This is a genomic window from Kitasatospora sp. NPDC091335 (assembly GCF_044757205.1).
Classification (GTDB): Bacteria; Actinomycetota; Actinomycetes; order Streptomycetales; family Streptomycetaceae; genus Kitasatospora.
The window spans coordinates 1-44,439 of record NZ_JBIVUM010000005.1 but is presented as its reverse complement, the minus strand read 5'-3'; the positions used below and the strand labels follow the sequence as shown (position 1 = coordinate 44,439).

General features: G+C 75.2%; 41 protein-coding genes, 1 rRNA gene and 1 pseudogene. 15 read left to right on the top strand and 28 right to left on the bottom strand.

The features are described from left to right. Window positions 1-157: 157 nt before the first annotated feature. The 4 genes from ACIQOW_RS13990 to ACIQOW_RS13975 form a co-directional block, all read right to left on the bottom strand. Window positions 158-2,023, bottom strand: a complete 1,866-nt coding sequence (locus ACIQOW_RS13990; protein ID WP_401083848.1) for a CocE/NonD family hydrolase — start codon at window positions 2,021-2,023, stop codon at window positions 158-160. Beyond that, window positions 2,020-2,448 carry a cupin domain-containing protein gene (locus ACIQOW_RS13985; RefSeq protein ID WP_401083846.1) on the bottom strand — a complete coding sequence of 143 codons (429 nt, stop codon included), beginning with the start codon at window positions 2,446-2,448 and terminating at the stop codon, window positions 2,020-2,022. The genes ACIQOW_RS13990 and ACIQOW_RS13985 overlap by 4 nt, the downstream gene beginning before the upstream one ends. Window positions 2,449-2,544: 96 nt before the next feature. Beyond that, the gene (locus ACIQOW_RS13980; RefSeq protein ID WP_401083844.1) at window positions 2,545-3,360 is read right to left on the bottom strand and encodes a Mut7-C RNAse domain-containing protein; all 816 of its coding nucleotides are present in this window, start codon (window positions 3,358-3,360) and stop codon (window positions 2,545-2,547) included. A gap of 99 nt (window positions 3,361-3,459) precedes the next feature. Beyond that, a complete protein-coding gene (locus ACIQOW_RS13975) occupies window positions 3,460-4,722 on the bottom strand; it encodes an MFS transporter (protein WP_401083842.1) in 1,263 nt (420 codons plus the stop codon). Window positions 4,723-5,624: 902 nt separating this feature from the next. Here ACIQOW_RS13975 and ACIQOW_RS13970 point away from each other — a divergent pair. The 3 genes from ACIQOW_RS13970 (at window position 5,625) to ACIQOW_RS13960 (ending at window position 9,522) form a co-directional block, all read left to right on the top strand. Next, complete coding sequence (locus ACIQOW_RS13970) at window positions 5,625-7,739, top strand: molybdopterin cofactor-binding domain-containing protein (protein ID WP_401083840.1); 2,115 nt, start codon at window positions 5,625-5,627, stop codon at window positions 7,737-7,739. A gap of 81 nt (window positions 7,740-7,820) precedes the next feature. Beyond that, window positions 7,821-8,282 carry a (2Fe-2S)-binding protein gene (locus ACIQOW_RS13965; RefSeq protein ID WP_401083838.1) on the top strand — a complete coding sequence of 154 codons (462 nt, stop codon included), beginning with the start codon at window positions 7,821-7,823 and terminating at the stop codon, window positions 8,280-8,282. A 100-nt stretch (window positions 8,283-8,382) separates the two neighbouring features. Then, complete coding sequence (locus ACIQOW_RS13960) at window positions 8,383-9,522, top strand: alpha/beta hydrolase family protein (RefSeq protein ID WP_401083836.1); 1,140 nt, start codon at window positions 8,383-8,385, stop codon at window positions 9,520-9,522. A gap of 4 nt (window positions 9,523-9,526) precedes the next feature. Here ACIQOW_RS13960 and ACIQOW_RS13955 read toward each other — a convergent pair whose 3' ends face one another. The 6 genes from ACIQOW_RS13955 to ACIQOW_RS13930 form a co-directional block, all read right to left on the bottom strand. Further along, window positions 9,527-10,132 (bottom strand): TIGR03086 family metal-binding protein, encoded by a 606-nt coding sequence (locus tag ACIQOW_RS13955; protein ID WP_401083834.1) that lies wholly within the window; start codon window positions 10,130-10,132, stop codon window positions 9,527-9,529. 149 nt (window positions 10,133-10,281) lie between these two features. Then, window positions 10,282-11,064: an SDR family NAD(P)-dependent oxidoreductase gene (locus ACIQOW_RS13950; RefSeq protein WP_401083832.1), complete on the bottom strand. Its 783-nt coding sequence runs from the start codon at window positions 11,062-11,064 to the stop codon at window positions 10,282-10,284. Window positions 11,065-11,235: 171 nt separating this feature from the next. Next, the gene (locus ACIQOW_RS13945; RefSeq protein WP_401083830.1) at window positions 11,236-11,937 is read right to left on the bottom strand and encodes a class I SAM-dependent methyltransferase; all 702 of its coding nucleotides are present in this window, start codon (window positions 11,935-11,937) and stop codon (window positions 11,236-11,238) included. A 253-nt stretch (window positions 11,938-12,190) separates the two neighbouring features. Further along, the gene (locus tag ACIQOW_RS13940; RefSeq protein WP_401083828.1) at window positions 12,191-12,934 is read right to left on the bottom strand and encodes a transglycosylase family protein; all 744 of its coding nucleotides are present in this window, start codon (window positions 12,932-12,934) and stop codon (window positions 12,191-12,193) included. 554 nt (window positions 12,935-13,488) lie between these two features. Next, window positions 13,489-14,157 (bottom strand): response regulator, encoded by a 669-nt coding sequence (locus ACIQOW_RS13935; RefSeq protein ID WP_401084502.1) that lies wholly within the window; start codon window positions 14,155-14,157, stop codon window positions 13,489-13,491. Between the two features lie 149 nt (window positions 14,158-14,306). Further along, on the bottom strand, window positions 14,307-15,968 hold the full coding sequence (locus ACIQOW_RS13930; protein WP_401083826.1) for a sensor histidine kinase: 1,662 nt from the start codon (window positions 15,966-15,968) through the stop codon (window positions 14,307-14,309). A 176-nt stretch (window positions 15,969-16,144) separates the two neighbouring features. Here ACIQOW_RS13930 and ACIQOW_RS13925 point away from each other — a divergent pair, with 176 nt between their 5' ends. From ACIQOW_RS13925 to ACIQOW_RS13915, 3 genes are all read left to right on the top strand, one after another. Then, complete coding sequence (locus tag ACIQOW_RS13925) at window positions 16,145-16,474, top strand: DUF4326 domain-containing protein (RefSeq protein WP_401083824.1); 330 nt, start codon at window positions 16,145-16,147, stop codon at window positions 16,472-16,474. Window positions 16,475-16,600: 126 nt separating this feature from the next. Then, entirely contained in the window at window positions 16,601-17,920 is a 1,320-nt protein-coding gene (locus ACIQOW_RS13920) for a PQQ-binding-like beta-propeller repeat protein (RefSeq protein ID WP_401083822.1), read from the top strand. 110 nt (window positions 17,921-18,030) lie between these two features. Further along, entirely contained in the window at window positions 18,031-18,666 is a 636-nt protein-coding gene (locus tag ACIQOW_RS13915) for a uridine kinase (protein WP_401083821.1), read from the top strand. On the opposite strand, the gene ACIQOW_RS13910 is transcribed toward ACIQOW_RS13915, so the two are convergent. Together ACIQOW_RS13910 and ACIQOW_RS13905 are read right to left on the bottom strand one after the other, a co-directional pair. Next, complete coding sequence (locus ACIQOW_RS13910) at window positions 18,614-19,462, bottom strand: DNA-formamidopyrimidine glycosylase family protein (RefSeq protein WP_401083819.1); 849 nt, start codon at window positions 19,460-19,462, stop codon at window positions 18,614-18,616. The genes ACIQOW_RS13915 and ACIQOW_RS13910 overlap by 53 nt on opposite strands. 52 nt (window positions 19,463-19,514) lie before the next feature. Next, the gene (locus tag ACIQOW_RS13905; RefSeq protein ID WP_401083817.1) at window positions 19,515-19,976 is read right to left on the bottom strand and encodes a universal stress protein; all 462 of its coding nucleotides are present in this window, start codon (window positions 19,974-19,976) and stop codon (window positions 19,515-19,517) included. Window positions 19,977-20,122: 146 nt separating this feature from the next. Between ACIQOW_RS13905 and ACIQOW_RS13900 the strand changes: the two genes are divergently transcribed. Then, on the top strand, window positions 20,123-20,512 hold the full coding sequence (locus ACIQOW_RS13900; protein ID WP_401083815.1) for a hypothetical protein: 390 nt from the start codon (window positions 20,123-20,125) through the stop codon (window positions 20,510-20,512). Window positions 20,513-20,550: 38 nt separating this feature from the next. Here the strand turns inward: ACIQOW_RS13900 and ACIQOW_RS13895 are convergent, their stop codons facing one another. The 3 genes from ACIQOW_RS13895 to ACIQOW_RS13885 all read right to left on the bottom strand — a co-directional run bounded on the left by ACIQOW_RS13895 (window position 20,551) and on the right by ACIQOW_RS13885 (window position 23,398). Beyond that, the gene (locus tag ACIQOW_RS13895; RefSeq protein WP_401083813.1) at window positions 20,551-21,585 is read right to left on the bottom strand and encodes a zinc metalloprotease; all 1,035 of its coding nucleotides are present in this window, start codon (window positions 21,583-21,585) and stop codon (window positions 20,551-20,553) included. Between the two features lie 93 nt (window positions 21,586-21,678). Beyond that, window positions 21,679-22,347, bottom strand: coding sequence for an AAA family ATPase (locus ACIQOW_RS13890; RefSeq protein ID WP_401083811.1), 669 nt, complete (start codon window positions 22,345-22,347; stop codon window positions 21,679-21,681). Between the two features lie 124 nt (window positions 22,348-22,471). Further along, on the bottom strand, window positions 22,472-23,398 hold the full coding sequence (locus ACIQOW_RS13885) for an LLM class F420-dependent oxidoreductase (RefSeq protein WP_401083809.1): 927 nt from the start codon (window positions 23,396-23,398) through the stop codon (window positions 22,472-22,474). A gap of 222 nt (window positions 23,399-23,620) precedes the next feature. Here ACIQOW_RS13885 and ACIQOW_RS13880 point away from each other — a divergent pair, with 222 nt between their 5' ends. Beyond that, complete coding sequence (locus tag ACIQOW_RS13880; RefSeq protein WP_401083807.1) at window positions 23,621-23,974, top strand: DUF6401 family natural product biosynthesis protein; 354 nt, start codon at window positions 23,621-23,623, stop codon at window positions 23,972-23,974. 34 nt (window positions 23,975-24,008) lie between these two features. On the opposite strand, the gene ACIQOW_RS13875 is transcribed toward ACIQOW_RS13880, so the two are convergent. Then, window positions 24,009-24,815 carry a hypothetical protein gene (locus ACIQOW_RS13875; RefSeq protein WP_401083805.1) on the bottom strand — a complete coding sequence of 269 codons (807 nt, stop codon included), beginning with the start codon at window positions 24,813-24,815 and terminating at the stop codon, window positions 24,009-24,011. Between the two features lie 198 nt (window positions 24,816-25,013). Here ACIQOW_RS13875 and ACIQOW_RS13870 point away from each other — a divergent pair, with 198 nt between their 5' ends. Beyond that, entirely contained in the window at window positions 25,014-25,805 is a 792-nt protein-coding gene (locus ACIQOW_RS13870; RefSeq protein WP_401083803.1) for an alpha/beta hydrolase, read from the top strand. Here ACIQOW_RS13870 and ACIQOW_RS13865 read toward each other — a convergent pair. Next, window positions 25,747-26,328 (bottom strand): FtsX-like permease family protein, encoded by a 582-nt coding sequence (locus tag ACIQOW_RS13865; RefSeq protein ID WP_401083801.1) that lies wholly within the window; start codon window positions 26,326-26,328, stop codon window positions 25,747-25,749. The two genes, ACIQOW_RS13870 and ACIQOW_RS13865, sit on opposite strands and share 59 nt — an antisense overlap. Continuing rightward, the gene (locus tag ACIQOW_RS13860; protein WP_401083799.1) at window positions 26,256-26,540 is read right to left on the bottom strand and encodes a hypothetical protein; all 285 of its coding nucleotides are present in this window, start codon (window positions 26,538-26,540) and stop codon (window positions 26,256-26,258) included. Before ACIQOW_RS13860 ends, ACIQOW_RS13865 begins: the two co-directional genes overlap by 73 nt. A 341-nt stretch (window positions 26,541-26,881) precedes the next feature. Between ACIQOW_RS13860 and ACIQOW_RS13855 the strand changes: the two genes are divergently transcribed. Further along, window positions 26,882-27,562, top strand: a complete 681-nt coding sequence (locus ACIQOW_RS13855) for a hypothetical protein (protein WP_401083798.1) — start codon at window positions 26,882-26,884, stop codon at window positions 27,560-27,562. On the opposite strand, the gene uppS is transcribed toward ACIQOW_RS13855, so the two are convergent. The 3 genes and pseudogenes from uppS to ACIQOW_RS13840 all read right to left on the bottom strand — a co-directional run bounded on the left by uppS (window position 27,516) and on the right by ACIQOW_RS13840 (window position 30,807). Next, window positions 27,516-29,414, bottom strand: coding sequence for a polyprenyl diphosphate synthase (gene uppS / locus ACIQOW_RS13850; protein WP_401083797.1), 1,899 nt, complete (start codon window positions 29,412-29,414; stop codon window positions 27,516-27,518). The two genes, ACIQOW_RS13855 and uppS, sit on opposite strands and share 47 nt — an antisense overlap. Window positions 29,415-29,514: 100 nt before the next feature. After that, window positions 29,515-29,685 (bottom strand): annotated as a pseudogene (locus ACIQOW_RS13845) (cysteine hydrolase); the annotation flags it as partial. Between the two features lie 96 nt (window positions 29,686-29,781). Beyond that, a complete protein-coding gene (locus ACIQOW_RS13840) occupies window positions 29,782-30,807 on the bottom strand; it encodes a hypothetical protein (protein WP_401083796.1) in 1,026 nt (341 codons plus the stop codon). 148 nt (window positions 30,808-30,955) lie between these two features. Here ACIQOW_RS13840 and ACIQOW_RS13835 point away from each other — a divergent pair, with 148 nt between their 5' ends. Both ACIQOW_RS13835 and ACIQOW_RS13830 read left to right on the top strand, forming a co-directional pair. Continuing rightward, a complete protein-coding gene (locus ACIQOW_RS13835) occupies window positions 30,956-32,320 on the top strand; it encodes a sensor domain-containing protein (RefSeq protein ID WP_401083794.1) in 1,365 nt (454 codons plus the stop codon). Beyond that, entirely contained in the window at window positions 32,308-32,964 is a 657-nt protein-coding gene (locus ACIQOW_RS13830) for a response regulator (protein WP_401083792.1), read from the top strand. The genes ACIQOW_RS13835 and ACIQOW_RS13830 overlap by 13 nt, the downstream gene beginning before the upstream one ends. Here ACIQOW_RS13830 and ACIQOW_RS13825 read toward each other — a convergent pair. From ACIQOW_RS13825 to ACIQOW_RS13800, 6 genes are all read right to left on the bottom strand, one after another. Continuing rightward, window positions 32,937-35,237, bottom strand: coding sequence for a DEAD/DEAH box helicase (locus ACIQOW_RS13825; RefSeq protein ID WP_401083790.1), 2,301 nt, complete (start codon window positions 35,235-35,237; stop codon window positions 32,937-32,939). The two genes, ACIQOW_RS13830 and ACIQOW_RS13825, sit on opposite strands and share 28 nt — an antisense overlap. Before the next feature lie 433 nt (window positions 35,238-35,670). Then, a complete protein-coding gene (locus ACIQOW_RS13820; protein WP_401083788.1) occupies window positions 35,671-36,513 on the bottom strand; it encodes a siderophore-interacting protein in 843 nt (280 codons plus the stop codon). A gap of 166 nt (window positions 36,514-36,679) precedes the next feature. After that, a complete protein-coding gene (locus tag ACIQOW_RS13815) occupies window positions 36,680-37,678 on the bottom strand; it encodes a hypothetical protein (protein ID WP_401083786.1) in 999 nt (332 codons plus the stop codon). Beyond that, window positions 37,675-38,583: an ATP-binding cassette domain-containing protein gene (locus tag ACIQOW_RS13810; protein ID WP_401084499.1), complete on the bottom strand. Its 909-nt coding sequence runs from the start codon at window positions 38,581-38,583 to the stop codon at window positions 37,675-37,677. The genes ACIQOW_RS13815 and ACIQOW_RS13810 overlap by 4 nt, the downstream gene beginning before the upstream one ends. A 123-nt stretch (window positions 38,584-38,706) precedes the next feature. After that, window positions 38,707-39,132 carry a GntR family transcriptional regulator gene (locus ACIQOW_RS13805; protein WP_401083785.1) on the bottom strand — a complete coding sequence of 142 codons (426 nt, stop codon included), beginning with the start codon at window positions 39,130-39,132 and terminating at the stop codon, window positions 38,707-38,709. 91 nt (window positions 39,133-39,223) lie between these two features. Beyond that, window positions 39,224-40,669, bottom strand: a complete 1,446-nt coding sequence (locus ACIQOW_RS13800) for a DUF2079 domain-containing protein (protein ID WP_401083783.1) — start codon at window positions 40,667-40,669, stop codon at window positions 39,224-39,226. A 199-nt stretch (window positions 40,670-40,868) separates the two neighbouring features. Here ACIQOW_RS13800 and ACIQOW_RS13795 point away from each other — a divergent pair, with 199 nt between their 5' ends. From ACIQOW_RS13795 to pcp, 3 genes are all read left to right on the top strand, one after another. Continuing rightward, entirely contained in the window at window positions 40,869-42,116 is a 1,248-nt protein-coding gene (locus ACIQOW_RS13795; RefSeq protein WP_401083781.1) for an MFS transporter, read from the top strand. A 179-nt stretch (window positions 42,117-42,295) separates the two neighbouring features. Further along, the gene (locus ACIQOW_RS13790; protein WP_401083779.1) at window positions 42,296-43,474 is read left to right on the top strand and encodes an alpha-hydroxy-acid oxidizing protein; all 1,179 of its coding nucleotides are present in this window, start codon (window positions 42,296-42,298) and stop codon (window positions 43,472-43,474) included. Between the two features lie 122 nt (window positions 43,475-43,596). After that, entirely contained in the window at window positions 43,597-44,280 is a 684-nt protein-coding gene (gene pcp / locus ACIQOW_RS13785; protein ID WP_401084497.1) for a pyroglutamyl-peptidase I, read from the top strand. 68 nt (window positions 44,281-44,348) lie between these two features. On the opposite strand, the gene rrf is transcribed toward pcp, so the two are convergent. Further along, window positions 44,349-44,439, bottom strand: a 5S ribosomal RNA gene (rrf, locus tag ACIQOW_RS13780); the annotation flags it as partial.

Here is a 44,439-nt window from a genome sequence, read left to right as displayed (position 1 = left end):
GGGGGGGGGGGGTGGGGGGCGCGGCGGGGGGCGGGGGGGGGGCCCCCGCGGGGGGGGGCGGGGGGGCGCGGGGGGGGGGGGGGGGGGGGGGGGGGGGGGGGCGGGGGGGGGGGGGGGGCGGCCGGGCGGCCCCCCCCCCCCCCCCCGGGTGCGGACCTCAGCGCACGACCGGCAGCTCCAGCACCGATGCCCGGTCGCCGCCCCAGCCGATCCGGTAGTCCGCCCGTCCGTCGGCCGGGAGCAGTTCGAAGGAGTCGGGGTTGGCGGCGGCGACGGTGAGCCGGATCCGGTCGCCGGCGCGGAACAGCACCGAGACCGGCTGGAGGTCGATGGCGACCTTCTGGGGGCGGCCCTGCGGGAGGTCCGCCGCGTCCTCGGCGGCGTAGCTGCGCGGCGTGCGCAGCCGGCGCCAGTCCGGGTTGTCCGCCCGGTCGGCCACCGCCCGGTCGGCCAGGGCGAGTTGCCCCTCTGTCAGATAGGTGACCCGGCCGTCCGGTGCGACGTCCTCCAGGTAGACGTGCAGGGCGCCGCGCGCCGAGCCCGCGAGGCCGGTGACGTCGAGGGTGACCTTGCCGTTGCCGGTGACCCGGGTGTCGGCGGTCAGCGGCGCGGTGGTGTAGCCGAGCAGCTTGGCGTCGACGGCGGCGCGGTCGGGGTAGACGACCTCGTCGCCGCTGAGGTTGGTGTTCCAGCGGTCCAGCGGTCCGGTGCCCGCGGTCGGGTCAAGACGCAGCAGGTCGGAGCCGGTGCGGTGGCCGTCGGGACGGCCGGCCAGCGTGCCGCCGGCGCCGAGGTGGAACCACTGGGTGCGGGTGCCGGGCACCGGCCAGCGGTCGGTGGTGCGCCAGACGCCCTCGTTGAACGTGTAGTAGTGCACCTGCCGCCGGCCGTCGGGCCTGGCGTCGCCCCGGACGTAGCGGTCGAAGAAGTCGAGCACCCGCTGGTCGTTCTCGGTGCGCTCCTGCGCGGTGAGCGGGCGGGCCGGCAGGAACGGGTCGGCGAGCCAGGCGGCGCCGTGGTTCCAGGGGCCGATCCAGTCGTCCTGGGTGTTGGACAGGCCGGTGAACTGGGAGAGCACCCCGTTGGCGGTGCCCGCGTCGAGCCAGCCGGCGCTGGTCAGGACGGGCACCCGGCCGGCCTCGACGGCGTCGGTCCGCTCGCCGACGCTGCCGACCGTCCAGCTCTCGGGGCCGTTCCGGTAGTCGCGGTGGACGCCGGTGTGCGCCATCTCGACCAGGTTGGCGTTGGCCGCGTGCTCGGCGCGGGCCGCGGCGAGCAGGGCCTGGCCGTCGGGGCCGTCGACCGGCCGGGGCTGGAGTCCGGTGAGGCCGACCTCCGCGCAGAGCCGCCGGGTCGAGTCGTCGGTCTCGCAGGTGGTGCCGCCGGCCTGGTCGAGGACGCGCAGCACCAAGCCGTACCGGGCGACCCTGGGTTCGATGAGCACGCCCCCGGGGCGCACCAGGTCCTCGTACGGGTCGAAGTCGTAGGAGACCGGGGCGGCGGCGGTGATGTGGTGGTTGCCGAGGGAGGTGGCGAGCATCGCGGTGTCGCCGCCGTAGGAGATGCCGGTGGTGCCGACCCGGCCGTTGGACCAGGGCCGGCCGGCGATCCAGTCGCTGAGCGGGCCGCTGTCGGCGGTCACGTCGGCGCCGAGTTCCGAGGTCAGGGTGCCGAAGGAGGCGCCGGTGCCGCGCAGGTCGGCGACCACGTAGGCGTAGCCGCGGGCGGTCCACTGCCTGGCCGCGCTGCTGACGCCGCCGGTCTCGCCGGCCCTGACGGCGGCCCGCCAGTAGCGCTGGGTGACCAGGACGGTGGGCAGTCGGGCGCCCGCCCGGGTGCCCTCGGGCAGGTAGACGTCGACGGCGATGCGGACCCCGTCCGGCATGGTCACGTAGCGCGACTGGAGCTGTGGTTCGGCGGGCCCGACCGGCCCGGCGGCGGCCGCCGGTGCGACCGCGAGCCCGAGCACCACCGCGGCCGCGACCAGCGCCGCCGGCAGGCGGCGCGACAGCCCCCGCCTCATCGGACGGTCGCCTTCCAGGGGCCTTCCTCGGGGCGCGCCTCGTCGTCCGTCCCCGGCCAGGGCGGCATGGTGACGGCGGTGATCCGCAGCGGCTCCCCGGCGTCCCCGTCCGCGCGGAACTGGAACGCGGTGCCCAGCGGTATCGACACCGCCGTACCGGGCGCGAGCCGTACGGTCTCCTCGCGCCCGCCCTGGCGGCGCCAGAGCTCGCCGCTGCCCGCGGTGACCTGCCACAGCTCCTGCACGGTGGCGTGCGAGACCGCGCGGGTCACCTGCCCGGGGGCGAGCGCGAAGACCGCGAGGCTCCCCTGCCCCTCCAGCACCAGCAGCGGGTACACCTCGGCCCCGTCCGGGGCCGTCACCACGGGGGCGTCCCCCACGTCCGCGGTGTCGAAGGGCTGCTGCTGCCCTGACTGACTGCTCATGTGTGACGACCTGGCCTCTCTCGTCCGACCGAGTAGCGTGGTCTCGTCCCCCACCGCCGATGGGACCACGGGCGCGCGGCCGTCCGCCAGAGCTGACTACCCTGAGACGACCCCGAGTTGGCCCTGACCCTCTCCGGACGGGGCCCGGCCGTCTCCGGCCGGCGCCTGGGCGTCGCCGGCCGGCGGCCCGCCGTCGCCGAAGTCGCGTACGGCCTCGGTGACGATCGCCTCCAGCCGGGCGTGGTGGGCACCGCGCCAGTAGGCCTGGCCGCAGTCGGCGCACTGGGCGAAGGCGTCGTAGGAGCGCTCGGTGCCGTCCCGCAGCTGCTCGCTCACCGAGGTCTTGGTGGCCGGGCGCAGCATGCCGTTGCAGGTGGTGCAGCGGCTCCAGGGCGCGAGCGGCGGGGCGAAGCGGGAGAGCACGTCGCGCAGCTGTTCGGCGGGGCGGTGGCTGTAGACGTAGGCGCCGGCCCACAGTTCGCGGCGGCGCAGCAGGCCCCGGTCGCGGGAGAGCATGATCCGCTGCTCGGCGGCGGAGCGGGCGGCGAGGGCGGCGTCGCCGATGTCGGGGTTCTCGTACGCGGCGTCCACGCCGAGCAGGCGCAGCCGGCGGGTGAGGGTGCCGAGGTGGACGTCCAGCAGGAAGCGCGGCGGGGCGGCCGAGGGCTGCGGCCTGCTGACGGCCCGGACGGCGATGGACTCGCCGTCGGCCGGCACGTGCGCGTCGGTCACCGCCAGACCGTCCACCAGCAGGCCGCCGACCTCGGTGAGCGGGACGCCCAGGGACTCGACGACGTGGCCGAGGGTGGAGGCGCCGTCGGTGCGCAGCACGGTACGGCCGGCCCGCCGGGGTGCGGAGACGAAGAGGTGCAGTTCGGGGGCGAAGTCGAGCCAGATCTGGGGTCGGTCCACGCGGCCAGCATGCCAGCGGGCGGCGGGCCGGGGCCACCGGGTTTCCGGCCCGCCCACGGGGGGCCGCCACCATGGGCCCGGGCGCCGCGGGGCCCGGGGTCAGGACGCCGCTGCCACCGCGACCGCCGGTGACACCGCGTGACCGCGGTCCCGCGCCGCCCAGCGGGCGACCGGCCCCATCGCGTGCCCCGCCACGAGGAACACCCCGCCCAGGACCAGCCAGCCGGCCAGGCCCCCGTCCAGCAGCAGCGTGGTGAGCAGCAGCGGCCCGAGGGTGCGGGCGACGGCGACTCCGGTGCCGAAGAAGCCCTGGTACTGGCCGGTCCGTCCGGGCGGGGCGAGGTCGAAGGCGATCTGCCAGCCGCCCGCCGACTGCCGCATCTCGCCGGCCACCTGGAGCACGGAGGCCGCGACCAGCAGCGCGCCGACCGCCCAGACCGGCACGTCCAGCGCGGACAGTCCGAAGACGGCGCAGGAGCCGAGCAGCAGCAGTCCCGCCGTGCGGACCGCCCGGGCGGCCGGGCCGAGCCCGGTGACGCCGCGCGCCGCACGGACCTGGAAGGCCAGCACCGCGAGGGTGTTGAGCACGAACAGCGCCGAGCCGAGCCAGCCGATGCCGGGGGCGCGCTGGGCGATCCAGAGCGGGATGATCAGGCTGAGCAGCGGCATCCGCAGCAGCAGCACGGCGTTGACCGCGGTGACGGCGGCGTACCTGCGGTCGCGCAGCACCGCCAGGCGCGGCCCGCCGTCCGGCTCCCCCGGCACGGGCGGCGCTTCCGGCAGCCGCCGCAGCAACTGGGCGCCGATCAGGAAGCCGAGCGCGGTGACGGCGAAGGCCGCCAGGTACGCGGTGCGGGTGCCGACGCTCAGCGCGACGCCCCCGATCGCCGCGCCGACGGCCAGTCCCCCGTTGAGGGTCGACTGGATGTGGGCGAGCAGCGCGGTCCGCTCCGCGGGCGGCACCAGGGCGGCGACCAGCGCCTGGCGGCTCGCGGTCAGGCCGGACTGCGCGGTGGCGTAGAGGCAGACCGCGAGCAGGAACAGCGGGTAGCCGCGGATCACCAGGAAGGCGGCGACGACGGCCGCCGTGCCGAGCGCGAGCGCCACCGCGGTACGGCGCGGGCCGCGCCGGTCGGCGAGGTGGCCGAGCGGGACGCCCGCGACGGAGCCCAGTGCCCAGGCGAGGGTGAGGCCGAGCCCGAGGGCGGTCGGCGACATCCCGACCACTCGGGTGAAGTAGAGCGCGGAGCAGGTGTAGTAGGCACCGTCGCCCACGGCGGCGGCCAACTGGGCGGCGGCCAGGGTCCGCTGGGGCCCGGCGGGCGGCAGGCCGCCCCAGCGGGCGGCTCGTTCGTTCGACATGCCCCTCCTCCTCCTTCTCTCGTTCTCGGGCGGCCACGCGGCGGGCCCTCCGGACGGTCACCCGGTCCGTCCGGGTACTCGCCCGGCCCCGCCGCGTGACGGCCCGGTCCGGCCGGGTGCTCACCCGCACGCGTCCACCTGCGTAAACGTCTTCACGGTCCGTCACTCCTGCCCGCGACCGCCGGACGGGCGGCGCGCGGCGCCGGTCTCCGCGACCGCCCGCGCCGGTACGCCCCACCCTAGTGAGGAACCGGCCCAGTGGACCGGTCCAGTGATCAAGGAATTTCCTGGGCCAATCCGATCCGCCGCCGCACCGCCGACCGACCGATGAACCCGCGTGCGAGGGGCGCCAGTTGGCGCCTCCGAGCCCCTCGGGACGGTCCGGAACCGGCCCCGCCCGCGCCTCCGAAGCGCCGTCCGTACCCGCTCCGACTCCGCCCGCGCGGAACGCCGGGGAAGCGCGATCGGGCAGACCAGGGGCCAACTTTGACCGTGTTGACCCGTCAGTAGCGCCCTTTTATGCTCGACGGCGTTCGCGATCCGGCACCGGGCCGGGGCCGCCGCGCCCGCCCGATCCGTCGCCGCCTCCGGCTCGAAGGGTTTCTCCCATCAGCACCTTCATCGCCCCCTCCGACTCCACCGGCCGGCCGGGCGACGCCGGACGCCCTCGCGCCCACTCCCCGACGGACGCCCCGAACACCCCTGGCACTCCTGGCACTCCGAACCCCCCGAGCAGCGCCGACGATCCGGACGTCCGGGCCACGGACGGCCCCACCCGCCGCCGACGCTTCCTCACCTACCTGCTGGCCGCGCCCACCCTCACCGTCGCCGCCCGCCTGGGCCTCGACGCCGCCGCGCCCGCCACCGCGCGGGCCGCCGCCCCGACCCCGGCCGGGGCGACCGTGCCGTCCCCGGCCCGGGCCGCCGCACCGGCCCGCGAGACCGCCCTTCCCCAGCAGCTGATCGGCCTGCCCGGCATCCCGGACATCGTCGACCTCGGCGACGCGATGATCATCGCCGGGCTGCCCACCTCTCACCTGCTGGTCCTCGAAGTCACCACCGCCGGACGCGCCGTGCTGCACCTGCCCCGGCTTGAGGTCGGCCAGGGACTCACCACCGCGATCGCCATGATCGTCGCCGAGGAGCTGGACGCCCGGCTCTCCGACGTCGACGTCCCGCTCTCCGACTCCCGCCCCGAACTCTGCTTCAACCAGCTGACCGGCGGCTCCACCTCGATCCGCGCGCTGTACGACCCGGTGCGCGCCGCGGCCGCCGCCGCCCGGGCCCGGCTGGTGACCGCCGCCGCCGAGCGCTGGAACGTTCCCGCGACCACCCTGCGCACCGCCGACTCCGCCGTCCTCGCCCCCGACGGCCGCCGGCTCGGCTACGGCGGCCTCGCCACCCGGGCGGCCGGCGTCACCACACCCGCCGTACCCTCCTTCCCCAAGTCCCCCGAGCAGCTGCGCCTGGTGGGCAGGCCGACCGGCCGGATCGACGCCCGCGACATCGTCACCGGCCGCGCCACGTACGCCGGGGACCTCCGGATCCCGGGCGCCGTGCCCACCGTGGTCGCCCGCCCGCCCACCGTCAACGGCACCCTCAAGTCACTGGACGCCTCCGTCGCCCGCGCCATGCCCGGAGTGCTCGGCGTGGTGCGGATCCCCACCGGCGTCGCCGTCCTCGCCGAGACCTTCGACCAGGCGCTCAAGGGCCGCGACGCGCTGCGCACCACCTGGAACCCGGGCCCGGTCGCGGGCCTGTCCGACGCCGACGTTCGGTCCCGGCTGCGCGCCGCCCACCTGCCGTCCCCGCCGCCACCGCTGCTCTCCCACCGCGTGGAAGGGGAGTTCGACTTCGCCTTCGTCAACCACGCCCCGATGGAGGTGCTCACCGCCGTCGCCGACGTCCGGCCCAACCGCGCCGAGCTGTGGTTCGCCTCGCAGAGCCCGATCCTCGCCCAGGGGACCATCGCCGCCGAACTCGGACTGCCCGAGGAGGCCGTCACCGTCCACGTGGTGCGCGGCGGCGGCTCGTTCGGCCGCCGGCTGTTCTTCGACGCCGCCCTGGAGGCCGCCCAGGTCTCCAAGGCCGCGGGCCGCCCGGTCAAGCTGATGTGGACCCGCAACGACGACATGCGCCACGGCCGGATGCGCCCGGCCAGCCACCACCTGGTCCGGGCCACCTACGGCCTCGGCCGGGTCTTCAGCTGGGAGCACCACGTGGCCGGTGTCCGGACCGACCTCGGACACGGCCTCGGCGACATGCTCACCGCGGCCGGCTACAACCTCCCACTGGCCGGGCTCACCGCCTCCGAACTGTTCTTCCTGCTCACCGAGAGGATCCCGTACGACGTCGGCGTGCCCACCCAGCTGCTCGCCGAGCTGCCGCTGGATCTGCACACCGGCAGCTGGCGCTCGGTCTACTCGGGCACCGTCCGGGTCTCCGACGAGATCATGGTGGACGAGGTCGCCCGCCGGATGGGCCAGGACGAACTGGCCTTCCGCCGCGCCCGGCTGCGCGGCGCCGCCGGGCGGGCCGTGCTCGACGAACTCGCCAGGAGGGGCGACTGGGGCCGCCCGATGCCCCCCGGCCTGGCCCAGGGCATCGGCTACCACGACGAGAACAACTCCACCGCCGCCTACCTGGTCGAACTCGACGCCACCGACCGGGCCAACCCCCGGGTCACCAAGGCCGTCATCGTCGCCGACGTCGGCCGGGTGATCAACCCCAAGGGCCTGGAGGCCCAGCTGACCGGCGCCCTGGTCGACGGCATCTCGGTGATCCTCCAGGCCGGCAACCACCTCGACAACGGCGCCTTCCGGGAAGGGAGTTACGGCGACTTCCACTACGCCCGGCAGCGGCACACCCCGCCGGTGGTGGAGATCCACCTGATGCCGCCGAGCGGACCGCCGGGCGGCGCCGGCGAACTCGGCGTCCCGGCCGCCTCCGCCGCCGTCGCCAACGCCTACGCCCGCGCGACCGGCACCAGCCCGCGCTCCTTCCCGATCAACTTCTGACCGTCCGCCGCCCTCTGACCACCAGCCGCCTTCCGACCCTCCATCGCCTTCCGACCACCAGCCGAGGAATCCCGACTCCCCATGCCGAGCCACACCTTCGTCCTCAACGGGCAGCCCGTCACCGTCGAGGCCCCGGACGACATGCCGCTGCTCTGGGTGCTGCGCGACAAGCTCGGTGTCACCGGCCCCAAGTACGGCTGCGGGGTGGGCGTCTGCCGGGCCTGCACCAGCCACCTGGACGGCCGGGAGTTCCAGCCCTGCACCCGGTCCGTCAAGGACTGCGCGGGCCGCACCGTCACCACCATCGAGGGCCTGGCCGACGGCGAGGTCCTGCACCCGGTCCAGGAGGCCTGGCTCTCCTGCGACGTCGCCCAGTGCGGCTTCTGCCAGCCGGGCCAGATCATGACCGCCGTCGCCCTGCTGCGCCGCACCCCGAACCCGACCGACGCGGACATCGACCAGATCCAGAACATCTGCCGCTGCGGCAGCTACCCGCGCATCCGCGAGGCGATCAAGCAGGCCGCCGCCCGGCGGGCGCACTGACCGGGCCCTGCCCCACTCCGTCGCTCGGAACCCTGGCCACACCGGTCCGGACCACCTAGGCTGACCGGACCCCAGTCGCCGAGCCGCGCGAGGATGACGCATGATCAGGCGCCGTTCACTGCTCGCCCTCGCGGGCCTGGGCGGGGCCGCCGCCCTGCTGCCCGCCGGTCCCGTCCACGCCGCCCCGCCGCGCACCATCGACCTGCCCGCACCCACCGTCGGGCGCCCGGTCGGCACCACGACCCTGCACCTGGTCGACCGCGACCGCCCCGACCCGTTCGCGCCCGTCCCGGCACCGCGCGAACTGATGGTGCAGTTCTGGTATCCGGCGCGCGGCACCGCCGGCCGGCCCCGCGCGCCGTACATCACCCCCCGGGTCGCGGCCGCGATCGAGCAGAACCTGCCGCTGGATCCCGGCACCCTCACCCGGGTCCGCCCCACCGCCCGCGCCGGCGCACCCGTCCACCCGGGCCCGCTCCCCCTGCTGCTGCTCGGGCACGGCCGCACGGGCGGGCGCAGCAACTGCACCGCGCTGGCCGAGGAGCTGGCCGCGCACGGCTACCTCGTCGCGTCCGTCGACCACACCTACGACGCCGCCGCCGTCGAGTTCCCGGACGGCCGGCTGGTGCGCAGCGTCCTGCCGGAGAACCCGCCGGACTGGGACGCCGCCGAACGCGAGGAGATCGCCGTGCGGGTCGCCGACCTGCGCTTCGTCACCGGCGAACTGACCGGCTGCCGGCTGCCGTTCCGGGTCGACCCGGACCGGATCGGCGTGCTCGGCCACTCCATGGGGGGCGCCACGGCCGCCGAGGCGCTGCGCCAGGACCCGCGCCTGCGGATCGGCCTCGACCTCGACGGCGGCCTGTTCGGCTCGCCCGTCCCCGAACTCGGGCTGGACCGGCCGTTCCTGCTGCTCACCGCGCTCGACGACCACGACACCTGGCAGCGCTGGCGCGAGCACCACCACGCCTGGGGCCGCCAGCTGCGCACCCTCGGCGCGGGCCACCTCAGCTTCACCGACCTGCCGCACACCGCCGCCCCCGGCCACCTCGCCGACCACCTCCCCGCCGGCGCCTACGCCTCTCTCCTCGGCACCATCGCCCCGGCCCGCGCCACCGCGCTCACCCGCGCCTACGTCCTGGCCTTCGCCGACCGCTTCCTGCGCGACCGCCCCGCCCCGCTCCTCGACGGCCCGTCACCGCGCCACCCCGAGATCGAGTTCCACTGGAGCCACGCGTAGCCGGCTAGCCGGTCGGGCCGGCCTGCGGGTCGCGGCCGAAGAAGGCGGCGAGCCGGTCGTACGCCGGGGCGTCCTCGGGGACGGTGACGGCGGGGCCGAAGGCGTGCTGCTCCTCCTCCGCGCCGCGGTACTCGGGTTTGAGCGCGCCGGCCGCCCAGGCGAGGGCGGCGAGCGCGACCTCGTGGTCCAGGCCCTCGGTGGACTGGCCGGTGGCGTGGGCCAGGTCCCAGCCGTGGACGGCGAATTCGGCGATCTGCTGGTCCACGGGGAAACGGGCCGGCAGGCTGCCGCCGCCGGGGAGCGCCAGGGTTCCCGAGAGGTCGCCGGCCGCGCGCCAGGCGCCGACCAGTCCCTCCGCTCCGGCCTCGAAGGCGTGCAGCCAGTCCTCCTCGACCCGTTCGAAGGGCTGCGACCAGTCCGGCTGCCCGCCCTCCGCCCGTACGGTGAACTGCCGCAGGTCGTGCAGGAGGTGGCTGACCAGGTCGCCGACGTCCCAGGAGCGGCAGGGCGTCGGGTGGGCCGCGAGTTCGACGCCGGTGCCGTCGATCAGCCCGGCGGTCTGGGCGAGGGCCCTGGCGAGCAGCTCGATCGGGTCGTCCGCTGTGGTCATGGCACACCTCTCGGTCCTGGGTCCCGGTGCGGGGGCACGGGTCGTGCCGGGCGATCGTAAGCGCGGACGCCCACCACCGCCCGGCGCGACACCGGGCCCACCGCCACCGGTGGCACCGGGGCCTCTGGTGCCACCAGTGCCACCGGCTGTCAGGCGGCGAAGCCGCCGTCCACCGCCAGCTCGGCGCCGGTCACGTACCGGCCGTCCGCACCCGCCAGGTAGGCGACGGCGGCCGCGACCTCCGCGCCGGTGCCGTAGCGGCCGAGCGCGGTGAGCCCGCTCTGGAACTCCGCCGAGGTGCCGTCGGCCGGGTTCATGTCGGTGTCGATCGGCCCCGGGTGGACCAGGTTGGCGGTGATCCCGCGCGGCCCGAGTTCCCTGGCCAGCGCCTTGGTCAGGCCGATCAGCGCGGCCTTGCTGGTCGCGTACAGGGTGGCGCCGGGGAAGGCGACGCGCTGGGCGATGCAGCTGCCGACGTTGACGATCCGCCCGCCCTCCGCCAGGTGGACGGAGGCCGCCTGGGCGTACAGGAAGGGAGCCCGGACGTTCACCTCCAGCACCCGGTCGACCTCCTCCAGGGGGTAGTCGCCGATCGGGCCGACAGCGCCGACGCCCGCGTTGTTCACCAGGACGTCCAGCCTCCCGAACCGCTCGACGACGGCCTCGACCGCGGCCCGCACCGCCTGCGGGTCGGCGCTGTCCGCCCGTACGGCCCAGCCCTTCCGCCCCATCGCGGTGATCTTCGCGGCGACCTCCTCGGCCCGCTCCGCACCGCCCTGGTAGGTCACCACCACGTCGGCGCCGTCCTCGGCCAGCCGCAGGGCGACCGCCGCCCCGATCCCCCGGCTGCCGCCGGTCACCAGGGCCACCTTGCCGTCCAGGCCGCCGACGCCCTCGAGGCCGTCACGCACCGCCGCACCGTTCATCGTCATATCTCCAGAACTCCTCGTTCCGATCTCGGACATGACTCGATCCTGGTCCGAGGCGTTTCAAACCTCCGGCGGTATTCGGACGTTGAGTTCAACGTTCAACCAACTCCCTGAAGGCCCCGGCGAGCCCCACCGAGCCCCCGGAAAGCCACCGCACCCCGGCGCGCGCGCCGTCTACCGGTAGTACGACCCGACCGCGGGCTGCCCCGTGTAGTTCGGCCCGGACGCCGGATCGGCTCCGACGTACTCGAAGGGCAGTACGACCGGTCGTCCGCCGTCCAGGAGCAGCAGGTGCCGACGCGCCCGGTACTCGAACCCGGCCGCCCGCAGCGCCGCCACCACCGCGCGGGCCGCACCGGAGCCGTCCGGCCGGCGCACCGACTCCGGGTCGAAGTGCGCGGCGAACCGGCCCTCAGGGGTCAGCCAGGAGGCGGCACGGGCGATCGCGCCGAGCTGGTCCCCGAGGTAGTGCAGCCCGTGCACACAGGTGATCAGGTCGTAGGACCGCTCCGGCACCCAGTCCGCGACCGCCGCCGTGACCAGCCTCAGGTGCGGCAGGGCGGCCGCGTCCGGCGGTGGGGCCGGCGGACCGACCAGGTCCACCCCGGTCAGCTCCACGCCCGGCCACCGGGCCGCGGCCGACGGCGGTCCCACGGCCGACCGCCGCGCCGCCTCCACCAGGGCCCTGCCCTCGCCGCTGCACAGGTCCAGCCACCCGGGAGCCGTGCCGCCGTGCTCCGCCAGCCGGTCGAGCGGGTCGAAGCCCAGCTCGCGGGCGTAGCTGTTCACCCCGGTGAGCCCGCGCTCGCGGTTCATCGTGCTGTTGGCCACCACCGAGGAGGCGGTGAGCTCGCTGTCGCCGATCAGTCTGACCATCAGCCGACCCTACCGGCAGCGGAAACGGCCGCTCCCGTACCGGAAACGGCACGGGAACGGCACGGGAGCGGGTCCGGCTCCGGGGGAACACGCCGGGACCGGCCGGAGCGGCCGCCCCCGGGGGCAGGGACGGCCGCTCGGCCGGTCGACCGGGCTCCGTCAGGCGGCGTCCCGCCAGACGGTCAGGTGCTCAGGTACTCAGGTACTCAGGTGCTCAGGTACTCAGGCGCTCAGGCGCTCAGGCGACAGACGCTCAGACCGTCAGCGCCTGGCCCGGGAAGATCAGGTCCGGGTCGCCGCCGATGGTGCGCACGTTCTTCCGGTAGAGGCTGTCGGTGTCGGTACCGAACTTGGCCGCGATGTCGCTCAGGGTGTCGCCGCTCCTGACCGTGTAGTCGCCGCCCGCGGTGTTCTTCGGGGCGACCGGCGCGGACTGCGCGGGCTTGGCCGAGGGCTGCCCCTTGGGCGCCTGCTGCTTGGCCGCCGGTGCGGCGGCAGGCTTGACCACGGGCTTCGCGGCGGGCTTGGCGGCAGGCTGCGCCGCCTTCGGGGCGGGCTTGGCCGCCTTGGTGTTCGAGGGGGCGGCCGCCGGAGCACCGCCCTTGCCCAGACCCGCCTTCTGCGAGCAGACCGGCCAGGCGCCCGGACCCTGCGAGGCGAGGACCTTCTCCGCGACGGCGATCTGCTGCTCCTTCGTCGCCTTGTGGGCCTGGGAGGCGTACGCGGTCCCGCCGTACGCGGCCCAGGTGGACGGGCTGAACTGGAGCCCGCCCTGGAAGCCGTTGCCGGTGCTGGTGCTCCAGTTCCCGCCGCTCTCGCACTGGGCGACGGTGTCCCAGGTCGAGCCGGTGGCGGCGGAGGCCGAGGTGGCCGTGACGAGGCCGGCCACCGGCAGGGCCGCGACGGCGGCGCCCGCGACGACCGCCATCCGTACGCGGTTGCGCTTGGTGGTGGCGGTGGTCTCGGTGGCAGCGGCGGTCTCGTGACGGGGTTTCATACAGGTCCTCTCGACGAGCCCCGGGCGGGCAGGCGGAACCAGGCCCGGGACATGGGCCGGCAGTCTTTCGCTCACCTCACTCGACGGCGGCCGGGCACGTGTCGGACGTGCCGTGCCGCCCCGGTCACCCCCGCACGCCGACGGCCTGTTCGAGCCGGCCTGGTCGGCGGACACCGCCCTCGCGCCGTGGGTCAGTCGGCGGGCAGTGCCTCGGGGTGAACCCGGGTGGCGCTCGGTGCGCCGCCAATGAAGCTAGGGGCATCACCCGGACGCAGCAAGCAATTCTTGGACGTCGCAGGTCAGTTGACTGTTACCGGCGGTATCGATCTAGAAGCTGCATGCGATTTGACCAGCTTTGACTGAATTTTCAAGATCAAATGGTCATATTCCGTGCCCTCGCTCACACCCGTCCATCCGAGAAAGCCGGCGCACCCTCCACGCGGAGGAACCGTCAGCTGACGCACCGTCACCATCGCACCCGGAGTTCCCCGTTCCGCGGCGCCGTCGAGTGGCATCCGCCACACTCACCACGTACCGCTACCGGAAGAGCACCCTCAGTGGCGGCCGTCGAGCTCCGCGTCCCGCGCCAGCAGCGCCGCCTGGACCCGGTTCTCGCAGCCCAGCTTGGCCAGGATCCGGCTGACGTAGGTCTTCACCGTCGCCTCGCTCATGTGGATCCGCGCCCCCGCGTCGGCGTTGGACAGACCTTCCCCGAGCAGCGCCAACACCTCCGACTCGCGCCCGGTGAGCACCTCCAGCCGACGCCGCGCCGCCACGCTGCGGGCCGCCAGCGAGGCGCTGCGCCCGGAGGCCAGCGAGTCGACGATGTGCCGGGTGGCGGCCGGGGACAGGAAGGCGTTCCCGCCCGCCGCCGCCCGGACGGCCTGGATCAGCTCGTTCGGCGCGGTGTCCTTGAGCAGGAAGCCGGCCCCGCCCTCGGTCACGGCGCGCAGGACGTTCTCGCGCTCCCCGAAGGTGGTGAGGATCAACGCCCGCGCGCCGGGAACGGCCCTCGCCAGCTCCCCGAGCGCCGTCAGCCCGTCCATCACCGGCATCTGGATGTCCAGCAGCACCACGTCCACCCGGTGCGCCCGCGCGAGTTCCAGCGCCTCCCGGCCGTCGGCGGCCTCCGCGACCACCTCGATGTCGGCGGCGGAGCCCAGGATCATCCTGATCCCGGCCCGGATCAGCGGCTCGTCGTCGGCGACGAGGACTCGGATCACGCTGGTCATTCCCCTCGAACGGTGCTTCGGCTGCGGCACCATCCTCACATCCCGGCCGGACCGTTCGGAACCGCCCCGATCCGGACCGCCACGGTCCGAAACCGGCCCGGCCCGCCCGGGCCGGAGCACCCGCCCGCGCACGGGGGCACTCAGCCCCTCATCACGTACTCCTGTTTGTCCACCAGCACCCCGTCCCGGAAGCAGAATCGCGCCACGTGCTCCTCGTTCCAGCCGGAACCGGGCACACCGTCCAGGCCGTACCAGCGGCAGTGCGCGCCCGCCGGCACCTCGGGACCGCTCCCCTTGTAGGTGTCGGTGAAGAAGTCGTTGCCGCGCGGCAGCGTGCGCAGCACCTCCGCCTCGGCGGTGCCGACCTTGATCTGATCGAACATCGGCTTCGCCACGCTGGCGTCGTTGGTGCCCTGGACGAAGGCGACCACGCCCCAGACCAGCAGGCCGAGCACCGTCAGCGCGACGGTGCCCACCCCGATGGCACAGCCCAGCGCGGGGCTGCGCCGCCGGTGCCCCTCCTCGGCGGGCGTCAGGCCTTCCGGCATCCAGTCCTCGGCCCCGGCCGGCCCGGCCGCCCCGTCCTGCTCGGCCCCTTCGTACGGCAGGACGGCCGCCAGCCGGAAGCCCTGCGCCGGAGTGGGCCCGGCGTGCACCATCCCGCCGACCAGCCGGGCGCGCTCCCGCAGGCCGGTCAGCCCCTGCCCGCCGCTGACCGCCGCGCCCGCGCCGGTGCGCGCGCCCACCAGCTCCGGCGCGCGACCGTTGGTCACCTCCACCACCAGCGCGTCCGGCTCGTACCGGAGCGCGACCCCGATCGACGCGCCGGGGGCGTGCTTGTGCGCGTTGGTGAGCGCCTCCTGCACGATCCGGTACGCCGCGTGGTCGACGGCGGCCGGCAGCGGGCGCCGCTCGCCCTCCCGCCTGAGCCCGATCTCCGCCCCGGCCGCCCGGGAGGACTCCACCAGCCCCTCGACCCCGTCCACCCCGCCCCGGCCCGACACCCCTGCGGCCACCCCGGTGGCGGGCGGCACCGCCGTCGACTCGTCGTGCAGCACGCCGACCACCTCGCGCAGCTCGCGCATCGCCGCCACCGCCGCCTGCCGGAGCACCCCGACCGCCTCGCGCTGCCGGTCGGTGAGCGTGCGGTCCACCTCCAGCGCGCCCGAGTGCACCGAGATCAGCGCCAGCTGGTGGCCCAGGCTGTCGTGCATGTCCTGGGCGATCCGGTGCCGCTCGCGCAGCCGCGCCTGGTGCACCACCATGACCCGCTCGCGCACCAGCTGCTCGTTGCGCTCGCGCAGCGCGTCCAGCAGGGCGCGCCGCTGCGCCCGGTAGCGGCCGTAGAGCCCGGGCAGCACGGCGACCAGCAGGAAGAAGCCGAGCGACAGACCGAGGACCAGCTTCGGCGAGAGGGAGGCGGCCTCCTTGAGCACGCCCGTCATGGTGAACAGCACCCAGCCCACGACGAAGGCACCGACCAGCGACCAGACCCGGCGGATCCGCGCCCCGGCCGTCCAGCCCGCGCAGACCAGCAGCGGCATCGGGCCGGCCGCCCAGCCGGCGAGGGCCGCGGTGACCAGCAGCACGGGAGCCGGCAGCCCCTTGCGCAGGACGAACAGCACCATGACGGCGAGACCGAAGGGCACCGCCAGGCCGGAGCGGGTGATCAGTTCCAGCAGGGCGGCGAAGCCGCCCATCACCAGGGCGAGCACCGCCTCGCCGACCACCCGCCGGGGCCGCCAGGGCCCCGGCAGTGCCGTCCGTACCGCCGTGTCCCAGGCCCGCGCGATCGCTTCCACCCGTCGAGGCTATCCGCCGGACCCAGGTGCCCGCCGTCCTCCTTCGTCGCCCTCCCGCGCCGACGAAAGTCGCCGCCCGGCCCCACCCACCGGGGGCGTACGGCGCCCCGGCCGGAGCCCGGGCCAGGCCGGGCCCCGAGCTGCCCCGGGGCCCGGCCTGCACCAGCATGGACGGCATGCCGAGCGAATCCCGCCGCACCACCGTGGTCAACCTCAAGGGCCACCGCGACGACACCGGCTACGAGGACGTCGTCTACGTCGGCCGCGCGATGCACCGCGGCGGCTGGCACCTCGCCGAGTCGCCGCTGCACTGCCCGTACCGACCGGGGCCCGACCTCACCCGCGAGGAGATGGTGGTCGAGTACCGCGCGTACCTGCTCGCCCGCCCCGACCTGCTCGACCTCGTCCCCCCGCTGCGCGGCCACCGCCTCGGCTGCTGGTGCGCCCCGCTCCCCTGTCACGCCGACGTCCTCGCCGAGCTGGCGGACCACCCGCCGAAGAGGTGAGGAGAGAGGGGAGAGGCGCGGTCCCCGTCGTTCCTCCCCTACCACCGTTTCGTACGCATCGCTGCCTGTTCGGTATCCTCCGGGCGGGTGGCGGCGCGGGGCCGCCGGTGGGGAAGCGAGAGCCGCATGCAGTCATCGTCGTCCACGGGTCCGGCGCGCGAGACGTCGTGGCAGTGGGACGAGGCGACGGACGGCGGCGAGGCTTCCGAGGACGTGATCACGGGCGGCGGCGAGCGCCGGCGTCCCAGCCGACGCGGGCTGCTGTTCGGAGCCGGGGCGCTCGCGGCGGGCGGGGCCGTCTGGGCGTTCGGCCGTTCGGGCGGGGGCGGGGCCCTCCCCACGCCGGGGCCGACCAGGCCGCAGCCGACCGCCCTGTCCGGGCCGACGCCGCTGTGGACCTACCGCGGGCCCGAGGCGATGATGCCCGAACGCCTGGTCGACCCGCCGGACCGCCCGGTGTACCTGTCCAAGGCCGGCCTCCAGGTGCTCGACCCGACCCAGGGCACCGCCGCCCGGCTGCTGGTCTTCGACCCCCCGCCCCTCCGGGACTGGCCCAGCGACCTCGACATGCTCGGCAAGGTGGCGATCGGCCCCGACCGCCTCTACGCGGCCACCTACGAGGGCCACGTCGAGGCCCGCCACTTCACCGACCCGGCCGCCGACTGGAGCCTGCCGCTGCCCGACGAGCTCCAGGGCCAGACCACCAAGCTGGCCGGCTACGACCGCGGCGTCCTCTACGGCTACTCCTGGGGCCTCCCGCACGGCGAGGACACCCCGCCGGAGAACCGGATCTTCGCCCTGCGGGCCGCCGACCGCTCCTTCCTCTGGTCCATCCGCACCGAGCGCGAGGAGCAGCCGGTCACCCCCGCCTCCAGCACCGGCGGCAACCGCCTGGCCTGCGTCCGCTTCCTCGGCAACCGCCCCCAGCTGGTCGTCAGGAACGCCGCCGACGGCCGCGAGCTGTGGACCGCCCCCGGCGACGAGGACCTGCGCTGGTGCGCCACCGGACCGGCGAACGTCCACGTGCCCGACGGCACCGGCGGAGTCCGCGCGCTGCGCGCCGACGGGGAGCCGGGCTGGACGTACTCCCCCGCCCGCGGCGAGTCCTGGCGGGCGCTGCCGCCCGTCCCCGACGGCCCCCGGGTGTACGTCCCGCGCGACCACGGCATCGTCACCGGCCACGACGCGGCCACCGGCGCCGTGCTGTGGACCTGCCGGCTCCCGTACACGCTGGACCGCCGCAGCCGGCCGCTGGTCGCGGGCGGCACGCTGTTCGTGCCCGGTACGGCGGTCGGCGGGGTCAGTGCGATCGACACCGCGACGGGGAAGCTGCGCTGGAACTTCCGCGACTCGGGCCCCGGCCGGGACGTGTGGACCCTCGCCGCCGACGCGGAGCGCCTGTACGCCGGCCACGACGACATCCTGCACGCGCTCCCGCTGCACTGACACCACCGCGCCGGGACCACCGCACGGGGAGCACCGGCGCCGGGGCCGACGCGCTCGACGGCGCACGAATCCCGCTGCACGGGCCGCCCCGCGCACGGCAGGATGGCCCGATGCAGGTACGCCCGATCTCCCCCGACAAGCTGGCCGAGCTGCTCGCCGACCGCATCGCCGCGCTGCCCGACGCGGGCGCCCGCCGGCTGCGGGTGGCCGTGGACGGCGCGGCGGCGGCCCGCCCCGAGGCGCTCGCCGACGCCCTGGTGGAGCCGCTGCGGCTGCGCGGCCACCCGACGATACGGGTCTCGGCGGCGGACTTCCTGCGCCCGGCCTCGATCCGGCTGGAGTACGGCCACCACGACGCGGACGCCTTCCACGACCTCTGGCTGGACGACGGCGCCCTGGCCCGCGAGGTCCTCGACCCGCTGGAGCCGGACGGCAGCGGCCGGGTGCTGCCCTCCCTGCGCGATCCGGTCACCGACCGCTCGACCCGCGCCCCGTACGCCGAACTCCCGCCCGGCGGCGTGCTGTTGCTGGACGGCGCCCTGCTGCTCGGCCGCTGGCTGCCGCTGGAGCTGACCGTCCACCTGGCCCTCACCCCGGCCGCACTGGCCCGCCGCACCCCCGCCGACCAGCGGTGGACGCTGCCCGCGTTCGCCCGCTACGAGACGGAGACCGTCCCCGCCGAGGCCGCCGACGTCACCGTCCGGGTGGACGACCCGCGCCACCCCGCCCTGGTCGAGCGGACGTGACCTCCGGGGCCGGGCCGCGCTGGCAGTACGGGCACCAGAACACCGCCCGGTCGCGCGGCGGCGAGCCCTGACGCCCGGTCGTCACGGGGGTGACACAGCGCGGGCAGGGCCGCCCTGCCCGGCCGTAGACCCAGTGCTGGTAGCCGGGCCTGGTGTCGCCGGTGGTGATGTGGCCCGGGCGCAGCTTGTTGGCCTCCAGCATCTGCCGGGCCCGCGCCACCAGCCGGTCTGGGTACGGGAGTTCGCCGACCTCGGTCCACGGCGTCACGCCCGCCACGAAGCACAGCTCGTTGGCGTAGACGTTGCCGATCCCGGCGAGGTTGCGCTGGTCGAGCAGGGCCTCGACGACCGGGCGGCCCGGGCGGGCGAGGAGCCGGCGGACGGCCTCGACCGGGTCCCAGTCGGGGCCGAGCAGATCCGGGCCGAGGTGGCCGACGATCCGCCGCTCGTCGGTGGTGCGCAGCAGTTCCACGACGGGCAGCCGGTAGCCGACGGCGGTGCCCTGGTCGGTGCCGAGGACGGCGCGGATCTGCCAGGCGGGGCCTCCGGTCCACGGCTCGCCGGGGCGGTAGACCTCCCAGCGGCCGTCCATCCGCAAGTGGGTGTGGAGAGTGAGACCGCCCTCGAAGCGGGCGAGCAGGTGCTTGCCGCGCGGGGCGACCTCCAGCACCCGGCGGCCGGCGAGGTCGGCGGTGGCGTGCGCGGGCACCCGCAGGTCGGCGCTGGTCAGCAGCTGTCCGGCGAGGGCCTCGTGCAAGTGGGCCGCCACGCGGTAGACGGAGTCACCTTCTGGCATGTCTCCATTCTGGTCCGCGTGGCGGCCCTGCGGCTCACCGGCCCCTCAGCTACTACTCCGAGTGCTCCGGGGCGGACTGGCCCTCGCGCACCACGACCACCGGGCAGGGCGCGTGCTCGGTGAGGTGGCGGCTGACCGAGCCGAGCAGCACGCCGGAGAAGCCGCCGAGGCCCCGGCTGCCGACGACCAGCAGGGCCGCGCCCTTGGCGGCCTCCAGCAGCACCTGGGCGGCGTTGCCGGGCATCACGCTCTCGGTGATCCGCACGCCCGCGTCGTCACCGGCCACCTTGGCGATGGTCTCGGTGAGGGTCTGGCCGGCGAGCTCCTCGGGGTTGAAGGTCTCGACGGTCGGCACGCCCTGCCCGGCCCAGCCGTAGAAGGCCGGGTACTCCCAGGCGGCGATCGCGTGGACGGCTCCGCCGACGGCCTTCGCGTAGTCGATCGCCCAGCGCAGCGCCTGCTCCGAGGCGGGCGAGCCGTCCACGCCGACGACGATCCGGGGATTGGCGCTCATGCCTTGCTCCTTCGGTTGCTCCTGATCGGTCCCGACCCTCCGAACATAGATCAAATCGGACAAACAATCGGTATCTGCCACGCCGGAGGCGCCTCCGGCATTCAATTCCAGCGCGGCGGGCCGCTTGGAGCTGGGATGATGCCCGGATGCCGAGCAAGCCCCGCCGCCGTTCCGGCGGCTTCGCCGAGGTCCTGGCCGCACTGCCGCCGAAGGACGGGGAGAGCGAGCAGCGGGAGCTTCACGATCCGCTCGCCTCCGGCGGCTTCCTGGACGCCGGGGGCCGCTACTGGCGACCGGCCCGCGGCCCGGTGGACCGGCGGCTGGCCCGGCGGCTGGCGGTCGACGCCGACGAGATGGCGCTGGGCCTGGCGGGCCGGCTGGACGAGGTCTCCCCCGGCCGCTTCGTGCCCGCGCTGCTCACCGCCGAGGAGCGCGCGGAGGCCTGGCTGCGGGCCTGCTCCGCCGAGGCGTACTGGGCGTACGAGTTCCGCGCCTCCGGCGGCCAGTCGCTGCTCTACCTCGTCATCCACTGCTGAGCCCGCCGGGAGGTGCTTCCTCCGGGTTTCCCGCCCGGTCAACTCCGGTATGCGGCCCAGGCGTTGGCCATCCGCTTGACCTGTCCCGGGGTGAAGCGGGTCATGCAGGAGTCGTAGCTGTAGTCCATGAAGTCGTGGATCGGGTCGAGCCCGGGGCTGGGGCAGGTGTCGCGGCCCTCGGGGCAGCCGGAGGCGGCGGAGCGCTCGGGCGGGGTGTCGTCCACGTAGTCGCCCGGGGCCCGGCAGCCGCCCTGGAAGGTGTGGAAGAGGCCGAGCCAGTGGCCGGTCTCGTGGGTCGCGGTGTCGCCCTCGTCGTAGTGGGTGGCGGTGCCGCCCGGCAGGGAGGCGTCGAGCACGACCACGCCGTCGTCGGTCGGGTTCGTCCGGTACGCGTTCGGGAAGGTCGACCAGCCGAGCAGGGACTCGCCGAGGTGGGCGGTGTACAGGTTGAGGGTGCCCTGGTCGCCCTTGCGCAGGGCTGTCTTCATCGCCTGCTCGGCGGACGACTCCGGCGTCATGCCGTTGTACCAGGAGGCGTTGTCGGTCCAGTCGGTGCCGGCCAGTTCGAAGTGGAACGGGCTCGGGGCGTTGCCCTCGCCCTGGCCGCCGTAACTCTCGTTGAGGTGGTCGATCTGGCCGGCGACGGCGGCCTGGTCCAGCCGCCCGGCGTCGCCGTCGTGGATCACGTGGACGAAGACCGGGACGGTGGTCGGGGCGGTGGCCCTGACCCGGCCGCCGCCGAGTTCGGCGAGCCGCCCGTCGAGGTCGGCCTGCATCGCCCCGGCCTCCTCGGCGCTGACCTCGTTCGGGTCCCGCCCCGGCCTGCCGCCGGCCGGCCGGCGGGCCGCGGCACCGCCGGCACCGGCCGTATCGGCAGCGGCCACAGCGACGCCGTCCACAGCGGCGCCGTCCGCGCACACGGCGGCCGGAGCGAGGGCGGCTGCCGGAACCGGGGCGGCCCCGCGGTGCACGGCCGGTGCGGCGAACTGGCTCAGACCGGCCGCGGCGACCAGCGCGGCGGCACAGGGGAACAGGCGGGGGGCACGCGAGCGCCCCCGGGCAGTACGGCGCATCTGCGCTCCTGACAGGGGAGTTGACGGAGTCTCGGCCGCGCCCCGGGCCTGCCCCGGCCGGACCCGCCGGTGCCCGGCACGGACCCGCCGAGACTACGACGCCGTGAAGTCGATCTCCCGCAGGGCGCGCGCGGCCGCCCGGTCGAGTACCACGGCCGACGCACAGCCGGCCGGCAGCCGGCCGGCTTCGAGGATCCGGCCGCGCAGCCGGTCGACCGCGGCCAGGTGCCGGGCGAAGGCGTAGCGCGAGACTCCGCGCCGGCGCCGCCGCTGACCGTCCAGGGCCTCCGCCGGGTCGGCGTCGAGCAGCAGCAGGTGCACCCGGCGGCCCTGCCGGACGGCCGCGCGCACCAGCCACGCCCGCACCCAGGGCTGGGTGCCGCAGTCGTGCACCGCGAGCGGCCCGCCGTCCAGCACGGCGCGGCGCAGCCGCCGGTAGTGGGCGAGCCGGGCGAGCGGGCGGTAGAGCGCGTACGGGACGAAGCCGGGCAGCCGGTCGGCGTACTCCTCGCGGACCAGCTGGGAGTCGATCAGCGGGGCGCGGACGCAGCGGCGCATCAGGGTGCTCTTGCCGCTGCCGGGCAGGCCGGTGACCACCAGCAGGTCCCCGGCCGGATAGCGCAGGGCCGCCGGTCCCGGCCCGCGCAGCTCGTGCCGGGCGGGCGGCTCGTGCGGCACGGCCAGCACGACCCGCTCCCCCTCGGTGCGCGGCGACGGCACCCTCGGCACCACCGTCGCCCGCGCCGTTCTCGTCCCGCTCACCCGGTCTCCCCCCGCCGTTCCCCGCTCAAGGAGCATGGCGCATTCCCAAGAGCGAGTAAAGGGCGACCGGTGGAGCGGGCACGGACGGCCCGGGCCGGAGCAGGGCCCGGGCCGGCGCCGGGTCTCAGCCCAGCTGCGGGGCGACCCTGGAGGCGATCAGCTCCAGGTGGTCGAGGTCGTCCAGGTCGAGGATCTGGAGGTAGATCCGCTCGCTGCCGACGGCCGCGTACCGGCCGATCCTCTCGGCCACCTCGTCCGGGGTGCCGGCCAGGCCGTTCTCCTTCAGCTCCGCCACGTCGCGGCCGATCGCGGCGGCCCGGCGGGCCACCTCGGCGTCGTCGCGGCCGACGCAGGCCACCAGGGCGTTGGAGTAGGTGAGGTCGTCGGCCGAGCGGCCGGTCCGCTCGACCGCGGCACGGACCCGGCCGAACTGGGCGGCGGTGTCCTCCGCCGAGGCGAACGGCAGGTTGAACTCGTCCGCGAAGCGGGCGGCCAGGGCCGGGGTGCGCCGGGGGCCGAGCCCGCCGACCAGCACCGGGATGCGCTCCTGGGCGGGCTTGGGCAGCGCGGGCGAGTCGGTCAGCGTGTAGTACTGCCCGGCGAAGTCGAAGGTGTCGCCGAGCCGGGTGTTCCACAGCCCGGTGATGATCTCCAGCTGCTCCTCCAGCCGCCCGAACCTCTCCTTGGGGAAGGGGATGCCGTAGGCGGTGTGCTCGGCCTCGTACCAGCCGGCGCCGAGGCCGAACTCGACCCGGCCGCCGCTCATCGCGTCCACCTGGGCGACCTGGATCGCGGTGACGCCTGGCAGCCGGAAGGTGGCGGCGGTCATCAGGGTGCCCAGGCGGATGGTGCTGGTCTCACGGGCGAGGCCGGCCAGGGTGATCCAGGCGTCGGTGGGCCCGGGCAGGCCGTCGACGTCGCCCATCCTCTGGTAGTGGTCGGAACGGAAGAAGGCGCTGAAGGCACCGAGCTCCTCGGCGGTGCGGGCGACCTTGAGGAGGGTGTCGTAGCTCGCACCCTGCTGGGGTTCGGTGAAGACGCGGAGATCCATGCCGCCCATTCTGGTACCGGCCGTCCGGTGGCGGTACGGGCCGTCCCGGTGGTCGTACGCCCGGTGGTCGGCGGTCGTCGCCCCGGTGGTCGGCGCGGCGGACCCGGCGGGTCACGGAGCGTTCCCGCTCCGGCCCCGGTGCGCCGCCGGGGTGGCCAAGGTCTCAGCACGGAACCGTCACGGGCGTCCGTTCCCGTCGCGGGGCTCGCCTACCGTGGACGGATGTTCGCGACCTCCGACGATTCCTTCCGGCGTTCCCCCGACGAGCCGGCCGGCTGCCCGCTGCCCGGCATCGTGACGGCCTTCACGCCCCGGCTGGCCGAGTTCGCCTTCGAGCCGGGTTTCGTCGCGGCGGTCGACCAGCACACGGCGATGCTGCGGGAGCTGCTGTACGCGCAGGGGCCGGAGCTCGCGCCCCGGCCCGTGGACCGTGAGGAGTTGTCGGACTACGCGCTGGGCTTCCTGGACGCGCTCGCCGAGATCGGCTGGCGGGAGCCGGTCGGCTACGACTACGCCGTGATGCGGCTCACCGCGATCTGCTGGCTGGTGCGCGAGCAGGGCCTGCTGGAGGTCTGAACCCCCGGCAGGCCCTGCCGCCCCGGTTGCCGGACTACCGGTTCTGCTCGCCCTCGATGCCCGGAGCGGGCGGGGTGCCGGGACCGGTCTGGGTGGTCGGCCGGACCGGCTGGTTGGACAGCGCGTCGGAACGGCCGGCCTGGTAGGAGCTGCCCCGCAGCCGGGCGGTCTCCCGCTCGGCGCCGTCCAGCCACCGCTCCCAGCGCTGGCGCATCGGGGTGATCAGGCCGCCGCCCACACCGACCACCAGCACGCCGACGACGGCGGCGAGCACGGCGATCAGCACCGGTCCGGTGATCGTGGTGGCGATCCCGGCCTGGCCCAGCGCGGCGATCACGCCGAGGCCGACGATGAACGCCCAGACCAGGGTGGCGACCGTCCGGCCGTACGAGGCGCCGGACAGCGAGTTGCCGACGATGTCGCGCACGCCGTTGGCGATGGCCATCGCGACCACCACGATCACGATCGCGACGATGCCGCGCGGCAGCCAGGCGACGATGCTGTGGATCATCGTGCTGATCGGGTTCGAGCCGAAGACGCCGAACGCCAGCTGCAGGGCCATCAGCAGGACGATGTAGTAGACGACCTTGCAGATGATGCCGGTCATGTCGTACTTGGAACCTTGCAGGCGGGCGGCCATCCCGGACCGCTCCGCGACCCGTTCCGAGCCGACCCGGCGCAGCACCCGGTCGAGGATCTTGGCGATCGCCTTCGCCACGAACCAGCCGATGACCAGGATCGCCAGGAAGGCGATGAACTGCGGAATGACCTTGGCGATCTTGGACCAGGCCTCGGTGAAGCCCGACCCGAAGTCGACGGACAGTGCGAGCTGCTGAGCCATGGAGTCCTCCACTCGGTGACACGGCGCCACGAGCGGGCGCTTCCGGCCCCCCACCCTTCGTGGATAGCAGGCGCCCGCTCCGGCCGCGCGCGCCCGCCGTCCGGGCTGGTCCCCTCGGGTGAATCCCGGCCCCGTCCGCACGCGTACAGTGGCGGTGCGGGGCTGGCCACGGGGTGGGACGGACGGGACGGTGCGGCAGTGAGCGGCACGACGGCGGGCGGTACGGCAGTGGGCGGTACGGCGGCGCGCGCGGTGGACCACCGGGCGCTGCACTGGCGGGTCCGGCCGGAAGCGGCCCGGGCCGCCGTCCTGGTGCTGCACGGCGGCGAGGAGCACAACCTCGCCAGGCCCGGGCGCCTCAACCTCCCGCTGCTGCGGATGCACGGCTTCCTGCGCGGGCTGACCAGGGCGACCGCGGGCGCCGGGGTCGCCGTCGCGACCGTCCGCTACCGCCACCGCGGCTGGAACGGCGACCGGGCCGACGCCGCGCGGGACGCGACCGCCGCGCTCGACGAACTGACCGCGCTGCTGGGGCCCGTACCGACCGTCCTGATCGGCCACTCGATGGGCGGGCGCGCGGCGCTCCTGGCCGGCGGGCACCGGTCCGTCACCGGGCTGGTCGCCCTCGCGCCGTGGTGCCCGGCCGAGGACCCGTGCGAACAGCTCGCCGGCCGTGACGTGCTGATGCTCCACGGCGACCGCGACACCGTCACCCCGCCCGCCGAAACCCACGCCTTCGCCGCCCGCAGCCGCGCCGCGGGCGCCCGGGTCTGCGGCTACACCGTCACCGGCAGCGGCCACGCCATGCTCCAGCGCATCCCCGACTGGCACCGCGCCACCACCCGTCTCACCACCGCCCTCCTCGGCCTCCGCCCCCTCCCCGCCGAGACCGCCTCCGCCCTCGCCCTCCCACCGGCCTCCCCCGACGCCCTCACCCTCGCCCTCCCGCCCCAGCCCCGCCACGCCCCGGCCCTCCCGGCGAACCCCTGACGAAGCGGCCCCCGCGCCCGGCGGACTCGGCGAGGCGTTCACGGCCTGATCGGGCCCGAGGGCCGCGCCGCCTCAGATCCGTCGCAGCGAGCGCCATGTCACCGCCGCACCGGTCGAGCCGGCCATCAGCAGACAGGCGCAGGCCACGGCCGCCAGGGTGCCCGGATCCAGGTGGAGGGTGACGGGGGGCTCCGGTGCTCTGGGAGAGGCCGGAGGCCAGGCCGGCCAGGGGCGGAAGGGCGGCCAGCAGGCCGAGGGCCGTGCCGATGACTGTCACCAGGGCGGCTTCGGCCGCGGCGAACAGGACCAGCTGTCCGGCGGTGCCTCCGGCCGAGCGCAGGACGGCGAGGTCGCGGCGGCGGCCGTGGACGGACAGGGCGGTGCCGTTGGCGGTGGCGATCGCGCTGTAGCCGACCGCGACGGCGATCAGCATCCCAGCGAGGCTGTCGGTCAGCCGGGCGTCGGTGTCGTAGTCGTCCAGGGCGTAGCGGACCGCGTCGTGGACGGCCGTACCGGGGACCACCGGGACGGGCGCGCCGTCCGCCGGGACGAATCCACGACGGCGGCGACGACGAAGCCGTGCTCGGTGCCGTCGGGGTCGGTGTGGGTGTCGAGGGCGAGCCCGGGCGGCACCAGCGGGGTGAGCAGGCGGGGTGGCAGGGCGTAGGTGAGGACGAGCGAGTGCGCGAAGTGGGTGCGCATCGCGAAGGGGTGGCGTCGCAGCAGGTGTCGCACGGTCGACTCCGGTGTCTGGTACGGGAATTCGGGGCGTGACGGGGAAGCACGGAATCGCCCTCCGCCGCAGGCCGCGGTAGGGGTGTTGGCGCGCGTCCTCATCATGGCGCACATCTTTGAACACGTTCAACTCAAGAGTGGGATGGATGCACAGGGGAGCGTGAACACCCGCTCGACAGCGGTCCGGGGGGCGCCGCGGCGCGGCCGTACCACCCTGGGCCGCACCCCGCTCCCCCCGCCCGGGTGGTTTCGCCGCCCGGGACGCCGTCGGAGACGGTCGGTGGACGGATGATCCGTCCCGGGGCCGTGCGCGGGCGGCCAGGGAAGGACGGTTCGGGACCATGAGCACCACACGACGCATGCTGCTGGGCGCGGCGCTGATCGCCCCGCTGCTGGGTCGGTTCACCGGGACGGCGGCCGGCGCCGTGGACGGCGGCACCGGGAGTACCGGGAGTACCGGGAGGCTGGGCACCCTCTCCGACGGCTGGGTGGAGCTGCGCTGGACCCCGGAGGCCCAGACCCAGCTGGACCGCTTCCAGGCGATGGTGGAGGCCGTCGCCCCGGCACGGCTGGTCCTGGGCGAGCACGGCATGTCCGTCCGGCTGCCGATCCAAGCGGCCCAGGGCGACCCGTCACTCGCGGACCCGCCGAAGGCGTACGGCGACGGTGCGCTCGACGGTGGCGTCTCCGTCCGCACCTCCCAGGGCGTCTACCGGGTGGTGGACCTGGTCGGCGCGATCAAGGACGGCCTGGGCTCCGGCCGCTGCGAGGTCAGCGGCGCGGAGATGGGGCACCGCTCGGCGTTCCGCTGCGGCCTGACGGAGGGGAAGCTGACGGCCGCACCGGTGCCCGCGGGGCAGCCGATGAAGGTCCGGCTCAGCGAGGCGCCGCTGCGCCCGACCCAGGAGGCGGTGGACGCGTACACCACGAGCTTCGGCGCGCACCCGGTCACCGTGGACACCGTGCTGGCGTACGTCACGGCCGAGGGGACGTACACCCCTCCCCTGGCCGCGCAGGAGTAGCCGCGGTGGCGGCAGCAGTGGTGGCCGCGGTGCTCCCGGAGGCCGGGCGGTCGCCGCGGGACGCCCGAGGCTGGGCGGGCACGCCGCCGCCGAAGCGGCGCTCGCGGTCCGCGTAGGCCCGGACGGCGCCGCGCAGCCTGGCCAGGTCGTAGTCGGGCCACGGCGTCGGGTCGAACAGCAGCTCGGCGTAGGCGAGCTGCCAGGGCAGGAAGTTGCTGATCCGCTGCTCCCCCGAGGTGCGGATCAGCAGGTCGACGTCCGGGAGATCGGGGACGTACAGGTGCCGGGCGAGGTCGGCCGGGCCGATCTGCTCCGGACGGATCCCGCCCGACACCGCCTCGGCGGCCAGTCCCCGGGCGGCGGCGGCCAGTTCCTCCCGGCCGCCGTAGTCCACGCACACCGTCAGGGTCAGCGTGCCGTTGTTGGACGTCAGGCTCTCCACCAGCGCGATCGAGGAGGCCAGCGACTCGTCCACCCGGTCCCGCCGCCCGCACCAGCGGATCCGGACGCCGAGCGCGTGCAGGCTCTCGGCGCTGCGGGTGAGGCCGTCGGCCAGGGAGTCGAAGAGCGCGGTCAGCTCCTCGGGCGGGCGGCCCCAGTTCTCGCTGGAGAACGCGTAGAGGCTCAGGTACCGAACGCCCAGCCGAAGCGCCGCGTTGACCAGGCGCAGCGCGGCCCGCTGCCCGGCCTGGTGGCCCTGCCGGGCGGGCAGCCGCCGGGCTTCGGCCCAGCGGCGGTTGCCGTCCATGATCACGGCGACGTGGGCGGGCGCGTCCTCCGTCGGCGCGTCCTCCGTCGGCGTGTCCTCCGCGGGTACGTCCTCCGCGGGCGCGGACCGGGTGCGGCGGAGGGGTGTGGTTCCGTCGGTGCGCAACGGCGTGAGGCCCTCGGTCAGGACCCGCGAGCCCACCAGGGTGACCTCGTCGTACTGGAGTTGGGCGCCGAGCAGCACGGCGTGCAGGAACGGGCGGCACTCGGGGGCGGCGAGCCAGGTGGCGGGCAGGGCCCGCTCCAGCAGCCGGTGGAGGTGGCCCCGCTGGCTCGCGACCAGCTCGTCCAGGGCGTCCCGGCGGGCGGCGCCGGGGTCGGCGCGGGGGTCCGCACCAGTGTCGGCGCGAGGGCCGGCCGGGTGGTCCGCCCGGTGAGCGTCCCGGCCGAGGTCGGCGACGGTCAGCCCGAGGCGGCGCAGGTCCTCGCCCGGCAGGTAGCAGCGGCCGGCCGCGAGGTCGAGCGGGAGGTCCTCCAGGATGTCCGCCAGCTGGCAGGCCTCCCCCAGTGCGGACAGCGCGTCCGCCGCCTCCCGGCCCCGCGCGCCCAGCAGCGGGGCCCACAGCTCGGTGATCGTCCCCGCGACGCCCCGCAGGTGGCGGCGCTGGTCCTCGTGGGTCCCGAAGGCGGGCGGGCGGGCACCGTCGGCCCGGGTGGCGTCCAGGAACTCCTCGACGAGCGCCGGGTCCAGCCCCCAGCGCCGCACCGTGTCCACGAACGCCCGGCGCAGCGGGTGCCCGCTGCGGCCGGCCGCCAGCTCGGCCAGGGTGTCGGCCCGCCAGCGGGCGAACCGGCGCTCCCGCTCGGCGGGGCCTTCTGTACGCCCTTCCGTACGCCCTTCGGTGGCGTCGGCGTCGGCGTCGGCATCGGCATCGGCGATCCGGTCGGAGCGGGAGGCGAAGCCGTTGAGGGCGTGGACGTACGGCCGCACCTCGGGGGGCAGCGCGTCGCTGATCGCCCGCAGTGAGGCCAGGTGGTCGGCCACCTCCTGCTCACAGAGCCGGTACGACTCCGCCAGCTCCGGCCCCCACTCAAGCCCCGGTTCCGGCTCCGGCGAACCGCCCGCCGCCCCGCTCCCCGCCATGCCCCTGCCCGCCCTCCGCCGACGCCGTGCGAACACCCGGTCAACGAGGCGGAGGCGCAACGGTGGCGATCCGGCCGGAGGCACCGGAGGCCGCGCGCACTCAGCCGAGGTCGGCCGGGGACTCCACCACCACGCCGTACAGGTCGCCGATCGTCGCCAGTGCCGCCCGGTGGACCTCGGCAGCCGACAGCCGGGTGCCCGCCGACTCCAGCGGCCGGGTGGCGCAGGCGGCGGCACCCCCGGCCGGCCGGTTGCCGCGCAGGAAGGCCCCGGCCGTCCCCGGCGCACCCGTTCCGTACGGAACGACCGTTCCCGGGAACGGTCGTTCCGCCCTGCCCCACAGCCGTTCCGCCCTGCTCCGCCGTCGCTACGCCCGCTCCTGCTGCGCCGCTCGCCAGGCCTCCCAGGCCACCAGCGGCGCGAGGTACGACCAGCGCCGCGAGCCGTCCGGGCAGGTGCCGCCCTCGACCAGTTCGGAGACCGTACGGCGGGTGAACGGCACCCAGACGGCCATGTCGTGCTCGAAGGTGCTGTGGCAGGCCTCGCGGCGGCGGTCGATCCCGGCCGCGTCGAGCCGGGAGCGGACGGTGGCCACCAGCGTGTAGCAGGAGGCGGGCTCGCTCCAGCCCAGCCAGGTGATCACGGTCGGCCCGACGTCGGCCGGCAGCAGGCCCAGCTCCTCCTCCAGCGCCCGCAGGACCAGCCCGTAGAAGTCCTCGGCGGCGCCCGGCTCGTCGCGGTACTTCATCGTCTCGTTGATCCCGACCGTCCACTGCGCCGGGAAGGTGTTGACCGCCAGCGAGCGGCGGAGCAGCAGCAGCCTGCCCAGCCGGTCCCGCACCGCGACGCAGGCGCTGACCATCGTGGGCGGCGCGACGGCCACGAAGCTCGTCAGGCCCTCGTCCAGCGCGCCGCGCAGCAGCCGGGCCACCTCGGGGTCCTCCCGGCCCAGCCGGGTGCTGGCCATGCACTCCGCGTAGTCGCTCTCGGCGATGTCCACCTCACAGACCCGCGCGCCGCCGTGCTCGCCGTGATCGACCGTCAGCCGCGTGACGTACGCCGTCCGGCCCGCCGCCCCGGCCGCCCGCTGGCGCGCCACCTCGTCCGCCCACCCGACCGCGTCCAGCACGTGCGGGCGCACCACCCGCCCCTGGTGCGTCGTCACCAGCGTGCCCGGCGTCAGCGGCCGGGTCGCCGACCAGGTGATCAGCGGAGCCAGCCCGTCCGCCCGCACGTCGTGCGCCCGGGCCGCCGCCGTCAGGCTCGCCCGGCGGACCCTCGGCCCCGGCACCCGGGAACCGAGGCGCGAGCCGCCGAACTTGGCGAAGTCGTACACCAGGTTGGTCAGCACGCCGAGCAGCAGGGCCCCACCGATCCCCAGCAGCCACTCCATCCAGGACCCCCCGTGTCCGCGATCGACCCGCCCCATTGTGGAGGTGCGCCGCTGCCGAGGGAAAGGGCCACGGGCCACGGCCGGGGCCGGTGTTAGGGTGATCGGCAGTCAGCCGGCCGGTTCGCAAGCGCGGGGGAACTGAACGATCGTGCGGGCGAACAGGATTGCCGCGTCCACGGACCGGCCGACCGTCCGCTCCACGGCCCGGTCGGCCCTGCGCTCCGCCGCCCGGTGGGTGGCACGCCGCTCCCCCGCCGCCGCCTGGTACCTCCTGCTCTGCCTCGGCACCGGTCTGGCCGCGTCGGCCGGGCTCTGTCTGCTGCTCGTCGTCCTCGCCCTCTGCCTGGTCGGCGTTGGCCTGCCGCTCCTCCCGCCGGTGCTGCGACTGCTGCGCCGCTGCGCCGAGTTCCACCGGCGGCGGGTCGGCCGGCGGCTGGGCGGCGACCGGCCGCGCACGCCGTACGGCGACCGGGTCTCCGTGCACGATCCGGCCGTCCGCAAGGACCTGGTGTGGCTGCTCGCCCACGGCACCGGCGGAGCGGTGCTGTGCGCAGCGGCCCTCACGCTGTGCAGCCATGCCGTCAACTGGCTGACGGCACCGGTGTGGTGGCAGCTCCTGCCGGACCAACGCGGGAGGATCATCCTGCTGACCGTCGACTCCTGGCCGATGGCCGTCGCGGCGGCGGCCGGCGGGGTCGGCTACGCCGTCCTCGCCCTGGCGCTGCTGCCGCCGATCGCCGACCTGCACGCCCGGGCCTCCCGCCGGCTGCTCGTCGCCCGGCCCCGCACGTCGCTCGCCCGGCGCGTCCGGGAGCTGACCACCAGCCGGTCCGCGGCCCTGGACTCCCACGCCGCCGAACTGCGCCGGATCGAACGGGACCTGCACGACGGCGCCCAGGCCAACCTGGTGGCCGTCTCGCTCCGGCTCGGCATGATCCGCCGCGCTCTTGACCAACGCCCCGAGCAGGCCGCGGAGTTGGTGGACTCCACCCAGCTCGTCGCCGAACAGGCCCTGGCCTCGCTGCGTACCCTGGTGCGCGGCATCCACCCGCCGCTGCTCGCCGACCGCGGGCTCGCCGAGGCCGTACGGTCGCTCGCCGCGCACTGCGCCGTCCCCACCCGGGTCGAACTCGACACGCCGCCCCGGGTCGAACTCGACACGCCGCCCCGGGGTGAACTCGACGCGCCCGCCCGGGGCGAGCCCGACGCCGCCGGGCCGGCGTCCCGCGCGCCCGCCGCCGCCGAGGCCGCGGCCTACTTCGTGGTCTCCGAGGCGCTCGCCAACGTCGCCCGGCACAGCGGCGCCCGCGCCGCCCTGGTCCGGCTGCGGATCACCGCCGACGCCATCGCCGTCCGGGTCGAGGACGACGGCCGGGGCGGCGCCGCCGACGGAGCGGGCACCGGGCTGCCCGGCCTGCGCCGCAGGGTCGCCGCCTTCGACGGCACCACCCGCCTGTCCAGCCCTCCCGGGGGCCCGACCGTCCTGGAAACGGAGATACCGTGCGGATCCTGATCGCCGAGGACAACGCCCTGCTCCGCGAGGGCCTGGTCCTGCTGCTGCACAGCGAGGGCCACGAGGTCTGCGCGACCGTCGAGCACGGCGACGAACTGCTGCCCGCCCTGCTCGACCACCGCCCGGACGTCTCCGTGGTCGACGTCCGGCTGCCGCCGGGCTTCCGCGACGAGGGCCTGCGCGCCGCCGTCGAAGCCCGCCGCCGGCTGCCCGACCTGCCCGTCCTGATCCTCTCCCAGTACGTCGAACGCGCCTACGCCGCCGAACTGCTGGCCCAGAGCGCCACCGGCGTCGGCTACCTGCTCAAGGACCGGGTCGGCCGCGCCGAGGAGTTCCTCCAGGCCCTGCGGCGCGTCGCCGAGGGCGGCACCGCCATGGACCCGGAGGTGATCTCCCAGCTGATGGCCCACCGCACCGGCCCCGACCCGCTGGCAGCCCTCACCCCGCGCGAGCACGAGGTGCTCGCCCTGATGGCCGAGGGCCACAACAACCCGACCATCGCGCGGCTCCTCTTCCTCGCCGAGAGCTCGGTGAACAAGCACATCGGCGGCATCTTCGGCAAACTCGGCATGCCCACCCCCGACACCGGCCACCGCCGGGTGCGCGCCGTCCTCACCTACCTGCGCGCGCTCGCGGACGGGTGACCGTCCGCGGACGAGGCGCCGTCCTGCGCCGGCCCGCCGTCCTCCGCCGTCTCATCCGCCCGAGCCGCCAGCCGCAGCTGTTCCTCCTCTACGATCAGCTCCGCCAGCGACCGCTCCGACACGTCCACCGCCTCCGGCGTCGACTCCGCCACCTCGCTGCGCCGCGCGTAGTCGTCGAACAGCCTGCCCTTCGCCCGCAGCAGGTCCAGCATCCGCTGGTCGACGCTGTCCGCCGCCAGCAGCCGGTGCACCCGCACCCGGCGGACCTGCCCCATCCGGCGGGAGCGCGCCACCGCCTGCTCCTCCAGGGTCGGCTTGACCTGCGGCTCGCACAGGATCACCACCGAGGCCGCCTGGATGTTCAGTCCCACGCCGCCGGCCTGGATCTGGCAGAGCAGCACCGCGTGCCCGGACACCGCACTGAACGCGTCCACCACCTCCTGCCGCCGCGCCGCCCCCAGGGAGCCGTCGACCGGCCCGAACGGCCGCCGCTCCAGGGCCTCCCGGACCGCGGCCAGGACATCGCGGAAGAACGAGAAGACCACCACCTTCAGCCCGCTCTCCGCAGCCTCGCCGACGATCTCCAGCAGCCGCCGCAGCTTCGCCGAATCCGCCGGGTCCGCGTACCCGGCCCGCCGCATCGCCGGGAAGTTGCCCGCCGCGACGGCCGACCGGTAGGCCGCGAGGTCGGCGGGCGAGAACTCCTCCCACTCGTCCACGTGGACGACCTCGGGCAGTTCGGTGAGCACGTCCTGCTGGTTGCGGCGCAGGTACGCCGGGGCCACCGCCTTGCGGAACGCCACCGGCCCGGCGGCCGCCGAGTCCGGCCGGACCTCCGGCACCAGCTCGGGCTGGAGGTACTGCACCAGGCTGCGGAACTCCTCCACCCGGTTCTCCATCGGCGTCCCGGTCAGGAACAGCACCCGCTCCACCCGCTCCACCCAGGCGGCCACCGCCCGGGAGCGCTGCGCGGCCCGGTTCTTGACGAAGTGCGCCTCGTCCACCACGACCATCCCGACCGTGACCGCCTCCGCCACCTCGGCCGGCTCCAGGCGGCGCAGCCCGTCGAAGGTCACCACCGCGACACCGCCCTCGCGGAGCCACTCGGCGAGCGCCGCCTCCCGCTCCTGGCCGTGCACCCGGTACGCCCGCAGGGTGCTGCGCGACTCCACCTCCCGGGTCCAGTTGATCAGGACACTGGCCGGGCAGACCACCAGGAAGTGGGTGCTCCCCCGCGCCCGCAGGTGCGCCAGCACGGCGATCGCCTGGATCGTCTTGCCGAGGCCCATCTCGTCCCCGATGATCACCCGCTTCCGGGCGAGCACGAACCGCGCGCCGAACGCCTGGTAGCCGCGCAGCGACACCCGGCAGTGGGTGTCGTCCAGCGGCTCGGCCCTCACCCGGTCCGACAGCTCCTCCGGCAGGAACCCCTCGGCTGCGGCGAGTTCGGTCCCGGCCTCCTCGACGATCCCGCCGAGCACGCCGTAGTAGTCCGCCGAACGCAGCTCGAAGTCCGTCCACGCCTCGACCGCCTCGACCGGCGGGCGCAGCAGGTCGACCGATGCCTGGGCGAGCAGCACCGGGACGTCCTGCGCCCCGAAGCCGGCCAGCACCTTCTCCAGTCGCTCCACCGCCGCCTGCGCCCGCGCCCGCCGCTCCCGCCCGGCGAACAGACCGCGCAGCACCCCCCTGGCCGGCTGCGCGGCCACCACCAGCGGCTCCAGCTCGGCCTGGACCCGCTCCGCGGTCTCCCTGGCCCGCCGTGCGTCCGGCCCCGCGGCCACCAGCCGCTGGAGCGCGACGACCAGCGCGGTGCCCAACGGGTCCTGCCGGTCCACGTCCAGCCGCACCGCCACCGTCTGCTCGACCGCCCTGGCGATCTGCCCGGCCGCGGCCAGCGCCTGCGCCGCCGTCTGCGCCCCGACCCCGGGGATCAGCTGGAGCGTGTAGCGGGAGGCCTCCGCCACCTGCCGCACCGTCCCCAGCCCGGCCGCCTCCAGCGCCCCGACCCGCAACCGGCCCTCGGTCACGTCCCTGAGCCGGGCCGTCGGGATCGCCCCCAGCTCGTCCGCCACCAACCGGTCCCGCAGCCCGAGGTACGCCGCCCGCACCTGCTCCACGGCTCCCCGGTGGTCCGCCACCACCGCCCCGGCCGCCGCCCGCAGCCCGTCCGCCTCGGCGAGGACCGCCCCGGGCCGCCGCCCACCCCGCCGCCGCTCCCCCACCGCCTGGCCCCCGTCCCGCTCCGTGTCCTCGGACGCCCATGATCCCACCCACCGGAAGGGGCCGTCCGGCCGGTCCGTGCGGGGACGAGGGCCGGACGGGGCTCGGGATCGGACGCCCGGCGGTGGGCTCCCGCCGGGCGGGGAGGGGCAGTCGGCGCACGGCCAGGGCCGTCGTCGTCCACGGTGGGGCCGAGCAGTACCTCGGCGGGGATCCACCGGACCGGGACACCGTCCCCGAACTCCCGGGCGGCGTACGGCCGGCCGGCGGCCCGGTGCCCGAACCGGCGGACGCGCCCGCCGCGTTCCACGGCGGCCCGTCCCACCCCCGGGACACCCGCCCGGGGTCCGACCCCGCCGGCCGGGCCTGGGTCGACCGCGACCGCGGGCGGCGCCGGCCCGAAGGCCGGACGCCACCCGCGATCGTGGCAGGCGGCGCCACCGGAGATCCGTGGCGGAGCGGGCGGCTGCTCGGCGGCGCGGATCAGCCGGGCTGCTCCTGCTCGGCCTCCACCTGGGCGTTCCACTCCCGCTTGGCCGCCCGCCAGCCCTCGTCGCTCTGACCGAAACGCCAGTAGCCCGAGATCGACAGCCGCTCGCGCGGGATGCCGTGCTCCAGGCGCAGCAGGCGCCGCAGCTCCTTCACGAAGCCCGCCTCGCCGTGGACGAACGCGGATGCCGTACCGGCCGGGAACTCCAGCGCGCCCACCGCCTCGACCAGCGCCTCGCCCACCGGGCGTGCGCCCCGGTGCAACCAGCTGACCTGGACCCCGGCGGGCGAGAGGATCTTCTGCTCCTCGGCGGCGTCCGCGACCTCGACGAAGGCGTGCACCACCGCGTCGGCCGGCATCCGCTCCAGCGCCGCGGCGATCGCGGGCAGCGCGCTCTCGTCGCCCGCCAGCAGGTGCCAGTCGGCGCTCGGGTCGGGGGCGTAGCCGCCGCCGGGGCCCAGGAAACGCACCGTCTCGCCGGGCTGCGCACGGGCCGCCCACGGACCGGCCAGGCCCTCGTCGCCGTGCACCACGAAGTCGACGGTCAGCTCGCGCAGCGCCGGATCCCAGTCCCGCACGGTGTACGTCCGGGTGGTCGGCCACTGCTCGGGCGGGAACTCCTCGCGTATCCGCGCCATGTCGAAGGGCTGCGGGTAGCTCACGCCCTCGGGGGTGAAGAGCACCTTGATGTAGTGGTCGGTGAACTCGGTGGCGTCGAAGTCGTCCAGCCCCGCACCGCCGAGGACCAGGCGCACCATGTGCGGCGTGATCCGCTCGGTGCGCAGCACCTGTGTTTCGCGGGCCCGTGGTGTCCGGCGGGTCGGTCGGTCTGCCATGACGCCTCCTGGGCATGGTCGCACTTCGTGGTTAGGCTTGCCTAAGTTAGCACCTCGAAGTGGCGCGCGGTCCACCCGGCAGCCGGTCGCCATGCCGTCCCCGATCGGGCAGGCGACCGGCGTGACCTCTCGTCACCCGTGCGGTTCCGGGGCCGGAGGGCGGACCCTACGACCGGATCCAGCGGAAGACGGCGACCAGCAGCGCCGCCGTGAGCGTCAGCAGGATGCCCGCTTCGACCAGTTGGATGGGGACGAAGTGGTCGACCGGGTGGTAGCGGAGCCATGCGGTGGCGTCGTCGGCGCAGGTGACGGCGGTCTGGCAGGCGTCGATGCCGGCGCGGCTGCCGTCGGGGAGGACGACACCGCGGTCCAGGAGCCAGGCGTTGGCGGGCTTGGGGGTGCTCAGGGTGGCGACCTGTTCCACGGCGGAGTGGAAGAAGGGCCGGGCCCAGAGGACGAGGCCGTGGGCGGCGGCGACGAGGGCGCCGGTGAGGAACATCGCGGGCAGGGTGCGGCGGACCAGTCTGCCGACGAGGACACCGAGCACCAGGGCGAAGAGGGACCAGGCGACCGGGGCGAGCCCGAGAGCCGGGTAGGTGAAGAACTGGAACGGCGGGTCGAAGCCGGCCGGGCCGTTCAGTATGTCCGTCCACCACACCCAGCTCATCAGTGCGGCGAGCACGCCGCTGACGGTCAGCACGGCCAGCCCGGGCACGGCGAGCCGGACGGCCAGCCAGCGGGCCGGGCTGACGGACTGTGCGCGGATCAGGCGGATGGTGCCGCGTTCGTACTCCTGGGCCAGCAGCGGCGCGCCGACGAACACGCCGACCAGCAGCGGGAGCGCGGTGACGGCGGGCTGGAGGACCTCCAGGTACCAGAAGCCCGGGCGGTTGATCGGCGCGAAGAGGGTCCAGCACCGGGCCTCGTCCATCCTGAGGGTGTTCCAGGCACCGCTGTAGCAGCCGGTCCGGCGCAGGACGCCCACGATGTGCCGGCAGGCGATGTGGATCCAGGCGAGTTCGGCCACCGCCAGGGCCAGCAGCACACCCATGGTCCTGAGCAGGAAGCGGTTCTGACGCAGCGCCAGCCAGAACAGGCCGCGCAGGCCGGGGGCGGCGACGGCGGTCGGAGCGGTGGCGCGGTCGGGCAGGACGTCGGTGCTCATGCGGACACCCCGTTCGGGCGGTACGAGTCGTCGGCGGAGGAGGCGGAGGCGGCGACGGAGGCGGCGACGGAGGCAGACGAGGAGGCGGCAGGAGCCGCCGCGGGTGCCCGGAGGTAGCCGAGCAGCAGGTCCTCCAGGCTCGGCCGCTCGCTCTCCCACCGGCCGTCCACCGGTTCGCCGGTGCGGACCAGCGCGATGGAGCGACGGCCGCTGACCCTCTGTTCGACCACCGACCCGGCCGGGAGGCCGGGCTCCTGGGCGGCCGGCCCGGTGAGCAGCTGGTGGCCGTCGAGGATCTCCTCCAGGTCGCCGGCCAGCCGGACGCCTCCGCGCTGGACGAGGACGAGGTGGTCGATGACGCCCTCCAGCTCGGGCAGGATGTGCGAGGACAGCAGGATGCTGGTGCCGCGTTCGGCGGCGGCCGACATCAGGGTGCCCATCAGCTGGTGCCGGGCGAGCGGGTCGAGGTCGGCCATCGGTTCGTCGAGGAGCAGCAGGTCGGGGAGCTTGCCGAGGGCGAGCGCGAGGCCGACCCGGGTGCGCTGGCCTCCGGAGAGCGAGCCGACTCGCGCCTTGGGCTTCAACTCACCCTGGTCGACGATCCGTTGGGCCAGTTCCCGGTCCCACACCGGATTGAGCTCGCGGCCCATCCGCAGCGTCTCGGCGACGGTGAGGCCCGGGTACAGCGGTTTGTCCTGCGGCACGTAGGCGACCCGGGCGCGCAGCTCGGGCGTACCGGGCACGGCGCCGAGCACCCGCAACCCGCCCTCGGTGGGCGCGAGCTGGCCGGCGGCGAGGGCGAGCAGGGTGCTCTTGCCCGCGCCGTTGGGGCCCACCACGCCACAGATCCGTCCGGCCGGGACGGTGACGTCGCAGCCGCGCAGGGCCCAGCCGCTCCGGTACATCCTGCCGAGGCCGGTGGCCTCCAGCGCTGCTGCCCCCAGGGCCGGCGCCGACGCGGGCGCCGTGGTCGTCGGGTCTTGCACCCGGTCCCCCCACTGTTCTCGGTTCGGTGTTGCCGGGGAGTCTCAGGCCCCGGTGTCGGAGTCCTTCGCCTCGGCGCCGGGAACCCCGGTGTCGAAGCGCTGCTCCAGGACGGAGGCCATCAGCGCGGCGATGTCCTCGCGCTCCAGTCCGGCCGCCCGGGCCCGGTCCACCCACTCGACCAGTTCCGCGCGCAGCGGCCCGTCCGCCGCGGCCTCGGGCCGGGCGAGCGAGCGCCGGACGAAGGTGCCGAGCCCCGGGCGGGGCTCGACCAGCCCTTCACGTTCGAGTTCGCGATAGGCCTTCAGCACGGTGTTGGGGTTGATCGCGGTCTGCTCGACCACCTCACGGGCGGTCGGCAGCTTGTCTCCGGGCTGGAGCAGTCCGAGCCGCAGGGCCTGCTTGGTCTGCTGCACGATCTGCTGGTAGGTGGAGACGCCGCTGCGCCGCTCGATGCGGTATTCGATCACCCGTGCTTCAGCCTTTCACTAGTTCAATAGTGGAATAGTGGCCCACCGCGGTGCGCGGGTCAAGCCGGCCCCGGGGCCTCATCCGGAGCGGTCAGGGGCTCCGCAGCAGGAGCAGCCCGTCCTGCCCGACCAACTGCCGGTAGCCGCGCTCCCGGTAGACGTCCAGCATCCGGGCGGTGTCGGCGGTGGCGCACGGGGACCGCACGCTCGGGTCGCGCAGGTCGACGGCCACCCACTGCGGCCCCGGCCCCACCGGTTCCCGGCACACCAGGGTGACCTCCGCCCGGCGGGTGAGCTGGGCCGCGAGCCGGTTGGAGGCGGCCACGGTGGCGTCGTCGGGTATCCGGTCGAGCAGCGCCCTGGTCGCGGTGAGCCGCGGCGAGGTGCGCCAGGCTTCGGGCATCACCACCTCGTGCAGCGGATAGAGCGGCAGCGTCACGGCGGTCACCAGAGCGGTGACGGCCAGCGCGCGCCTGGCACGCCGGGCGTCGACGCGGCGGAGTGCGTCGACCAGGGCCGCCAGCACGATCGGCATCAGCACCGCGCTGTAGTGGTAACTGACGCCCCAGTAGTGCGGGTTGGCGGAGAGCAGCCGCCAGGCCAGGGTGGGCACGCAGAGCAGGACGAGCGGCGAGCGCAGGCCGGCGAAGCCCGCGGTGGCGGCGAGCAGGAACAGCAGCAGCCACTTGACCGGCGGCCAGCCGAGCCGCAGCGGCAGGGCCCGGAGCGAGGGCTGCCCGCCGCCGTCCAGCTGCTGCCAGTAGTCGAAGCCCCCGGCGGAGTTGAAGGCCGGCAGCACCACGAGCACGGTGAGCGCGGTCGCGGCGAGGCCGACGCCGGCGAGCGCGAGCCCCGGCAGCGGGCTGCGGCGCCGCTCCCGCCCGGCCTGCCAGGCGATCAGGACGCCGACGGCGGCCACCGTGAGGCCCAGGTCCTCCTTGACCAGCAGCAGCGGCAGCGACCAGAGCGCGGCGGCGAGCGGCCGGCGGCGGCCGAGTGCGGTGGCGGCGAACGCGAGCAGCGGGACGGCGAAGGCGATCTCGTGGAAGTCGTCGGCCGCCGCCCGGACGATCCCCCAGGAGGCCCCGGTGGCGCAGCCGATGATCAGCGCCACCCGCGGCCCGGCCACCTCGTGGGCCCAGCGGGTCAGCGGGACGACGGCCGGCGCCATCAGCAGCGCCTGGGCGACGAGGAGGGTGACCGGGCTCGGGAACACCCGGTAGGCGGGGGCGAGAGCGGCGATCAGCGGGTGGAAGTGGTCCCCGAGCAGGTGGTAGCCGGGCCCCTTGATCGGCACGATCGGCGCCTGCCCGTGGGCGTACGCCCGGACCGCCTGCTCGAAGATGCCCAGGTCGTAGGCCTTGCTGAGGCCGCGCCGGTACCGGTTGACGGCGACGCAGGCGTAGAGCGCGGCGAACCCGGCGGCCAGGCCCCAGGCGAGCGCGACGGGGCGGCGGACCGGAGGCGGCGCGGACGGAGGAGCGGACGGCCCCGGCAGGGCTCGGGGCGGGCTGAGCGGGGAGGAGGTAGCGGGCATCGGCAAAGTACCCTTTCACTATTCGAATAGTGGAAGGGTGATGGAAGCCCGGACAGCCGTCAAACCCGCCCGGACCACGCCGGCCGGGCCTTCGGGCTGCCCTCACGGAAGCGTTGACGTCGGATTCACGCCAGCCCGACCCCCGTTCCGCTTGGTGGACTTCGGGAAGTACCCCGAACCCACCGACAGGACCTCCGGCATGCCCGACACCACCCACCGACCCGACCGACTCGCCCCGGCAGCCCCGCCCACACCGGCCGCCCCGGGCGCACCGGAGCCCCGGGCCCGCCGCGGCGGCACGCTCGCCGTCCTCGCCGTGACGACGGGCGTCTTCTCCATCGTCACCACCGAGATCCTGCCGATCGGCCTGCTCACCCCGATCGGCGCCACCTTCCGGATCTCCGACGGCACGGCCGGGCTGATGATGACCCTGCCGGGCATCGTCGCCGCGGTGGCCGCGCCCGTCGTCACCGTCGCGACCAGGCGGGTGGACCGCCGCACCATGCTCTGCGTGCTGCTGCTCGTCCTCACCTTGGCGGACCTGCTCAACGCGCTCGCCCCCGACTACTGGGCGGTGCTGACCGCCCGGGTCGTCCTCGGCCTGGTCATCGGCGCGTTCTGGTCGATCGGCTCCGGGCTCGCGCCGCGCCTCGTCCCCGAGCACCGGCAGTCGCGGGCCAACACCCTGGTCTTCTCCGCCGTCCCGCTCGGCTCGGTGCTCGGAGTGCCGGCGGGCGTGTTCCTCGGTTCGCTGGCCGGCTGGCGGGCGGCCTTCCTCGCGGTGGCCGCGCTGACCCTGCTCGCGCTGGCGGCCCTCCTGCGGTCGCTGCCGCCGCTGCCCCCGCTGAGCACCACCGATCTGGGCGTGCTGCGCGGGCTGCTCGCCGGCCGCGGCACCCGCACCGGCATCGCGGTGACCGTGCTGATCGTGGTGGCGCACTTCGGCAGTTACACCTACGTCACCCCGTTCCTGACGGACACCACCCACGCCGGTGCCGGGCTGGTCACCGCCCTGCTGCTCGGCTACGGCGCCGCCGGACTGCTCGGCAACGTCCTGGCCGGCGGCCGGGCGGCCGGTGCGCTGCGACCGGTGTTCGGCGCGGCGGCCGTGCTGCTCGCCGCCGCTGCCCTGCTGCTGCCGTTGCTGGGCACCGGCGGTCCCGGAGCCGCCGCCGTGCTGGCGCTCTGGGGTCTGGCATACGGCGCCGTCCCGGTCTGTTCGCTCAGCTGGTTCCTCGCTGCGGCCCCGCACGCCCCGGAAGCCGCCGGCGTGGTGTTCACCTCGGTGTTCCAGGCCGCCTTCTCGGCCGGCGCGCTGACCGGCGGTCTGGTGGTGGACCACTCCTCCCCCGGTACGGTCATGCTGCTCGGCGGAGCGGTCGCCCTGCTCGCCGCGGCGGCGGTGTGGCGGTACGGGCACCGGGTCCGTCCCGCGCCGACGCGGTGACACCGCCGAGGCCGTGAGGCACCCGCGTCCGCGTCCCGGCCCCTGGCCGCCGGCTCCGTCCGTGGTGAGAATGCCGGGGTGCCGTCTGCCCTCCCGTCCGCCCGTGCGGCGGGGCCGGGCGGACTGTACCGCAGGCCGGGACGGTCCCGGTCGACAGCGGACGGAAGGACGGCGAGCGGATGGACCCGGCATTCCAGGGGCGGTTCGGCGACTACCAGATCGAGATCTACCTGAAGGGCCTCGGCGGCGTGCTGCCGACGATGCCGATGACCTTCGCCGAACTGGAGGCACGGGCGGGCGCGGCGCTGGCACCGTCGGTGCTCTCCTACGTCGCGGGCGGGGCGGGTGACGAATCCACCCAGCGGGCGAACATCGCCGCCTTCGACCGGTGGGGCCTGGTGCCGCGGATGATGGCCGGCGCGAGCACCAGGGACCTGTCGGTGGAGCTGTTCGGACAGCGGCTGCCAAGTCCGCTGTTCATGGCGCCGATCGGGGTCATCGGCCTCTGCGCGCAGGACGGCCACGGGGACCTCGCCACCGCCAGGGCCGCCGCCAGGACCGGTGTGCCGATGGTGGCCTCGACCCTGACGGTCGATCCGCTGGAGCAGGTGGCCGCCGAGTTCGGCGACACCCCCGGATTCTTCCAGCTCTACACGCCCACCGACCGGGCGCTCGCCGAGAGCCTGGTGCACCGGGCGGAGGCCGCCGGCTACCGCGGCATCGTCGTCACCCTGGACACCTGGGTGACCGGCTGGCGCCCCCGCGACCTGGCCACCGCCAACTTCCCCCAGCTGCGCGGCCACTGTCTGGCCAACTACACCTCCGACCCGGTCTTCCGCGCCCGTCTCGCCAAGGCGCCGGAGGAGGACCTCCAGGCGACCGTCCTGGAGTGGGTCGGCGTCTTCGGGAACCCGCTGACCTGGGACGACCTGCCCTGGCTGCGCTCGCTCACCGACCTGCCGATCCTCCTCAAGGGCATCTGCCATCCCGAGGACGTCCGCCGGGCCAGGGACGGCGGCGTCGACGGCGTCTACTGCTCCAACCACGGCGGCCGCCAGGCCAACGGCGGCCTGGCCGCCCTCGACCTGCTCCCCGACGTGGTCGAGGCCGCCGACAGCCTGCCCGTCCTGTTCGACTCCGGCATCCGCTCCGGCGCCGACGTCGTCAAGGCGCTCGCGCTCGGCGCCACCGCCGTCGGCGTGGGCCGCCCGTACGCCTACGGGCTGGCCCTGGAGGGCACCGACGGCATCGTGCACGTGCTGCGCTCGCTGCTGGCCGAGGCCGACCTCCTGATGGCCGTCGACGGCTACCCCACCCTCGCGTCCCTCCGTACAAACGGTGCACTGCGCCGGACATGACGCACAATCAGGCCACAGGGTTCACCGGAAACCCAGTGGGGCTTGCCGGGACATTCGGGACGGCTCTACGCTCGAACGGCATAAATCGGGTCCGTACGTTCCCGTACGCGAGGAGGTCCGCCATCATCCGCGTCCTGCTGACCGCCTTCGAACCGTTCGGCCGCGATCCCCTGAACTCGTCCCTGGAGGCGGGCCGGCTGGTCGCCGCCGGTCCACCGGCCGGAGTGGCCCTGAAGTTCGCCGAGCTGCCCTGGGTGTTCGGCGACTCGATCACCGAACTGCGCCGGGCGGTGGCCGGGTTCAAACCCGACCTGGTCATCGCCACGGGCCAGGGTGGCAACCGTCCGGACCTGACGGTGGAGCGGGTGGCGATCAACCTCGACGACGCCGTCCGGACACCCGACCGAAAGGGCAACCAGCCGATCGACCAGCCGGTCGTGCCGAACGGGCCGGCCGCGTACTTCTCCTCCCTGCCGGTGAAGGCCTGCGTGGAGGCGGTCCAGCAGGCCGGAATCCCGGCCACCGTCTCGCACACCGCCGGCACCCAGCTCTGCAACCACGTCTTCTACGGGCTGGCACACCTGATCGCCACCGAACACCCGGAGCTGCGCGGCGGGTTCGCGCGCCTGCCGTACCTGCCGAGCCAGACGTCCGGCCGGGAGCAGAGCGCGTCGATGTCGGCGGAGACGGCGGCCGAGGGAGTGCGCATCCTGATCCGCAGCGCCGTGGCCACCCTCCAGTCCCAGGCCGGCGGCGCGACGACCGCACCGCGACGGCGGCCGTGGCTGTCCCGCCGGGGCGGCTGATCCGACCATCTGACCGGAAATGCGAAAAGCCCCTGATCCGTTGGGATCAGGGGCTTTTCGGAATAATTGTTCGGCGGCGTCCTACTCTCCCACAGGGTCCCCCCTGCAGTACCATCGGCGCTGTAAGGCTTAGCTTCCGGGTTCGGAATGTAACCGGGC

Bases quoted from the DNA above. Each gene is read 5' to 3' on its own strand.
- ACIQOW_RS13990 (WP_401083848.1), bottom strand. From the start codon at position 2,023: ATGAGGCGGGGGCTGTCGCGCCGCCTGCCGGCGGCGCTGGTCGCGGCC.
- ACIQOW_RS13985 (WP_401083846.1), bottom strand. From the start codon at position 2,448: ATGAGCAGTCAGTCAGGGCAGCAGCAGCCCTTCGACACCGCGGACGTG.
- ACIQOW_RS13975 (WP_401083842.1), bottom strand. From the start codon at position 4,722: ATGTCGAACGAACGAGCCGCCCGCTGGGGCGGCCTGCCGCCCGCCGGG.
- ACIQOW_RS13965 (WP_401083838.1), top strand. From the start codon at position 7,821: ATGCCGAGCCACACCTTCGTCCTCAACGGGCAGCCCGTCACCGTCGAG.
- ACIQOW_RS13960 (WP_401083836.1), top strand. From the start codon at position 8,383: ATGATCAGGCGCCGTTCACTGCTCGCCCTCGCGGGCCTGGGCGGGGCC.
- ACIQOW_RS13955 (WP_401083834.1), bottom strand. From the start codon at position 10,132: ATGACCACAGCGGACGACCCGATCGAGCTGCTCGCCAGGGCCCTCGCC.
- ACIQOW_RS13950 (WP_401083832.1), bottom strand. From the start codon at position 11,064: ATGACGATGAACGGTGCGGCGGTGCGTGACGGCCTCGAGGGCGTCGGC.
- ACIQOW_RS13945 (WP_401083830.1), bottom strand. From the start codon at position 11,937: ATGGTCAGACTGATCGGCGACAGCGAGCTCACCGCCTCCTCGGTGGTG.
- ACIQOW_RS13940 (WP_401083828.1), bottom strand. From the start codon at position 12,934: ATGAAACCCCGTCACGAGACCGCCGCTGCCACCGAGACCACCGCCACC.
- ACIQOW_RS13925 (WP_401083824.1), top strand. From the start codon at position 16,145: ATGCCGAGCGAATCCCGCCGCACCACCGTGGTCAACCTCAAGGGCCAC.
- ACIQOW_RS13920 (WP_401083822.1), top strand. From the start codon at position 16,601: ATGCAGTCATCGTCGTCCACGGGTCCGGCGCGCGAGACGTCGTGGCAG.
- ACIQOW_RS13915 (WP_401083821.1), top strand. From the start codon at position 18,031: ATGCAGGTACGCCCGATCTCCCCCGACAAGCTGGCCGAGCTGCTCGCC.
- ACIQOW_RS13910 (WP_401083819.1), bottom strand. From the start codon at position 19,462: ATGCCAGAAGGTGACTCCGTCTACCGCGTGGCGGCCCACTTGCACGAG.
- ACIQOW_RS13905 (WP_401083817.1), bottom strand. From the start codon at position 19,976: ATGAGCGCCAATCCCCGGATCGTCGTCGGCGTGGACGGCTCGCCCGCC.
- ACIQOW_RS13900 (WP_401083815.1), top strand. From the start codon at position 20,123: ATGCCGAGCAAGCCCCGCCGCCGTTCCGGCGGCTTCGCCGAGGTCCTG.
- ACIQOW_RS13895 (WP_401083813.1), bottom strand. From the start codon at position 21,585: ATGCGCCGTACTGCCCGGGGGCGCTCGCGTGCCCCCCGCCTGTTCCCC.
- ACIQOW_RS13885 (WP_401083809.1), bottom strand. From the start codon at position 23,398: ATGGATCTCCGCGTCTTCACCGAACCCCAGCAGGGTGCGAGCTACGAC.
- ACIQOW_RS13880 (WP_401083807.1), top strand. From the start codon at position 23,621: ATGTTCGCGACCTCCGACGATTCCTTCCGGCGTTCCCCCGACGAGCCG.
- ACIQOW_RS13875 (WP_401083805.1), bottom strand. From the start codon at position 24,815: ATGGCTCAGCAGCTCGCACTGTCCGTCGACTTCGGGTCGGGCTTCACC.
- ACIQOW_RS13855 (WP_401083798.1), top strand. From the start codon at position 26,882: ATGAGCACCACACGACGCATGCTGCTGGGCGCGGCGCTGATCGCCCCG.
- uppS (WP_401083797.1), bottom strand. From the start codon at position 29,414: ATGGCGGGGAGCGGGGCGGCGGGCGGTTCGCCGGAGCCGGAACCGGGG.
- ACIQOW_RS13840 (WP_401083796.1), bottom strand. From the start codon at position 30,807: ATGGAGTGGCTGCTGGGGATCGGTGGGGCCCTGCTGCTCGGCGTGCTG.
- ACIQOW_RS13820 (WP_401083788.1), bottom strand. From the start codon at position 36,513: ATGGCAGACCGACCGACCCGCCGGACACCACGGGCCCGCGAAACACAG.
- ACIQOW_RS13815 (WP_401083786.1), bottom strand. From the start codon at position 37,678: ATGAGCACCGACGTCCTGCCCGACCGCGCCACCGCTCCGACCGCCGTC.
- ACIQOW_RS13810 (WP_401084499.1), bottom strand. From the start codon at position 38,583: ATGTACCGGAGCGGCTGGGCCCTGCGCGGCTGCGACGTCACCGTCCCG.
- ACIQOW_RS13800 (WP_401083783.1), bottom strand. From the start codon at position 40,669: ATGCCCGCTACCTCCTCCCCGCTCAGCCCGCCCCGAGCCCTGCCGGGG.
- ACIQOW_RS13795 (WP_401083781.1), top strand. From the start codon at position 40,869: ATGCCCGACACCACCCACCGACCCGACCGACTCGCCCCGGCAGCCCCG.
- ACIQOW_RS13790 (WP_401083779.1), top strand. From the start codon at position 42,296: ATGGACCCGGCATTCCAGGGGCGGTTCGGCGACTACCAGATCGAGATC.